Raw genomic sequence first — 57,242 nt, 5'->3', positions numbered from 1 at the left:
GCCTGGCGGCAATAGCGCGGTGGTCCCACCTGACCCCATGCCGAACTCAGAAGTGAAACGCCGTAGCGCCGATGGTAGTGTGGGGTCTCCCCATGCGAGAGTAGGACACTGCCAGGCATCAAATAAAACAACAAGCCTCATGCGAAAGCATGGGGCTTTTTGTTTTGTCTGTTATCTGGCGTTCTGCTCGAGCATGGCCATGCGAAAGGCCCGTCGGGAACGGGCCTTAACGCCGCGTGCGGCGGCCCCGGAGGGGAGAGTCTCAGGATGAGACGAATTGTGTAGGACACTGCCAGGCATCAAACCAAGCCGAAAGCCCTGAACTGACGTTCAGGGCTTTTTGCTATGCGTAAAACGCAAAAAAGCGCAGCTATGCTGCGCTGTTTCTCCGACAAAAACAGCCAGAGAAAAGGCCCCGAAGGGCCTTTGATTAGGGTGTGTTTGCTTTTTTCACTTATTATTCGGTTAATGCGAGCTACCCTGAGAGATGCCCAACCCGGTTTGCGAACGGACAAACTGAGCCCGGAAGCGTTCCCGCTCTTGCTGCCCGGCCAGTGAGCTGTCGGTGATCGAGAATAGCCAGGTACCGACAAAGGCGACAATCATCGAGAACAGCGCCGGATATTCATACGGGTAAATCGGTTTTTCATGGCCGAGGATCTGCACCCAGATCGTCGGGCCGAGGATCATCAGAATCACTGCCGTCAACAGGCCCAGCCAGCCGCCAATCATCGCGCCGCGAGTGGTCAAACGCGACCAGTACATCGACAGGATGATGATAGGGAAGTTACAGCTGGCGGCGATGGAGAACGCCAACCCGACCATAAAGGCGATGTTCTGCTTCTCGAACAAGATCCCCAGGGCAATGGCGACAATGCCTAGCACTACAACGGTGATCTTAGATACTCTCAGTTCGTCGCGCTCGGTCGCCTTGCCGTTTTTCATCACGCTGGCGTACAGGTCATGGGAAACGGCCGAGGCGCCGGCCAGCGTCAGGCCTGCAACGACCGCCAGAATGGTGGCGAAGGCCACCGCCGAGATAAAGCCGAGGAAGAAGTTGCCGCCAACGGCATTGGCCAGGTGCACCGCCGCCATGTTGGTGCCGCCCAGCAGCGCGCCGGTGGCGTCTTTGAACGCCGGATTGGCGCTGACCAACAAGATGGCGCCGAAGCCGATGATAAAGGTCAGGATATAGAAATAACCGATAAAACCGGTGGCGTAGAACACGCTCTTGCGCGCTTCTTTGGCGTCACTCACGGTGAAAAAGCGCATCAGGATGTGCGGCAGACCGGCGGTGCCGAACATCAGCGCCAGGCCGAGCGACAGCGCGGAAATCGGATCGGACACCAGGCCGCCTGGGCTCATGATGGCGATGCCTTTCGGATGCACCTTCACCGCTTCGGCGAACAGGGTGTTGAAGTCGAAGTTAACCGACTTCATCACCATCAGCGCCATAAAGCTGGCGCCGGACAGCAGCAGCACCGCCTTGATGATTTGCACCCAGGTGGTGGCCAGCATGCCGCCGAACAGCACGTACAGCACCATCAGGATACCGACCAGGATCACCGCCACGTGGTAGTTGAGCCCGAACAGCAGCTGGATCAGCTTGCCGGCGCCGACCATCTGCGCGATCAGATACAGCGCCACCACCACCAACGAGCCGCAGGCCGACAGGGTGCGGATCGGTTTCTGTTTTAGGCGGTAAGAGGCGACATCGGCAAAGGTATAGCGGCCGAGGTTGCGCAGGCGCTCCGCGATCAGGAACAGAATGATCGGCCAGCCGATGAGGAAGCCGATGGAGTAGATCAGGCCGTCATAGCCCGAGGTGTAGACCAGGGCGGAGATGCCGAGAAACGAGGCGGCAGACATGAAGTCGCCGGCGATCGCCAACCCGTTTTGCAGGCCGGTGATGCGCCCGCCCGCGGTGTAGTAATCCTGACGGGAACGGGTGCGTTTGGACGCCCAATAGGTGATGTAGAGCGTGGCGCCGACAAACAGGATAAACATCACGATCGCCTGGATGTTCAGCGGCTGACGATGCACTTCGCCGCCGATGGCTTCGGCGCAGGCCAGACCGGGCAGCAACAGCAGCGCGGTGGCAGAGAATAAGCGCTTCATTGTTTCACCTCACGCAGAATTTCTGCGGTGAGGCGATCGAACTCGCCGTTGGCGCGAAACACGTAGATCCCGGTCAAGACGAAAGAGATCACGATCAGCCCGACGCCGACCGGGATCCCGCGGGTGATGGTCGATCCGGCGGCGATCGGCGTGCCGAGCCATTGCGGATCGAAGGCGATCAACAGAATAAAGCCGACGTACAACGCCAGCGTAATCAGCGAAAGCAGCCAGGCGAACCGGCCGCGTTTTCTCACCAGCTCTTTAAAGCGCGGGTTTTCTTCAATCCCTTGATAAATGGTGTCATTCATCAGAGTGTCTCCAGTCGGTATTGAGAGATTACGCCGCGCCAGGGCCGCTCAACGGCGCGTTATCCGAATGAACGGCCTGAAGCGGCGTAAATTATGACGGCACTTTCATTGATTGTTTTTCTTCCAACAGCTTGTCGACTACGGCCGGATCCGCCAGCGTGGAGGTGTCCCCCAGGTTGCTGGTGTCGCCGGCGGCAATTTTGCGCAGGATACGCCGCATGATCTTGCCGGAGCGCGTCTTGGGCAGTGAATCTGTCCAGTGCAGCACGTCCGGCGTGGCGATCGGCCCTATCTCTTTGCGCACCCAGTTGCGCACTTCGGTATAGAGCTCCGGCGTCGGTTCTTCGCCGTGGTTCAGCGTGATGTAGGCGTAGATCGCCTGGCCTTTGATGTTATGAGGAATGCCGACCACCGCGGCTTCGGCGATTTTCGGGTGCGATACCAGCGCAGACTCGATCTCGGCGGTGCCCAGACGGTGGCCGGAGACGTTCAGCACGTCGTCGACGCGGCCGGTGATCCAGTAGTAACCGTCCTCGTCGCGACGGGCGCCGTCACCGCTGAAGTACATGCCTTTGAAGGTCGAGAAGTAGGTTTGCTCGAAGCGGTCATGATCGCCGAACAGGGTGCGTGCCTGGCCCGGCCAGGAGTCGACGATCACCAGGTTGCCTTCGCAGGCGCCTTCCTGCGGTGTGCCGACGTTATCGACCAGCGCCGGCTGTACGCCGAAGAACGGCCGCGTGGCGGAACCGGCCTTCAGCTCGGTGGCGCCCGGCAGCGGGGTAATCATGAAGCCGCCGGTTTCGGTTTGCCACCAGGTGTCGACGATCGGGCACTTTGCGTTGCCTATCTTGTTGTAGTACCACTCCCAGGCTTCCGGGTTGATCGGCTCGCCGACCGAGCCCATGATGCGCAGCGAATCGCGTCGGGTGCCTTCGATCGCCTTGTCGCCTTCGGCCATCAGGGCGCGAATGGCGGTTGGTGCGGTATACAGAATGTTGACCTGGTGCTTGTCGATCACCTGCGACAGGCGATTGACGCCCGGATAGTTAGGCACGCCTTCGAACATCAGCGTGGTGGCGCCGCAGGCCAGCGGGCCGTACAGCAGATAGCTGTGGCCGGTAACCCAGCCCACGTCGGCGGTGCACCAGTAAATGTCGCCGTCGTGGTAGTCAAACACATATTTAAAGGTCATCGCGGCGTACACCAGGTAGCCGCCAGTGGTGTGCAGCACGCCTTTCGGTTTGCCGGTCGAGCCTGAGGTGTACAGGATAAACAGCGGATCTTCGGCGTTCACTTCTTCCGGCGGGCAGTCGGCGGAGACGCCCTGGATCAGCTCATGCCACCACAGATCGCGCCCTTCCTGCCAGTAGCCCGGTTTCCCGGTGCGTTGGAACACCACCACGTTGGTGACGCTAACCACGCTGGGATTTTTCAGCGCATCATCGACGTTCTTTTTCAGCGGCACGGCGCGGCCGGCGCGCAGGCCTTCATCGGCGGTGATCACCAGCTTGGCGTTGGAGTCGATAATGCGCCCGGCGACCGCTTCCGGCGAGAAGCCGCCGAAGATCACCGAATGTACGGCGCCGATGCGCGCGCAGGCCAGCATCGCGACCGCCGCTTCCGGCACCATCGGCATATAGATAGCCACCACGTCGCCCTTTTTCACGCCGAGCTTTTTCAGCACGTTGGCGAACTGGCAGACGTCATGGTGCAACTGTTTGTAAGTCACTTTTTTGGATTGGGTCGGGTCATCGCCTTCCCAGATAATGGCGGTTTGGTCGCCGCGCTCGGCCAAATGGCGGTCCAGACAGTTGGCCGCCAGGTTCAACGTGCCGTCTTCAAACCAGCGAATGCTGACGTGGCCCGGATCGAACGAGGTATTTTTAACTTTGGTATAGGGTTTGATCCAATCCAGGATTTTGCCATGCTCACCCCAGAAAGCCTCTGGGTCTTGAACCGACTGTTGATAATACTCTTGGTATTGTGCCGGATTAATCAGGGCGCGTTCTGCAATTGCAGAAGGAATAGCGTGTTTATGCAGTTGGCTCATAGCTTTTCTCCTTGAAGTTGTTAATGATATGTCAACTGAAGGTTAAGTATAGTTTGCTACGATTCTTTGTTTCTTTTTTGCGCGGCAGATCACGCAACAAAGATATTGATTTGTAATCGTTCTGTCGCATTTGCAGGGCATATCTATCTCTTTGGTGCTTAAATCCCCATAAACCCGCATTTTTAACCAAAAACACTTATATAAAGAACAAAAAAGAATAAACAAAGACGGGGGTAACTGCCTCGATATTAATAGATACGCGCAGGGTCATAATTATTTCTCGCTATAAATCTTTTTGGATTATTTTTCGCTATTAATATTCGAAGTTGGTATTAACACCATATAACGATGGACGACACATCGTGAAATAACGTTTTATTAACCTTAATTCCTGATGAAAGGTCGGATGATACCTTATGGCATTCGCTCTGCGATATCGTTCGTTTTTTAATCTGAATATAAAGTGGCGCTGCATTTATGGCCGAAAGTGTCACTCGGTCAATTCTCATTTATTTGACTTTTAAGTAACAAAATATAAACATTTTATGCGGATTAAATATGCAGAATGGGTGAAGAATAACGCATTTTAATGGCGTTCAAAAAATCGTCGCCGGCGTGCTTGTGTGCTTCATGGTATGAAAAATTATGTTTTTAATAACAAGCAATTATGCCGTTTGAAATAGTAACGCGAAATTTTTGTTATTCGATTCAGCGCTCAACCCTGACAAATCAAGGCTTGCAGAGCATGCCGCCCGGATGATACAGATTTATACTGCGTCGCACCCAGGGCAGGTGAACGCTTCCACTGAATTAACATAAGCCTGTAATAAATGATTAAGTATTCTTTTCGCCGTGTTGCGACTTTGTACGGCGAAAAGGGTCTTTGAGGACTTTTTGGGTATGAAAAGTGTAAAAATTAGCCTGGCTTGGCAAATCCTGATCGCGTTGGTACTGGGTATTATTGTTGGCGCGGTATTGCACAACCAGACCGAATCTCGTGAGTGGCTGGTGAGTAATATTCTCAGCCCGGCGGGCGATATCTTTATTCGTCTGATCAAGATGATTGTGGTGCCGATCGTTATTTCCACGCTGATCGTCGGTATTGCCGGCGTGGGCGATGCGAAAAAGCTGGGCCGCATCGGATTGAAAACCATTATTTACTTCGAAGTGATCACCACCGTTGCCATCGTGGTGGGGTTGACGTTGGCCAACGTATTCCAACCCGGCCACGGCATCGATATGTCGACGCTGACCACGGTGGACATTTCGCAGTATGAGAAAACCACCGAACAGGTGCAAAGCGGTTCGCACAGCCTGGTGGCGACCATTCTGTCGCTGATCCCGTCGAACGTCTTCTCGTCGATGGCCAAGGGCGACATGTTGCCGATTATCTTCTTCTCGGTGCTGTTCGGTCTGGGGCTGTCGTCGTTGCCGAAAGAGACCAAAGAGCCGCTGCTGAAGGTGTTCAAGGCGGTGTCCGAAAGCATGTTCAAAGTCACCCACATGATCATGCGCTATGCGCCGATCGGAGTGTTTGGCCTGATTGCGGTCACGGTAGCCAACTTCGGTTTCGCTTCGCTGCTGCCGCTGGCCAAACTGGTGGTGCTGGTGTACTTCGCCATCGCGTTCTTCGCCCTGGTGGTGCTGGGGGCGGTCGCCCGGCTGTGCAACCTGCGCATCTGGACGCTGATCCGCATCCTGAAAGACGAACTGATCCTGGCTTATTCCACCGCCAGCTCGGAAACGGTGCTGCCGCGCATCATCGAAAAGATGGAGGCTTACGGCGCGCCCAAGTCGATCACCAGCTTCGTGGTGCCGACCGGCTACTCCTTTAACCTGGATGGCTCGACGCTGTACCAGAGCATCGCCGCCATCTTTATCGCCCAGCTGTACGGCATCGAGCTGTCGTTGGGGCAGGAGATCGTGCTGGTGCTGACGCTGATGGTCACCTCGAAAGGGATCGCCGGCGTGCCGGGCGTCTCGTTCGTGGTGCTGCTGGCCACGCTGGGCAGCGTCGGCATTCCGCTGGAAGGCCTGGCGTTCATCGCCGGCGTGGACCGTATCCTGGATATGGCGCGCACCGCGCTGAACGTCGTGGGTAACGCGTTGGCGGTATTGGTGATCGCCAAATGGGAGCACCAGTTCGATCGCAAGAAGGCGCTGGCCTACGAAACGGAGTTTCTGGCGCAGAAGGTGAAGCCGGCCAATCAGGCCTAATCGCCGAGTCTCGCCGATGTTAAAAACGCCCCGGGCAGTTGTGCCGGGGCGTTTTGTTTTTATGGCCCTTCAACCTGCCGCTTTCTTTTCTTTGCCCTACTGCGCGACTTGCATCCCCGCTTAACAGAATCTAAAGTGTTACCAAATTAATGGAAATGATAATAGATGTTATTATCATTTTCATTTGATGATGTATGGAGACACGCAAAAGCCGTTGAACGGCGGGTTACGCCCGTTCGGCGTCTTTATTCGGGCTTATCAAAGGTAGGTAACATGTCGGACACCGCTTTGGCCTCTGAATGGTTGCCGCTGGCGCCAGCGCAGCTTGATTTCTGGGAAGAACACACCTTGCACCCCGGGCAGACCCTGTCCACCGTCGCACACTGCACCGAACTGTGCGGCGCAGTAGAGGAAGAGACGCTCTGCCGGGCGATCGCCACTACCCTCGCCGAGACGCAGGCGTTTGCCCTGCGCTTTGGTGAGCGGCGTGGCGACGCTCCTCCGCCGTTACGGCACGATCCACAACGCATACCGCCATTACAACGCATCGATCTGCAAACGCACGGCGATCCCTGGCAGGCGGCGCAAAGCCTGATGCGCGAAGATATCGCGCAGCGCCGGGCACTGCACAGCGAGCCGCTAGCCGCCGCCTGGCTGCTCAAGCTGGGGCCGGAGCGCTACCTCTGGTACGTGCGTGCGCACCATATTCTGGTTGATGGCTTCGGCATGGCCTTGATTGAACACCGCTGCGCCGCGTTGTATGCGCACTATCTGGGTGAAGGCAGCGCGGGTATTCCCTTAGGCGCCTTTGACGCCTTTCAACAGGCCGAGCTGGCCTACGCTGATTCTGAGCGATGCGAGCGCGATCGGCGCTTTTGGCAGAGCTATCTGCCGCCGTCGCAGGCGCTGCCGACGGTGCGCAAGGGCGGTGAGGCCTATGGCGTGCGGCGTCTAAGCACTCACCACCGGCTGCCGGCGGCGGTATCGCAACGGCTGGCACAGCTGGCGGAACGCAGCGGCATCAATTGGCCCGACTTGCTGGTGGCGCTGTCGGCGGCCTGGCTGTTTCAGGTGATGCCGCGCGACACCCGACAAGGCGATACGCTGCCGATGTGGATGCCGGCGATGAATCGCCGCGGGCAGGCTGCCACCAACGTGCCTTCGCTGGCGGTCAACACGCTGCCGCTGCTGGTGTCGCCACCCCCGTCGGCGACGCTGGGAGATTTTCTGATGACGATGGCGCAGCAACTGCGGGAGCTGCGCAGCCACGCCGGCTACCGCCTGCGTCAACTGGCCGCCGATCGCGGCGTGGAGCCAGGCTCGCGCTTCTTTATTTCTCCTTTCATCAACGTGCAACCCTTCGATGCGCCCCGGTTTACCGGCTGCAGCGGCACCCGCCGCGTATTGGCCGGCGGTTCGGGCGACGGTTTTAATCTGACTTATCGCGGCCGCACCGACGCCCGCGATCTGCAGGTCGATATCGATATTTATCTGGAACAGTTCCCGACGGAGGATGTGCTGGACTATGGCGAGGCGCTGCAAGAGTTTCTGTTGCGCGCGCTGCAGCGGGAAGCCTGGGAACAACCGCTGGCGGCTCTGACGGCGTTGCCTGCCTGATAAAGTGCGGGCGGGGGATGTCCCCGCCCGAGTTTTATGGCATCAGTTGGCCAGCAATGCCGCCACTTCGCGCGCGTTCTTGCATGGCAGGAGCGAACTGCTTACCAGCCGAGTGCCGAAAGCGTCATTGAGGCGCTCCGCCACCTGTTTGATATGCGGCAACTTCAGCCCCATGGTGATAAACGCCGTCTCTTCCCCCCATTCCGGGCGTGGCGTTACGCCGATCGCCTGCCAGTAAATAGTCAGGATCTCTGCGCTGCGCGCCAAAGGCGCGTTCGGCGGCGGCGCCGCACAGGCGTTCAGCGCCGGCGCGGTTTGCTGGTCGCTCAGATCGGCGCGGATGCGATGGCGGTCGGTTTTGCCGTTGGCGGACAGCGGCAGCGCCTCGGCATGGATAAAGCGCGTGGGAATATGGGTGCAGGGCAGATAGCCGGTGGCGAAGGCGCGGATCTCGGACAGCGGCAGCGGTTTGCCGTCGCGGGTCAGATACAGGGCGCCGAGCGCCGCTTCGTTGTTCTCTCCGCTGGGATAGTCCACCACCACCATATCCAGGATCGCCGGATGGCGGCGCAGCACATCTTCGATTTCCGGCAACGAGACGCGCACGCCGCGGATCTTCACATAGCCGTTCACCCGGGTGGCGAACATGATGTTGCCGTCCGCACGGTAGTAGCCCTGATCGCCGGTGCGAAAAGCGCGCAGCGGTTGCCCGTCCGGCCCTTCGAGGGTGACGAAGTCATGCTGCTTCAGCTCCCCCTGCTCCAGATAGCCCAACGCCAGGTTGACCCCGGCGGTATGAATGCGGCCGACCACGCCGGCCGGGCAGTGGCTGCCGTCGTCATGGCAGATGAAGTAGCGGTTGGCCGGCAGCGGGCGGCCGTAAGGCACGGTGCCGCTCTCCTGCGGGGCGATCGGGTGCCAGATGCTCCAGATGGTGGTTTCGGTCGGCCCGCCGAGCGAGAACAGCGCGAGATCCGGGCGCAGGGTGCGCAGGGTTTGCACCGTCGCCGGCTTGATGTAGTCGCCGCCTTGCGCCACCAGGCGCAGCGAACGCAGGCTGTCGGCCGTTTTGCAGGTGAGCAGCATCTCCAGAATGGCGGGCACCGAACACCACAGGGTGACCCGGTGCTTTTCCACCAGCTGGTTCCAGCTGATGGCGTCCTTTTCCTGATGCGGCGCCGGCAGTACCAGCGTAGCGCCGGCGCACAGCGAACCGAACAGATCGAACATCGACATGTCATGGTGCGGCGGCGTGACGGAAATGAAGACGTCGTCGGCAGTGACCGCCCAGCGTTGCTGAGTCTGGTGGACGACGTTGGCGGTGGCGCGGTTGTTGAGCACCACGCATTTGGGTTTACCGGTGGTGCCGGAGGTATACAGGTAGTAGCTCGCGGCCTGGCTGGCGCTGCGTTCCGCCAACGTCTGTTCATCCGGCAGCGCAGGCGCGCGATCCGTCGGCGTCAGCAGGGTCGCCGGCGTTACGCCGATCGGCGTCTCCAGATCGCCGCCGTGCACCACTAGCGTCGGCCGGCAGTTTTCCAGCAGGTAGGCGGTGCGCTCCGGCGGCGAGTTGATATCGACAGGCACCCAGATCACGCCCTGCAGGGCGCAGGCGAGGCTGAAGATGATCTGTTCCGGGCTGCGCGGTAGATACAGCGCCACCACGTTGCCCGGCTGCACGCCGCGGCTCTGCAGGTTGGCGATCGCCGTGGCGATCCGCTGGCCCAGTTCGCGGTAGGTCAGCGTCTGTTCGCCGCAGATAAGCGCGTTGCCGCCGTTTTGTACGCCGAACAGCCGCTCGGCCAGCTGCGCCAAATAAGGATAAGGTGCGTAATTCGCTTCGCTGTCGTTGTGGCGGTAATGCGTCAGATCGATGAAGTCCCGCGGCGCGATCGCCAGGTCGGCCCGTTGGCAGCTGTGCAGGATGCGTCGCTGCAGTGCCGCCAGCATGGCTTCTACCTGCTCGCCGTGCAGCGCCTGCTCGGCGTAGTCCACGCAAAGCTGCAGGTTTTTTTCGCTGTCCAGCGTCAGGCGAATGTCGATGGCGACCTGCGGCGTTTGGGTCAGGCCGTCGTGGAAGCGCACCGGCGCCTCGGCCGGCAGCGTTTCCCAGCCCAGGCAGTTGGTCAGGATCACCGGCAGCGCCGGGCCGCCCTGGCTTTGGCCGAGCAACTGCCGCGCCAGATCGACGCCGGAAAACGTCAGGTGGTCGAGCGCGCCGAGCACGTCGTCCTGTAAGGCTTGCGCGCGTTGGATAAAGTCTTCGCCGTGGCGGGAATAGCGCACCGCCACGAAGCTGGAGGCGTTGCCCAGAGCGCCGTCGGCGGCGGGGAACGCTACCGGCACGCCGACGCACAGCTCGCCGTCGGTGGTCCAGTGGGCCAGCGTATCGAGGATCAGCGCCGACAGCAGGCTGTTGCGCAGCAGCGCATGCGGCGATCCCAGACGGCCAAGCCGTTTTATCGTATCGCGCGGCAGCGTCAGGCTGGCGCGGCGATAGCGCGATGAGGTGAGATTGGCGAGCGGGGCGCGCCACGGCAACGCCGACGGCGTGGTGACATCCTGCAGCTTTTCGCGCCAGTAGGCGGCGTCAGCCTGGCGCTGCGCCGCCGATGCGGCGGGGAGCGGCAGCGCGGCGGCGGTCCGCCTCAGAGGGCGATCGTCGAACAGGCGCGCGATCACGGTGGAGATCCCTTGGCCGTCGAGGATCAAGGCATCGAAACTGGTAAAGATCAGCGTATCGTACGGCGATCCCGTCGGATCCTGCTGTTCGGCAAGTTGGATCACGGCGATGCGCCACAGCGGTTGGCTCGGATCGTGGCGCTGATGGGAGTAACGCTCGCGCAGTTGTTCGACCTGGCGCTGCGCCTCTTCGCCATCAAGGGCGCGCAGATCGTGACGATCCAGATGCAGCGTCACCTCCGGGCGTACGTGCTGCGTGCCGCGCTGCACATCGATGCAGGTGCGCAACGCCGGGTAGTGCTGTACCAGCTCGGTCAGGCGCGCTTCAAAGCGCGGCATATCCGGCTGCCGGGCGCGGTATTCGCGAAAGTCGTGCATCGCCACGCCGCCGAGCGGCCATCGATCGCTGCGGCCCAGAAGATAGGCCTGCTGCAGTGCGGTTAATGCTGTCTCCATGGTACTTCCCTATAGTCGCTAACCGATTAAAACGAGCCGGGCGCCGCGCGCCCGGAAACCGATCTCAGTGCTGCGGTGCCAGCGCGGCGAGCAGCGTTTTCGCATGCTTTCCTGCCTCGGGCGAGCGTTGGCAGATCAGCGCCGCCAGCGCCGCAGGGGAGGAGTGCGCCGCCAGATCCTGCGCCGTCAGCGCCGCCGCCAGATACTTGTTGAGCACCGTCAGCAGCGCGTTCACCCCGGCATCCGGCAAGGCCAACCGGCGGATATCGTCGTGGTCGCGCAAGCCGGCCCCGGGGGCCACCCGCGCCAGCAGCCGATGCAGCACCTGGCGCACCGGCGCCTGCTGCGCCAGCGCGTCGGGCGTGCATTGCGCCAACAGCTGCGACAGCGGGCGATCGAACGCCTCCGTTTGCCGCGCGGCCAAGTGCAGCAGCGCCCGGTAACAGGCCAGCAGGCGTGGCAGCACCTGCTCGGGGAACGCATCCAGCCGCACGTCCCAGTTGATCAGAATGCCGTCGTCGACGTGGGCGACCTGCGCATCCAGCGCCACCTGCGGCCCCTGAGAGATGACCCAGCCGAGATGGCCGAAGGTGTCGGTGACCCGTTCGGAAAACAGCGTCTTGCCGCGGATGCCGAAACCGGCGGTAAACACCACCGGCGAAGGCTGCAGGCTGCCGTGCAGGCGCGACAGATCGCGCATCACGCTGACGCCGGGGTAATCCGCATGCTCGATCAGCTCCGCCAGCTGCGTCATCAGGCGCCGGCAGAAGGCGCTCAGATTTTCCGTCGGGTTCAGCTCCACGCCGAGCAGCACCAGGTTAGAGAAATCGCCGATGAGGCGATGCGCGTCCTCCCGTTCGCTCTCGCGGTGGAACAGCGGCACGTTGAGCCGGAAACGCGTCATATTCCAACCCTGGCCGACGGCCAGCGCGAACAGTGCGAGAAACAGCGTCGAGAGCGAGGTGTGGTGCCGTTTGGCGACGCTCTCCAGCGCGCGGCTTTCTTCCGCATTCAGCTGTATGGCCAGGCGATCGCTGCGGCAGCGGTCCGGCGTGCGCAGCAGGCGCGGCGCCGGCGGCACCTGCGCCAGGCGCTCACGCCACCAACGCTGGCCGCGTTCGCGTCGCTGGCGCAGCGCCTCGTCGGCGTCGCGCCGTTCGAGGTGGTCGAAGTAGGCCGGCGGCACGTCATGGGGGGGCGCCGGCGGGCACTGGTAATAAAACGCCGTCAGATCTTCCATCAACAGGCGAAAGCTCATGGCATCGCCGGCGATCATATCGAGATCGACATGCAGGCGGCTGCGCCCCTCCGGCAACAGGCTCAGGCTGATATCGCAGGGCACGCCCTGCTCCAGCGGCAGCAGTTGGGTGCTTTTCGCCTGGCGTTTGGCGGCGAGCGCGGCTGCCAGCGTCGCTGTATCGGCGTGCCGCCAGTCGTCGATATGCAAGGTGTGCCGGGGGCCGGGAGGCGCGATCGTCTGCCGGCCATCATCGGTAATGCGCAGGCGTAACAGCGGATGGTGCAGGTACAGCGCCTCGACAGCCTGGCGCAGCCGGGCGATGTCCAGCTCGCCGCCGTCGAATTCCGCATACAGGTGGGCGGCCATGCCGCCGAGGGGAGGAGCGGACTGTCGGCCTACCCAATAGGCGGCCTGCATCGTGGTCAAAGCTTTCATCGGGTATCCATTTTGATTCAGCCAACGAGACTGCAAGAATATATCCAAATGTTAATAGGAATGAAAATTATTATTATTTAATCCATTTGGCGTGAAGGTGCTATTTATAAGGGGTTTTAGCGATGCCGGGCAGGTAGGGCTTTGGAGGTGAATAATTTATCTATATTATTCTTAGCATTGAAATGATTGCTTGTTATTACAGCGCTTGTTTTACCTGCAAAAGTATAAGGCTTTCTGGCTGTTTCCGTGCTCGGCCCCTCATCTTTGTTGATAATGATTTGCATTAGAAAATGCAAAACATTATCATTCTTAACACTCTTTTACGTTTTTATACAAGCTGCCGGCCGCTTCGCCGGCGGCTTGGCCGTGGACGGGGCCGCGCTCGTTTGGCCGCGAAAAACATGGGTTTGCCGCAGGGATAAGCAACAGCAAGGCCGGGAAGGCCGCAGCGTCATGGTCTGTGTGAGTGTCGATGTAGGTTGTGTAAAAAAAATCAAATTTTGTGCACCTCTGGGATGAAAGGAGAAGACATCTATGGGCAAGCATTTTGCGGCTCAACGGCATGAAAGCGTAGGAAACGGGGAAAAAGCGGGGATGAAAGCCATTGGGGCGTTTTCCTCCGTATTTTTAGGGGTTTGTTCACTGGCGATCGGTAACGTCAACGCGGCGGAAACGAAGAGCAACGAAACCTACCAGGACGCGGAAACGCTGCTGGTTACCGGTGAGAAGGTCAAACGTTCTATTTTCGACACCAGTTCCAGCGTGCAGGTGTTCGACAGCAACCGCATTGCATCGATGCCCGACGCAGTGCAGATCCCCGATCTGCTGCGCATGACCCCCAACGTGGTGGATCTGGGCATCGGCAACGAACTTCCGACCGTGCGCGGTATCGACGGTTCCGGTCCGAACGTCGGCGCCAACGCCTTCCTCAGCGGCACCCGCCCGCGCCTCAACCTGTCGTTGGACGGCCGTTCGCTGACCTATAACGAACAGGCGTTCGGCCCGCAGTCGCTGTGGGATCTGGATCGCGTCGAAGTGTTCCTCGGCCCGCAAAGCTACATTCAGGGGCGCAACGCCATCGCCGGCGCCATCGTCATGGCCAGTAAAGATCCGACCTTCGAGTGGGAAAGCGCCTTCAAGGGCGGCGCCGGCAACCAACACTCTTCGCAACTGGCCGCCATGGCGTCCGGCCCGCTGGTGGAAGATCAGCTGGCGTTCCGCGTCAGCGTCGATCGCCAGCGCCGCCGCAGCGAGGCCGATCTGCCGGCCTATGCGCCGGTGGGCGATCCGCGAGAAGTGGAAGCCACCACCGCCCGCGCCAAGCTGTTGTTCAATCCGGCCGGCTTGCGCGACCTGACTACCAAACTGACCTTTAACCATTTCGGCAGCACCGCACCACAGAACGAAAGCCTCAACCCGCAGCCGCACCCAACCAATCCGCGCCACGATCCGCGCCGCGCCGTGTTCAAAAGCAACATGAACAGCACCATCTGGGATCTGGCCTGGGAGGCCTCCGATGCGCTGACGTTGGAAAACCGCGTTATCTATACCGATTTCAACATCAACCGTCCTACCGCTTACAACATCCAATACGCCGAGATTGACGGCCAGGAAGTTCACGTAGAGCCGGTGGTGCGCTTCGGCGGCGCGGACAGCCGCCTGCACGGGCTGGCGGGGCTGCGTTATTTCCACGGTACGCAGGATGAGTTCGTCAACATCTTCGGCGGATCGACCTTCAAGGATAAAACCGATACCCATTCGGCGTTCGCTGAGCTGACCTATGCGCTGACGCCGCAGGTGGACGTGACCGCCGCCAGCCGTCTGGAACGCGAACACCGCCGCCGCGACGGCGGCAGTCAGGCGGTGCGTATCGACTTCGATGAAACCTACACCGTGTTCCTGCCGAAGCTGGACGTGGCCTGGAAACCGACGGATACCCAAACCTACGGCGCCAAGATCGCGCGCGGCTATAACGCCGGCGGCGGCGGCATCACGATCGGCACGCCGGTGGTCAGCTATACCTACGGTTCCGAGTATGTGTGGAACTATGAGCTGTACACCCGCCATCACCTGAAAGACGCCAACGTGGTGCTGACGGGTAACATCTTCTACAACGATTACAAAGACATGCAGCTGCCGTACTCGTTGGGTGAGAACTCCAGCGTGATCCGCAACGCCGACAAGGTGGAAACCTACGGCGCGGAAATCGGCGCCACCTGGCAGCCGCGTTGGGACTTTGAGCTGTTCGGCAACCTCGGCCTGCTGAAAACCGACATCAAGAAATTCTCGGGCAGCGGCGTGGAAGGGCATGAGCTGGCGCGCGCACCGGCTTACACCGCCAATATGGGCGCCAAATATCAGTTCCTGAAAGGGTGGGAGCTGAGCAGCAACGTGGCGTTCTCGGACTCCTATTACTCGGCGTATGACAACGATTCGCGCGGGCGTATCGGCTCCTATTGGACGGCCAACGCCCAGCTGGCTTACACCTTCGACTACGGCCGCGCCACGCTGTATGCGAAAAACCTGTTTGATTCCGACCGCCGCGAGATGGTCAGAAGTAATGACATCTACACGGCGACCCTGCAGCGAGGCCGCCTGGTCGGCGCGGCGGTTGAGCTGAATTTCTAACGCTATCGCGATGACGGGGGACGAATGTCCCCCGTTTTATGCGCTATCCCGGCACGGCCGGGCAGAGGAGATAACGCAGTGATCGGTGATTTTGACAGCATTCTGAGCGATGAAGAGGCCCAGCGGCTGGAGAGCGCGTTTCAGGCGCTGGGCGCGGCGTCGGCGAGCGGCGAGCGGCCGGTAAGCGAAGCCGAAGAGCGGGCATGGTTTGCCCATCTGCAGCAGGGTGACGCACGCGGGCAGCGGGCGTTGGCCTGGCGTTTGACGGGGGATGTGGATATCGCCCAATTGACGGCGGCGCTGCAGGCGCTGGTGCGGGAAACGCCGCGCGTGGACGTGCGCTACGTTTTTGATGACGAAAACGGCCTGGTGAAACGCCCCGCCGGCTCGGCGCCGTTGCCGTTGAGCCTTCGTCAGGTGGCGGACGAACAACAGGCCATTTGTCGCCTGCTGCAAGCGCAGGCAACGCCGTTTGTACTGGAAAGCGAAGCGCCGCTGCGCTGCCTGGTGTTGCTCACGCCGGGCGATAACGTGATTTTGGGCGTGGTCTTGCATGACATCCTGGCGGAAACGCTGCCGTGGCGTCATCTGCCGGCGATGCTGTCCGCCCGTTATAACGGGGACGCGATGCCTCTGCCTTTCGCGGCGGAGCCGGTCGAGCTGGCGGAAACTCCGGAGCCGCAGCTGCCGTGGGTGCGCCAGGCGGTCTCACTGCAAGATTATCGCAGCCCGGCGCAGCGCGCTGAAGCCTTACCGCCGGTGGGCGCGCGCGTGGTCACGCGCATTGCGCGCTCGCTGTTGCCCGCCAACGACACGCCGCGGGCGCTGCTGGCGGCGGTGGCGGCGCGGTTTGCCGAGTTCGTCGCCGCGCAGGCCGGCGGCCAAGCGGTGCAGCTGTGCGTGCCGGCGGCGGATACGGCGGAGTGCGTCGGCCTGGAGCTGGGCCTGACGGCGGCGCCGCTGATGCGCCTGACCGTACAGCATGGCGAGGGCGACGCCGGGCAGCGGCTGCTGGCGCAAACCGTGGCTGAACAGCCGGACCCGCAACGGGCGCAGCTGCTGGTGGCCTGGCGCGACGATCTGGCCGCAGAGTGGCGGCTGGAAGGCGTTCACGCCGAACGCCTGTTGCTGCCGCCGCTGCATACGCCGTTTGAGCTGGCGCTGCTGCTGGGGTTGCCGGAGGCAGAAGCGCTGACGCTCGAGCTGGTCACCGATCCGCGCCTCTCTCCGCACGCGGCGCCTTTCCTGCTGGAGCAGTTCAGCGCCTTCCTGGCCGGGCAGCGGATTGCCGTCGCATTGCCGGCGGCTGAGTCCGTTTCCCCGGCGATGGCCGCGCCGGCGGCGAACGGCGACGCGGACGAAAGCGTTGCACCGCTGATTTTGCAGGAGTTCCGTGAGGCGCTGGTGGCGCCGGAAATGACCCTGGATGAAGACTTCTTCGATCGCGGCGGCCATTCGCTGGTGGCCACCCGGGTGATCGGCCGTTTGCTGAGCCTGCATCAGATCGAAATCAACATTAACGACCTGTTCAGCCATCCGACGGCGCGCGGGTTGGCGGGATATGCCAAACGCCTGAACGTTGCGCAGCCGAATGCCGCGGTGGCCACCGCCGACGATCATGATCGGGCGCAGGCACCGCTGTCGCTGGCGCAGGAATCGCTGTGGAAGGTGTATGAAGCCTTCGGCCATGACGAGATTTTCAACCTGCCGTTCTCTCTGCGCTTCTTCGATGCGGTGGATGAAACGGCGCTGCGTCAGGCGTTTATCGACGTCATGACTCGCCATACCGTGCTGCGTTCACGCTTCGTCGAGCAGCAGGGCGCGGTGGTGCAGGTGGTGGTGCCGGCCGCCGAGCTGCCGGAGTACCAGTGGTTCCGCTTCTCCCACGAGACGCCGGCGGGCAACGCCGCCGCCCTGTTGGCCGACGCCGGCCAGCACCGGTTCGATCTGGCCGCCGAGCTGCCGCTGCGCGTCACGCTGCTGCGCGATGCGGACAACGGTCAACAACTGCTGTCGCTGCTGTTCCACCATGTGGTGCTGGATGAATGGTCGCTCAACCTGATGATGGATGAATTGGGCGTCGCCTACCGCCATCGCGTCGTCGGCCAGGCGCCGCAGTGGAGCGGGCAGCCGCCGCAGTTCCACGCCTTCGCCCGGCAGCAGCGGGCCTCCGGGGTGCAGCAGCAACATCTGGACTACTGGCTCGATGCGCTGCGCGGCGCGCCGGTCGGCCAACCGATCTTCCGGCAAGAGCCATCCACCCACCCGGCGGTGCCGGCACCGGCAGACGTCAACGGCGGCTGGCTGGAGTTCGAGGTCGATCCCGCCGTGGCGGAAGGCCTGTATCAGCTCGCCCGCCGCAACAACGCTTCGCTGTTCAACGTGGTGTATGCCGGGATTACCTCGGCGCTGCGCCTGCTTGGCGGCCCGGCGGATCTGTTGGTGGGCACCTCGACCTCCGGCCGTAACGACGCCGAGTTCTTCGATACCGTCGGCTACTTCACCACCGTGGTGGTGCACCGCGTGCGCTTCGACGAGGGGCTGACGGTGGCCGGGTTGGTCAGCCAGGTGAAAAACACCATCAACGGCTCGCTGCCGTACACCGATATTCCGATCGATCTGGTGGAGGAAGGGCTGTTCGGTGTGGACGCCGACCGCAAGAACCACATGTTCGAAGTGTTCATCCAGATCCACAGCCGCATCAAGCTGAACGGCGAGTTCCGGCTGCAGGACGGCAGCGCGATCGCCTACCGCCAGGTGGAGCCGGAAAAAGCCGAGTCGCTGCTCGGCCTGCAGTTTGAGGTGATGGAAGACGATCTGGCCGGGAAGAAATCCCTGCGGGTGATGATGACCTACCGCCAGGATCACTACAGCCGGGAGCAGGCCAATCTAATCGCCGACGGCGTTCAGCACGTCTTTACCCAGTTTGCGCAGCACATCGCTGGCGATATCGCTCTGGCGGCGCTGCCGCCCGGGCCGCAGGCATGACGTTGTTTCACTCTAACCGAAAGCATGATTTTCAAGGAGATAAAAGGATGTCTGGAACCCTAGCAACCCCGCGCGCGTTACTTTCGCTGCTGGTGGCGGCCTCTCTGGTGGTCGCCGGCGCTGCGCAGGCCGACGATGCCGGCATCAAACCGCAGGACATCAAGCGCGAGGCGCTGTCGTCGGCGGTGGTGGAGATGGCCTACAGCACCTCGCAACAGGCGCTGTTCGTCAGCGCGCCGGACTGGAAGGAAGAGGCGCGCTCCCGCGTACTGCGGCTGGATCCCAACACCCTGGCGATCAAGGCGGAGATCCCGCTGCAGGTGAAAGGCTTCGGCGTGGCGCTGAACGATGCGGGCAATCGCCTGTACCTGACTCAGGGCTTCAACGGCGAAGTCGGGGTGGTGGACACCACCACCAACCACGCGCTGGGCAGCATCAAGCTGCTGGACAAAGCGGTGCTGGAGCAGGCCTACAAGCAGGCGGGCATCAGCGGCAAGCGCCTGGACTTCCTGCTGGCGGAGTTGAAGAAGTTCAAAATCACCGAGGACTACCTGTACCGCATTCGCGAGATCAAGTATGACGCGCAAAGCGGCCGCTTGTTCCTGCCGGGGCTGGGCTTCGGCGTCGACAGCGTGCTGTACGTGGTCGATACCAAGGCCGGCAAGCTGGAGAAAGTGATCCCGGGCTTCGGCTACAACGCGGTGGGTATCACATTGGATGAGAAGGGCCGCCGGGTATTCGTCTCCAACATGCAGGGGCAGGTGATCACCCTGAACGCCGACACGCTGGCGATCACCGCCACCCACGAAGTGCAGGCCGATCAGCTGCTGAATCTGGTGTATGATCCGGCGAGCAATCGTCTGCTGGGTGTCGATCAGGGTATCGATCGCGATAACTACCGCAATCATCATCTGGGGCACGACTACGTGAAGCGCAGCAGCGGCCACCGGGTATTCGCGCTGGATGCGGACAGCGGCAAGGTACTGGCCAGCGAGCTGACGGATGAGGTGCCGATCGGCCTGCTGCTCGACGAGCGCAGCCAGCGGCTGTACGTCGCCAACCGCAAAGGCGTGCGCGTGGATCACGGCGCCGGGACGCTGACGGTGTTCGACGCCAAGACGCTTAAGCGTCTGCAAACCGTAGATCTGCCGCCGCACCCTAACAGTCTGGCGTTGGATCCGAAAGGCGACGCGCTGTTCGTGACGGTGAAAAACGACGGCGCTTCCACCAAGGCCGGCAAGCCGGAAAGCGTGGTGCGTATTCAGCTGCACACCAACTAACTGAATATAAATATAAAAAAGGGGCGCCGCGGCGCCCCTTTGTCATTGGGTCATGTCATCAGAAGTGGGTGTTGATGCTCATGTAGTAGGTGCGGCCCGGTTCGTTGTAGGTGGCCGCGCCTGCACCGGCGATGTTGATCGCGCCGGTGTTCGGATCGCCCACGTTCTGCGCGTTGCCGGCGCGGAACTGGCGTTTGTCGAACAGGTTATCGATGCCGGCGGTGAGGCTGACGTTTTTGGTCAGGTCATAGGTCGCGCTGGCGCCGACGACGGCATAAGGGCTGACCTCGCGGGTTTCGCCGCCGGTGGCCGGTTTACCCTGGTAATTGTACTTCTTCGGCTTCTGACGGCCGTACCAGGTCAGGGTGGACTGCATCGACAGATCCTGCGTGGCCTGCCAGCTGAGGGTCGAGTTGACGGTGAACTTCGGGATCACCGACAGGTAATCGCCGGTGGTCTTGTTCTTGTTCTCGATCATGTAGGTGGCGTTGTTGCTCCAGGTGACGGTCTCGCTGACCGGCACGTTCAGCGAGCCTTCCAGCCCTTGCACCACCGCTTTCGGCACGTTTTCCCACTGATAGACCGCCGTGCCGGTGCTGCTGGTGGCGATGCGAGAGTTACCCGCCTCAATCTTGTTGTGGTAATCGTTGCGGAAGTAGGTCACGCCGGCCAGCCAGCCTTCGTTATGGAATTCCAGCCCGATCTCTTTGTTGACGCTGGTCTCCGCCTTCAGATCGTCGTTGCCCAGCAGGTAGCAGCCGTTTTTGGTATCGCTGCCGGCACATCCCTGGCCTTTGCTGTACAGCAGATAGTTGCCGTTGGTCTGGAACAGCGTCGGCGCTTTGTAGGAACGCGCGATGCCCATCTTCAGCGTGAAGTAGTCGCCCAGTTCCTGCGACAGGTTCAGCGCCGGGCTCCAGTTATTGCCGGATTCCGAATGCAGATCGTAGCGCAGGCCCGGCGTCAGCATGGTGGTGTCGGTCAGTTCAATGTTGTCTTCGGCGAACAGCGAGAAGATATGCGCGGAAGCATAAGGGCTGCGCGTACCGGTAGTCATGCCGGGAATGGTGCCGCCCATCAGCGTTTGGCTGGTGGAGGTGCCGTCTTTCATCCGCTGCTGGGTCCACTCGGTACCCAGCGTGGCGGTCTGGGCAACGCCCAGTTCAAACGGCACGCTGACTTCGCTGTGCGCCAGGAAGTCGTCCAGCTTGGTGGTGCCGAAGCCGGTGTTTTTGGTGTCGAAGATGCCTTCGGTGCCGCCGGCCAGCCCTTCGTTCAGGCGGGTGTTGCGGGTGCGCTCAAACTGCACGTAGTTGTTGGTGCTCACGCCGTTGTCCCAGGCGCCGCGGTGGGTCAGGCCGAAGGTTTCACGGTAGATGCGGTTGGTCTCTTCGCCGTAGTTGCTCTGCACCAGGGCGTTGGTGTTGGTGTTCTGGGTATCGCCGGCGTACAGGTTGCCCTGGCGGCCGTAAGCGTACTCGAACTCCAGCGACTGCAGATGGGCGAAGTCCCAGTGCAGCAAGGCGTCGATATTTTTATCGACCACCCCTTCACGCCCGGCCGGGACGCTGTTGGCGTAGGCGCCGACGCGTTCGGACTTATGCGATTCGTTAATGTCCCAGGCGTCGGCCTGCGTTTTGCTGTAGCCGCCGAACAGACGGAAGCTCAGGGAATCGCTCAGCGGGCCGGACAGGCTGAAGTCGGTGCGCTTGGTGGCGCCCTCCTGCTTGTGCTGCGGCACGTTGAAGTAGCCGTTCAGCGAGCCGTGCAGCGCATCGCCGGCCTTCTTGGTGATGATGTTGACCACGCCGCCCGCGGCGCCGTTGCCGTAGCGCGCCGCTGCAGGGCCGCGCAGCACTTCGATGCGCTCGATCATTTCCGGCGGCACCCAGGCGGTATCGCCGCGCGAGTCGCGCTCGCCGCGCCAGCCCTGGCGCACCGAGTTGCGGCTGGAGGCCGGTTTGCCGTCGATCAGAATCAGGGTGTTTTCCGGGCCCATGCCGCGGATATCGATCTGGCGGTTGTTGCCGCGCTGGCCGCTCGTGGAGTTGCCGGTCAGGTTAACCCCGGGCATGGTGCGGATCAGTTCGCTGATGTCGCGCGCCGGCGGGCGTTTCTTGATCTCATCGGCGGTGATGGTGGACACCCCCGGCGCCTGCAGGTTCTGCCGGGCGGCGGTCACGACGATGGTGTCTTCGCCGCGCGGTTTTTTATCCGCTGCGCCGCTGTTTTCTTCCGTGGTGGGGGTGTCGGTCTGCTGCGCGGCGTTGGCGAACGCGGACGCGCCCAATCCCAAGCCGATAAGAGTGGCTAAAGAATAACGTGATAGCTTGCTTTTCATCTGAGTGTCCTACCTTGCTGCCATCCCTCGCCGAACGGGGGGAAGGGCGGTTGTAGTTTTTGTGTAGTCGGAAATAGAAAATCGGCTGCGGCAAGGGATGCCATTGATGTATCCCCGATCCCTGTCCGTTGCGCGCAATACCAGCACGATCTCCAAGCCTTACACACTATTGCAAATGCAAATTATTATCAATAGTATTTGGCGTACAGTGCGTTCGGGCGGTGGCCGGCGATAGGGAAAAGTCGACGTTCCCGGTGCCGCCAACTACAAAATGGGTAGGCGTTGTGAATACAGAACTACAGTCAGAAAGCAGCAGATTATTGGCCAGCAGCAATGCGGGCAGTCCAGGATGGTGGTTGACGGTGGCACGGCGCGGTACGCCATGGGTAGAACCGGCGGGTAACGGCCGCTGGCGAACCACCTTTTTCTGGCGCGATCCTCAGGGATGCGAATTGACCTCCGCCTACCGCCGCGTGTGGATCAACATCAACTGCCTGACCGACCATCACCAGCCGAATCCGCCGCAAAGCCTGCAGCGTCTGGCCGGCACCGACGTGTGGTACTGGCAGACCGAGCTGAGCGGCGCCTGGCGCGGCAGCTACTGCTTTATTCCCTGCTTTGACGAGCGGCCGCCGGCGTTCAGTGGCGACGATGCGCACGCTAATATGCACAACCTGCGCCACTGGTGGCACCAGGTGTTCGCCAGCGCCACCCCCGATCTGCTCAACCCGTATCGCTCCTGGCAAAGCGCCAGCGGCCACAGCGTCTCCGGCCTGCACATGCCGGATGCGCCGCCGCAGCCGGTATGGCGTTCGTTCGACGAGTACGAGATCGCCAGCGGGCGCTGCACGCCGCCGCTGCCGGCGCGTTTGCAGCGCCATACCTGGCAGAGCGAGCGCCTGGGCAACAGCCGCGACGTCTGGATCTACACCACCGGCGACAGCAAGCCGGCCGAGCGTCCGTTGGCTATCCTGCTTGACGGTCAGTTCTGGGCGAAGCAGATGCCGGTCTGGGAGCCGCTGATGCAGCTGACCCGCGAGGGAGCGTTGCCGGAAGCGGTGTATGTGTTGATCGACATCATCGATCTGCCGCACCGGGCGCGAGAATTAACCTGCAAGGACGATTTCTGGCTGGCGGTGCAGGAAGAACTGATGCCGCAGCTGGCCGACTGGGCGCCGCACAGCGACAAACCGGCCGATACGGTGGTGGCGGGGCAAAGCTTTGGCGGCCTGGCTTCCCTGTATGCCGGGCTGCGCTGGCCGCAGTGCTTCGGCGCGGTAATTACCCAGTCCGGTTCCTACTGGTGGCCGCGGCGCGACATGCTGCAGCTGCCGAGCATCCCCGACGACGCCTGCTGGCTGATGCAGCAGGTGGAACGGCATGGCCTGGGCAACCACGGTGCGCTGAAGGTATTTATGGAAGCCGGTTCGCAGGAAAAGCTGGTGCATCGGGTCAGCGGCGAAATGGCGGCTCGCCTGAGCGACGCCGGCCATCGGGTGCACTACCGGGTGGTGGAAGGCGGGCACGACGCGTTGTGCTGGCGCAGCGGCCTGACCGACGGGCTGCAGGCGGTCTGGGCCTCCGCTTTCGCCACCGCTTATCCGGCATCGGCGACGGCACGAGGAACACATGATGGAAAGCCTGAATCCGTTCGATGATCAACAGCAGCGCAGCCTGGTGCTGCGCAACGTACAACAACAATACAGTTTGTGGCCGGATTTCCGCGCCATTCCGTCCGATTGGACGATCGTCTTCGGCCCGGCGGCGCGCACCGCGTGCACCGAGTGGCTGGAACAGCATTGGCAAGACATTCTGCCGGTCGCAGCAAGCAAGGCGTGACCGGCGCCAGGTAATCACGGGAGCAATAAGCAGTGTCACACACCCCTAACTCTCTCAGCGGCCCGGCGCTTGCGGGCGAATGGCCGCTGGTCGCGGCGCAACCCGGCATCTGGGTCGCCGATCAAATCTCCCCGCATCGCAATGCCTACGCGGTGGCCCACGCCATCGAACTCAACGGCCCCATTGCCGTAGAGCCTCTGCTGCAGGCCATCATCCAGGGCCTGGGCGAGGTGGACATGCTGCGCCTGCGTTTTGCGGAACGCGACGGCGTGCCGGTGCAATGGCTGGATGACGCGCTGGCGGTGCACGAGCCGGAACTTGTCGATCTGACGACGTCGCCGGATCCCGAAGCCGCCGCGCGCGCGCTGATGGACATCGATCTGGCGAGCGATCTGCGCGCCGGCAGCGGCGCACCGCTGTATCGCCATGTGGTGATGCGCCTGGCGGATAACCGCTGGTTCTGGTATCAGCGCTATCACCATCTGCTGGTGGACGGTTTCAGCTTCACCGCCATCGCTCGCCGCGTGGCGGCGATTTACACCCATATTTGCCGCGGCGACGCGCTGGAACCGACGCCTTTCACGGCGTTCAGCGACGTGGTGGCGGAATACCAGGCTTACCGGGAGGCGCCGGCCTGGCAGCGCGACGCCGATTTCTGGCTCGAAAAAGCGCGGCAGCTGCCGCCGCCGGCCACGCTCTGCCCGCAGCCGCTGGCCGGGCAAACCCCCACGCCGCGCATCCACCGGCTGGAACAGCGCTGCGATCCGCAGGCTTTCGCCGAACTGGTGCAGTGCGGCGCGCAGCAGAAGCTGAACGCCGCCGATATGGCGGTGGCGCTGGTGGCGCTGTGGGTATCGCGCCTGAGCGGCCAACCGAGTTTCAGCGCCGGTTTTATCTTCATGCGCCGTACCGGATCGGCCGCCCTGTGCGCCGCCGGGCCGGTGATCAACGTGCTGCCGATGGAGATGCATCTCGAGCCGCAGGCCACGCTGTATGAGGCCGCCGCCCGCATCAGCCGCGAGCTGAAAACGGTGCGCCGCCATCAGCGCTACGACGCCGAACAGGTGCAGCGCGATCTGGGGCGCATCGGCGACGGCGAACCGCTGTACGGCACGGTCTTCAACTTCAAAATGTTCGATTACCAGCTGGATTTCGCCGGTATCGAAGGCATCACTCACGATCTGGCCTCCGGGCCGGTGCGCGATCTGGAGATTGCGCTGTTTATCGACGAACACCATCAGTTGAAGGTGGAGCTGCTGGCCAACGCCGAGCGTTATGGTCGCCAGGAACTGCAGGCGCATCTGCAGCGGTTGCCGCTGCTGCTGGCGCAGTTCGCCGCGCAGGCAACGTTGCCGATCGGCGAAGCCGATATGCTGACCGCCGACGATCACGCGCTGCTGGCGCGGGTCAACGACACGGCGCACCCGGTGCCGGCGACCACGCTGAGCCAGTCGCTGGCGCAGCAGGCGCAAACCACGCCGGACGCGCCGGCGCTGGCGGATGCGCATTTCAATTTCACCTACCGCGAAACGCGCGAGCAGGTCATGGCGCTGGCGCGTGAGCTGGTTGCGCAGGGCGTGCGGCCGGGCGACATCGTGGCGGTGGCGCTGCCGCGTTCGGTGTTCCTGTCGCTGGCGTTGATGGCGATCGTGGAAGCGGGCGCCGCCTATCTGCCGTTGGACACCGGTTATCCGGACGAGCGGCTGGCGATGATGCTGGAAGACGCCGCGCCCCGGCTGGTCATCACCAACCCGGCGCAGCAGGCGCGGTTCGCCGACAAGGGCGAAATTTTGCTGTATGACGCGCCGCTGCCGGCCGACCACGCCGCCGGGGTGGCGATCGCGGGCCCGACGCCGAACCATGCGGCCTATATCATCTTTACCTCCGGCTCCACCGGGCGCCCGAAAGGCGTGCTGGTCGGCCATCAGGCGATCGTCAACCGCTTGCTGTGGATGCAGCACCAGTATCCGCTGGGGGCGGACGACGCGGTGCTGCAGAAAACGCCGTGCAGTTTCGACGTCTCGGTATGGGAATTCTTCTGGCCGCTGATGGTCGGCGCCCGGCTGGTGATGGCGCCGCCGGAGGCGCACCGCGATCCGCAGCAGCTGCAACAGCTGATCGCGCAGCACCGCATTACCACGCTGCACTTCGTGCCGTCGATGCTGGCGGCTTTCGTTGCCGCCCTGGACGACGACGCGGCGGTGGCGAGCTGCGCCGCGCTGCGCCAGGTGTTCTGCAGCGGCGAAGCGCTGCCGGCGGAGCTGTGCCGCCTGTGGCAAAGCCGCACGGCGGTGCCGCTGCACAACCTCTACGGCCCGACCGAAGCGGCGGTGGACGTGACCTGGCATCCGGCCTACGGCGACGCGCTGGCGAAGGTGACCGGCGCCAACGTGCCGATCGGCCTGCCGGTATGGAACACCGGGCTGCGCATTCTTGACGCGCGCCTGCGGCCGGTGCCGCCGGGCGTGGCGGGCGATCTGTATCTGACCGGCGTGCAGCTGGCGCACGGCTACCTTGGCCGGCCGGATCTGACCGCCAGCCGCTTTGTCGCCGATCCGTTCGGCGAGGGCGGGCGCATGTACCGCACCGGTGACGTGGCGCGCTGGCTGCCGGACGGCGCGGTGGAATATTTGGGCCGCAGCGACGATCAGCTGAAGATCCGCGGGCAGCGGATAGAGCTGAGCGAAATCGACCACGCCTTGCTGTCGCTGCCGGGCGTGCGCCAGGCGGTGACGCACGCGCTGGTGTTGCAGGGCACGCCGGTGGACGCCGGCGGCGATGCGCGCCAGTTGGTGGGCTATCTGGTGATGCAGCCTGGCGCGAGCTGGGATGCGGAAGCCCTGCGCGCGGCGCTGGCCGACCGGCTGCCGCCGCACATGGTGCCGGTGGCGCTGGTGGAAATGAGCGATTTGCCGCTGAGCGCCAACGGCAAGCTGGATCGCAAGGCCTTGCCGCAGCCGCAGGGCGGTGAACGCAAGGCAGGACGGCCGCCGCAGGCCGGGCTGGAAAGCGAGATCGCGGCGGTATTTGCCCGCTTGCTGCAGCGCGAGCAGGTGTTCGCCGACGACGATTTCTTCGCGCTCGGCGGCCATTCGCTGCTGGCGATGCGTCTGGCGGCAGAGCTGCGCCGCGATCTGGGCAAGGCGGTGTCCGTCGGCCAGGTGATGGTGGCGTCGCGTGTTGAGCAGTTGGCGGCCTTGCTGGAGGAAGATCGCACGCAGGAAGAGGCCGATCGCAGCGGATTCGACAGCGTATTGCCGCTGCGCGTCACCGAGGGGCCGACGCTGTTCTGTCTGCACCCGGCGTCCGGTTTCTCGTGGCAGTTCAGCGTATTGCCGCGCTATCTCGATCAGCACTGGTCGCTGGTCGGTATCCAGTCGCCGCGGCCGGACGGCCCGCTGGCGCTGAGCGAAGATATGGATCAGGTGGTGGATGCCCACCTGCAGACGGTGTTGCAGGTACAGCCGCACGGGCCGTACCACTTCATCGGCTACTCGCTGGGCGGCACGCTGGCGCAGGGCATCGCCGCCCGGCTGCAGGCGCGCGGCGAGCAGGTGGCGTTCCTCGGCCTGCTGGATACCTATCCGCCGGAGACCCAAAACTGGGACGTGATGCTGGACGACAACGTGTTGAAGGAGGTGCAGCGCGAGCGCGAGCAGTTCCTGGCGGTGTCGCAGGATACGCTCGATCCGGCGCTGGGCGAGACGCGCACCGCGATGTTCGACAACATCGAAGCCAACTACGCTGACTCGGTGCGGTTGTTGTCGCACACGCGTACTGCTCGTTTCCACGGCCAGGCGACGCTGTTCGTCGCCAAACGCACGCTGCAGGAAGGGATGGACGTGCAGCAAACCTGGTCGCAGTACGTCGATGCGCTGCAGGCGCACGAGCTGGACTGTGCGCATGTCGATATCGTTTCGCCGGCGTCGTTCAAAGTGCTGGGGCCGCTGCTGAACCGGATCTTGCGCACGCTGTAATCGCGTCCGTCATCTCGCCGCCAGGCACGGGGATGACCCCGCGTGTGGCGGCGTTTCTTGCGGTTGCTCACGGTTGAATATCAATGAGTTTTATTATCATTATTGATTTCGCCATCTGTGCTAGCATAGCGCCCCGCAACTGCAGAATCCCCGTTTAACGATGTGGTGAATAACCGATGAGTAGCAAACCCTCCATCCTGCTTGATTTTAGCCTGCTGAAAACCAACCGGGCTTTCCGCGCGGTATTCTGCGCGCGCTTTATTTCCATTGTGGCGCTGGGGCTGATGGCGATCGCCATCCCGGTGCAGATCCAGGCGCTGACCGGTTCCACCCTGCAGGTCGGGCTGGCGGTGACGCTGGCCGGCGGCGGCATGTTCGCCGGGCTGCTGATGGGGGGCGTATTGGCCGATCGCTATGAGCGGCGCCGACTGATCCTGTTCGCGCGCTCCACCTGCGGCATCGGCTTCGTCGGCCTGTGCCTCAACGCCCTGTTGCCGTCGCCTTCGCTGGCGGCCATTTATCTGCTGGCGGTGTGGGACGGCTTCTTCGGCGCGGTGGGAGTGACGGCGCTGCTGGCGGCCACGCCGGCGCTGGTGGGCCGCGAAAACATCGTGCAGGCGGGCGCCATCAGCATGCTGACGGTGCGCTTCGGCTCGATCCTTTCTCCGGCGATCGGCGGCCTGGTGATCGCCCATATGGGCATTGCCTGGAACTACGGCCTGGCGGCGTTCGGCACCCTGCTGACGCTGCTGCCGCTGCTGAGCCTGCCGCAGCTGATGCCGCCGCCGCAACCGCGTGAACACCCGCTGCGCGCGCTGGCGGGCGGTTTCGCCTTCCTGTTCCAGAACAAGGTGATCGGCATGGTGGCGCTGATCGGCGCGCTGCTGACCATGGCCAGCGCGGTGCGCGTGCTGTACCCGGCGATGGCGGAAGGTTGGCACATCGACGCCGCCCACCTCGGCTATATGTACGCCGCCGTGCCGCTCGGCGCCGCCATCGGTGCTTTCACCAGCGGGCGCGTGGCGCACGTGGCGCGCCCCGGCTGGGTGATGCTGCTGACGGCGATCGCGGCGTTCGCCGCCATTGGCCTGTTCGGCCTGATGCCGTGGTACAGCCTGGCGTTGCTGTGCCTGGTGGCGTTCGGCTACCTGAGCGCGCTGAACTCGCTGCTGCAGTACGGCCTGATCCAGAGCCTGACGCCGGACAACTTCCTCGGCCGCATCAACGGCCTGTGGACGGCGCAGAACGTGGTGGGCGATGCGCTGGGCGCACTGCTGCTGGGGGCGATGGGCGCCTTTATGCTGCCGGCGATGAGCGCCAGCGGTTTCGGTTTCGGCGCGGCGCTGCTCGGCATCCTGTTGCTGTTCGCCATGACCGGTTTGCGCCAGGTGACGCTGCACAAACCGGAGCCGCAGCCCGCCACAGAAAAGTAGTCGAACGCGTTAAGACAACGCTGTGGGATCAAATAGCAATGCTTATCATCGGCATGCGTAAAACCCACAGCGTTTATGTCATGATTTTGAAATGAAAGAAGTGCTTACGTTTATTGACATGGCAAATATCGGCGAGTAATTTAGCGCGGAATTAACTCAAATGATAATCATTATTATATTGGTTATCACTTCAAAATCTGAGGGCGAAGCGATGGATACTGCCGTGAACGACATCAATCGAAAGGAAATGCAGGAGCGCGAAGAACACCGGTTCGCCGCTGATTTTTCTCCGGCGTCGGGCTTCTTCTTTACCTCCCCTTTCCGCAGCTTGACCACCACCGGATGTTTCAGCCGCATTCGCCTGCCGGCCGCGGACGGCGCCGATCTGAACGGCGAGCTCCAGCGCAGCGTGCGGCAGGCGTTTGCCGAGGCCCGTCAGGCCGGCATCAAAAATCCGCTGCTGTGCGGCGCTATCCCGTTCGATACCCGGCAGCCTTCGGCGCTGTTTATTCCGCAGCAGAGCCGCTGGTTCGATCGCGCCGCTTTTATGGCCGGCGTTCAGCCGGCGGCAGAGGGGCCGGAGCTGGCTGGCATAACGGAGCTGCCGCAGCAGCAGCCGTTCATGAACATGGTCAGCGATGCCGTTGACGCGATGAAGGCCGGTGAGCTGGATAAAGTGGTCTTGTCGCGCCTGCTGGAGATCGAAACGCGCCGGCCGGTGGATCGCCATGCGCTGATGGCGCGCGTGATCGCCCAAAACCCGCACGGTTTCCACTTCCACGTGCCGCTGGAGCAGGGCGCGCTGTTGGGCGCCAGCCCGGAGCTGCTGCTGCGCCAGGACGGCGGCCGTTTCTACTCCAATCCGCTGGCCGGTTCCGCCCGGCGCGAGGCCGACCCGCAGCGCGATCGCGAAGTGGGGGAGCGGCTGATGGCCTCGGCGAAAGATCGCCACGAGCATCGCATCGTCACCGAAAGCATGCGTGACGTGCTGGCCGGCCGCTGCCGCTACCTGAATGTGCCGCACACCCCCGAATTGTTGACCACCACCACGCTGTGGCACCTCTCCACGCCGATCGACGGCGAGGCAGCGTCTCCAGACGAAAATGCCCTGTCGCTGGCCTGCCTGCTGCACCCAACGCCGGCGCTGTGCGGCATGCCGACGGCCGAGGCGCACGCCCTGATCGGCAAGCTGGAGCCGTTCGATCGCGGCCTGTTCGGCGGCATCGTCGGCTGGTGCGACGACGAAGGCAACGGCGAGTGGGTAGTGACTATCCGCTGCGGCACCGTTGACGGCAACCGGGTGCGGCTATTCGCCGGCGCCGGCATCGTGGAAGACTCTTCACCCGAATCTGAATGGCATGAAACAGGCACCAAACTCAGCACCATTCTGCGTGCCTTTGGTATGAATCAAGGATAACGACAAGATGAGCATTGCCTTTACCCCCTGGCCGGCGGAGTTCGCCAGCCGCTATCGCGAACGCGGCTACTGGACTGACAAGCCGCTGACCGAGATCCTCGACCGCCAGGCCAACAACGACGCCCCGGCGATTATCGACGCCCAGGGCAGCCTGACCTACCGCGAGTTGCAGCAGCGCTCCGATCGCCTGGCGGCCGCTCTGCTGCGCCGCGGCGTGAAATCCGGCGACACCGCGTTGGTCCAGCTGGGCAACGTGGCGGAGTTCTATATCGTGTTCTTCGCGCTGCTGAAAATTGGCGTGGCGCCGGTCAACGCGCTGTTCAGCCATCAGCGCAGCGAGCTGAATGCCTATGCCGAGCAGATCAAACCGGCGCTGCTGATCGCCGATCGCCAGCACGCGCTGTTTGCCGACGATCAATTCCTGAACGCCTTCCGCGATGCGCATCCTTCGCTGCGGGTTGTGGCGCTGCGCAGCCAGCCCGAGGGCGAGCTGGCGCTGGCCGCCTGGCTGGACGAGGCGAGCGACGGTTTTGTCGCACAGCCTTCCGCGGCCGATCAGGTGGCGTTCTTCCAGCTTTCCGGCGGCAGCACCGGTACGCCGAAGCTGATCCCGCGCACCCACAATGATTACTACTACAGCATTCGCCGCAGCGTGGAGATCTGCCGTTTCGACGCGCAGACCCGCTATCTGTGCGCGCTGCCGGTGGCGCACAACTACCCGATGAGTTCGCCGGGCGTGCTGGGCGTGTTTTATGGCGCCGGGCTGGTGGTGTTCGCCGCCGATCCGGACGCCGGGCAGTGCTTCCGTCTGATCGAACAGCACCAAATCAACGTGACGGCGCTGGTGCCGCCGGCGGTCACGCTGTGGCTGCAGGCGATCGAAGAGTGGGGCGGCAATGCCCAGCTCGCCAGCCTGAAACTGCTGCAGGTGGGCGGCGCCAAGCTGGGCGAGACGCTGGCGGCGCGCATTCAGAACGAAATCGGCTGCCAACTGCAGCAGGTGTTCGGCATGGCGGAAGGGCTGGTGAACTACACCCGGCTGGACGACGACGAATGCCACATCCTGACGACGCAAGGGCGGCCGATGTCGCCGGACGACGAAGTATGGGTGGCGGATGACGACGGCAATCCGTTGCCGGCGGGCGAGGTCGGGCGGTTGATGACGCGCGGGCCTTATACCTTCCGCGGTTACTACCAGAGCCCGGCGCACAACGCCGACGCCTTCGACGCCGACGGTTTCTACTGCTCCGGCGATCTGATCAGTATCAGCGAAGACGGCTACATCACCGTGCAGGGGCGGCAGAAAGATCAGATCAACCGCGGCGGAGAGAAGATCGCCGCCGAGGAGATCGAGAACCTGCTGCTGCGTCATCCGGACGTGATCAACGCCGCGCTGGTGTCGATGCCGGACGCGCTGATGGGGGAGAAGAGCTGCGCCTATATCATCGCCAACGCGCCGCTGAAGCCGGTGGTGCTGCGCCGCCACCTGCGCGAGCAGGGCGTGGCGGACTTCAAACTGCCGGATCGCTTTATTCAGGTGGACAGCCTGCCGCTGACCCCGGTCGGCAAAGTGGACAAAAAACGGCTGCGCCAGCAGCTCGACGCGCAACTACAGACTCAGGCTCAGGGAGATTAATCGATGGCCATTCCAAAACTTAATGACTACGCGCTGCCGACGGCGGACGAACTGCCGCAAAATAAAGTCACCTGGCAGGTAGAACCGCAGCGCGCCGCGCTGCTGATCCACGACATGCAGCAGTATTTCCTCAATTTCTGGGGCGAAGACAGCGCGCTGATTAAACAGGTGGTGGAGAACATCGCCAACCTGCGCCGCTACTGTAAACAGCAGGGCATTCCGGTGTTCTATACCGCGCAGCCGAACCAGCAGAGCGATGAAGACCGCGCGCTGTTGAACGACATGTGGGGGCCGGGCCTGAACAAACACCCCGAGCAGCAGGCGGTGACCGCCGCGCTGGCGCCGGACGAAGACGACACGGTGCTGGTGAAATGGCGCTACAGCGCCTTCCACCGCTCGCCGCTGCAGGAGATCCTGCAGGAGTCCGGCCGCGATCAGCTGATTATCTGCGGCGTGTATGCGCACATCGGCTGCCTGACCACCGCCATCGACGCCTTCATGCGCAATATCCAGCCGTTCATGGTGGCCGATGGCCTGGCGGATTTCTCGCGCGACGAACACTTGATGGCGCTGCGCTACACCGCCGGCCGCTGCGGCCGGGTGGTGACCACCGCGTCCCTGTTGCCGGCTGCCGGTATCGCCAGCATCGATGCGCTGCGTCAGCAGATCCTGCCACTGCTGGACGAAGACAGCGAAGACATGGGCAACGATGAGAACCTGATCGATTACGGCCTGGATTCGGTGCGCATCATGGAGCTGGCGACCCGCTGGCGCAAGATCCGCGGCGATATCGACTTTATCGCGCTGGCGCGCAACCCGACCATCGACAGCTGGTGGGCGCTGCTTTCCGAAGAGAAAGCCTGATTTTAATAACGAGAGAGGGCGGCCGCTCGGCCGCCCCGTTGGTTCTATAAGGAGATTACGATGAATGCTTTGATCACCAAGGGAAAACGTGCGGCATTTCCGCTGATGCTGCTGTCCACGCTGCTGTTCTCCAATACGCTGCTGGCGCAGACCGCGCCGGAAGTGCTGCGCAAGCCGGTTGGCAAGGGCGCCTATGAAATGGCCTACAGCCCGAGCGAGAACGCGCTCTACCTGGCGACGTCGCAGAGCCGCAAGCTGGACAAGGGCGGCATCGTTTACCGCCTGGATCCGACCACGCTGGACGTGACCCAGATTATTCATAACGACATCAAACCGTTCGGCGCCGCCGTCAACGCCAAGACCGGCACGCTGTTCTTCGGCAACACGGTCAATAACTCGGTGACCGCCATCGACGCCAAGACCGGCGACGTGAAAGGCCGTCTGGTGCTGGACGCGCGCAAGCGCTCCGAGACCGTCAAGCCGCTGGCGCCGCGCGAACTGGTGGCGGATGCCGACAGCGATACCCTGTACATCACCGGTCTGGGTGAATCCAGCGTAGTGTGGGTGGTGGACGGCAAGGATCTGACCCTGCGCGCCACCGTGACCGACACCGGCAAATACGGCACCGGCCTGGCGCTGGACGCCGCCGCCAAACGTCTGTACGTCACCAACGCCGACGGCGAGCTGGTGACCATCGACACCCAATCCAATAAGGTGCTGTCGCGCAAGAAGCTGGATGAGTCCAAAGAGCACTTCTTCCTGAACATCAGCCTGGATTCCGCTACCCATCGCGCGTTCATCACCGATTCCAAGCAGCCGCAGGTGCTGGTGGTGGATACCCGCAACGGCAACATTCTGAGCAAGATCGACGTGCCGGAATCGCTGGCGGTGCTGTTCAACCCGGCGCGCAATGAAGTTTACGTCACCCATCGCCAGGCGGGCGAAGTGAGCGTAATCGACGCCAAGAGCTACAAGGTGCTGAACACCATCAAGACGCCGACCCACCCGAACAGCCTGGCGCTGTCGCCGGACGGCCAGACGCTGTACGTCAGCGTCAAGCAGGCTTCCAGCCGCGAGAAAGAAGCCACCGCGCCGGACGACGTGATCCGCGTAGCGCTGAAATAATCCCGCTCAGGGTACGCGCATATCGAACAGGCGAAGCGGTGACGCTCCGCCTGTTTTTTTTCGCCCAAGGATCTGCGGTATAAAGAGTGTATTGATCCGTTAACCCGAAGGAACGTTGGTTATGCCTGCCTCGCGTACCCCGCTGTTATTGTCCGTTATCACCCTGCTGCTGCTGGCCGCGCTGATCCACAGCGGCATCCGCCCTTACGATCGCCCCACCTGGCTGATGGAGGTGGCGCCGGTATTGGTAGTTTTGCCGCTGCTGTGGCTGACTTATCGCCGCTATCCGCTGACGCCGCTGCTCTACACGCTGATTTTCGTCCATGCGCTGATCCTGATTTTCGGCGGCATGTACAGCTACGCCCGCGTACCGCTGGGGTTTGAGGTGCAGCAGTGGCTGGATCTTGGCCGCAACCCGTACGACAAACTGGGGCATTTCTTCCAGGGATTGGTGCCGGCGCTGGTGGCGCGCGAGATCCTGCTGCGCGGCGGCTATGTGCAAGGGCGCAAGATGCTGGGCTTCGTGGTGTGCTGCATCGCGCTGGCCATCAGCGCCGTTTACGAGCTGATCGAGTGGTGGGCGGCGCTGGCGCTGGGCCAGGGCGCCGACGAGTTTCTCGGCACCCAGGGCGACCCGTGGGACACCCAGTCCGATATGTTCTGCGCCTTGCTCGGTGCGCTATGCGGTTTGCTACTGTTCGCCGGTTGGCAAGACCGGCAAATTCGCCGCCTGTGTCGATAAATCTTGGTAACAAAGGCGTGGTTGGAGGGGGCTGCATTTAATCGCGTTTACCGCCGGTTCAGCGTATTTGTGCTATATCACTGGTTCGGAGCGGCTGTTTGAATGCGAGACTGAGTTTGATCATTACCCCCTTATCCCGAAAAGCGTACGCAGTATGGATGTCGTTAACGATAGGGCTCAGCTTTGCGTGGCTAAATCTTTTGGATCTCTATAACAACGACACGTTGTTCTTTCAGAAGTTAACGATTTCCGTCATCAATAACACCTCGTTCGCCGATGTCGTCGCCTCTTACCTGAGACTGATTCTGTATCTACCTTTCGGGCTGTTGGCGATCGTGTTGACGCTGTTGTTTTGCGCCCGGCGGCTATGCGATACCCGGCTCTTTGTGCTCGCTTGGCCGATTTCTCTGGCGGTCTTCTTGGTCTTTTGGTTTGTTAATGTCGCTTTCCCCGGACATCTCAATCTGGTGTTGGTCGCTAAATCTTGCGTACTGGCACTGATTGGGCTGGTTCCGCCGAGGAAACGAGAGGCCGAATAATCGAACGCAGTTCGATGGAGAGTCCTGGCCCTGAAAAGCAAAAACCCGCCTTTTGGGCGGGTTCTTTAAATATGGTGCCCGGACTCGGAATCGAACCAAGGACACGGGGATTTTCAATCCCCTGCTCTACCGACTGAGCTATCCGGGCAACGGGCAGCATTAAACCGTATTGGCCGATGGCCGTCAACGGCTTTATGCATGAAAGGCGTTAAAACGCGTCCGGTTGCTGGCTTTTCAGGCAAAGGGCGCAAAAATTGCGCCTGTTCAGGCTATCTCCTTGGGCTGACGGCGCCGCAAGCGCGGCTCGCCTAGCTTAGCGCCCCGTTGCGGCGGCACTGCGCCACCTGCAAGATGTCTTCCGCCAGCCGTTTGGCGACCGATACGTCCTGGAGCTGGCGTTTTACCAGCAGTTTGCTCAGGCAGCCTTCCTGAATCAATTCCATTTGCTGCGCCACCATGTCGGCGTCGTCGGCGTCCATTTCGCGCAGCAGTTCGCGGGTCAGCTCCAGCGAGGTCAGCTTTTGCTGCTCCGCCAGTTGGTGGATCGGGTGATCCGTTTCTGGGAAGAAGCTGCAGGCGGCAATAAACAGGCAGCCGGGATAGCGGTCTTGCTGCACGTATTCCGCCAGTACGTCATAGCGCGCCAGCAACTTTTGCTGCGGGCTCAGGTTTTCATCCAGCAGCAGCTGGCGGCGCCAGGTGTCGATCTGTTGGCCGTGGTAGCGCAGGCAGTCGTACAGCAGCGCTTCGCGATCCGGCCAGAACCGTTTGAGATCGCCGGGCTGAACGTCGAGTTTTTCCGCCAGCATCTCTAATGTGGCGGTCGCCAGGCCCTGTTGTTCCAACAGGCCCAGCGCAGTATCAAGGACGTGTTCACGTTGCACTTGTGCTTCCTCCCATTCACTTCCAATCTTCAGTGTCAGTTATCGCATCACTTTCTGCAAATGCGCGTTGAAGGCTTCCGCCTTCATAAAACCGGTGACCCGCTCGGCCGTCAGCTCGCGGCCTGCCGGATCGAAGAACAGGATCGTCGGCAGCCCCAGCACCTGCAGGTGCTTCAGCAGCGCCGCTTGTTCCGTGCCGTTAGCGGTGACGTCCGCCTGCAGCAGCACCGCGTTGGCCAGGCTCGCCTGCACCGCGGCATCGCTGAAGGTGTATTTCTCGAACTCTTTGCAGGCTACGCACCAGTCGGCGTACAGGTCCAGCATCACCGGTTTGCCCCGAGCCTGTTGCAGCGCGAGATCGAGCTGTTCGACGTTGTTGATGCGGGTAAAGGCCAGATGCGGTTGAGCCGCCTGCTGCGCCTGGTCGGTGCCGAAAGCCCAGTCCTGCAGCGGCCGCGCGGTGATCACCGCTGCCGCCAGCAGCAGCAGTTGCAGAGCGCGCGTCCAGCCGCGCGCGCTTCTCAGGCTCAGGGCGAAGGCCCAGCCGAAGAACGCCAGGCCGAGCAGGCTCCACAGGCGCAGGCCCCACAGGTCGCCGATCACCCGCTCCAGCAGGAACACCGGCAGCGCCAGAATGACGAAGCCGAAGGCCTCTTTCACGTACTGCATCCACGGGCCGCTGCGCGGCAGCAGGCGGTTGCCGAACAGGGTGACGATCACCAGCGGAATGCCCATTCCCAGCGCGTACAGGTACAGCGTGCCGCCGCCGGCCCACAGGTTACCGCTCTGGGCGATATACAACAGGATGGCGCTGAGCGGCGCGGTGGTGCAGGGCGAGCAAATCAGCCCGGCCAGGGCGCCCATCAGGAACACGCCGGTCAGCGAGCCGCCGCGTTGGGTGTTGCTCCAGTTCGCCAGCCGGGTTTGCAGCGCCGAGGGCAACTGCAGGGAATAGAGGCCGAACATCGACAGCGCCAGCGCGATAAACAGCACCGACAGGCCGATCAGCACGTAAGGGTGCTGCAGCGCCGCCTGGAACTGCAATCCTGCTGCGGCCACCACCAGCCCCAGCAGGGTGTAGGTGAGCGCCATGCCCTGCACGTAAACCACCGCCAGCGCCAGAATGCGGCCGCTGCTTTGCGGCCGGTCACGGCCGAGGATGATGCCGGAGATTAGCGGGTACATCGGCAGCACGCACGGGGTGAAGGCGATGCCGATGCCGATCAGCAGCGCCCACAGCGGCGAGAACGGCAGGCTGGCCGGTGCGGCGGGCTGTTCGGTTGGCGCAGGGGCAGCCGCCGGGAGCGGGTCGGCATCGCCGGCGCTGACGGCATCCAGCGGGATGATGCGGGTTTCCGGCGGATAGCAGAAGCCGGCCTCGGCGCAGCCCTGATAGGTGACGCTGAGGCTGGCGTTGGCCGCCGCCTGTTGCAGCGGCACCTGCAGATTCAGCTGCTGTTTGAAAATCGCCACTTCGCCGAAGAACTCGTCCTTGTGGCTCAGCCCTTCGGGCAGGGTAAAGGCGCCGAGCGTCGCCTGCTGCGGCACCAGTTTGATCTGCTGGCGATACAGGTAGTAGCCGGGGCGGATCTGCCAATTCAGCGTTACCTGGCTGCCTTGCTGTTTGAAATCGAAGGCGAAGGCCTGATCGACAGGCACGAACTGGCTGCCGCCCTTCGGCGCGAACAGCGAAGCCTGCGCTGACTGCGGCAGAAAGAACAGGCTGCACAGCAGCAAAATCAGTTTAAGGAAGCGTTGATCCATAACAGGTAGTCTTTATCTCCGGCCATCACCGGCAGCACCAGTAGCTCGGGCGTCTGGTAGGGGTGATGTTGTTTCAGGGTGTCGAGCAGGGCCTGCTGACGGCGGCGATCGCTTTTGAACAGCATCTGCACTTCGTATTCCTGTTCCAGTTTCCCTTCCCAGTAATACAGCGAGGTAGCGCCGGGCAGCAGCGTGGCGCAGGCCGCCAGCTTATCGCCCAGGACCCGCGCCGCCAGTTCCTGGGCGCTGGCTTCATCGGGTGCGGTACAGAGTATGACGACAGCTTCGCAATCAGACATCTTCAGCCCTCTCATCGGTTCGAATGGGCACTATACCCTGAAGGCGGATTGGCTAGAAGGCGAGTTTATCGCCAGAAGGAAAACCGGGGCCGCAGCCCCGGTCGGAGCGTTACAGCATGATGCTGCCGAGCAGGAAGCCGAATATCACGGCGAAAATCACGCCCATGGTGCCGGGAATGAAGAACGGATGGTTGAACACGAAGCGGCCGATACGCGTGGTGCCGGTATCGTCCATCTGCACCGCGGCGACCAGCGTCGGGTAGGTCGGCAGGATGAACAGGCCGGAGACGGCGGCGAAGGAGGCGACGGCGGTCAGCGGCGACACGTTCAGCGCCAGCGCCATCGGCATCAGCGCCTTGGCGGTAGCGGCCTGCGAGTACAGCAGCGCCGAGCAGAAGAAGAAAATCACCGCCAGCAGCCACGGGTGCGCCTGAATGACGCTGCCGGCCGTCTCTTTGATCCAGTCGATGTTGGCCTGCACGAAGGTATCGCCCAGCCAGGCGACGCCGAGGATACAGATACAGGCGCTCATGCCGGCCTTAAAGGTGCTGGAGTTCAGCACCATGTCGGTGTCGACGCGGCACAGCAGGGTGGTCAGCGTGGCGACGCTCAGCATGATGATCAGGATGGCGTTGGTGGTGTTCATCAGCGGCTTGGCCACCAGGCCAAGACCCGGGCTGTTGATGATGGCGTAAGCCACTACGCACAGCACGCCCAGCAGGAACAGCAGCACCGAGGTTTTGGCGCGCGGTTTGATCTCCAGCGCGTTGTTGCCGCGCAGGGTGATCAGGCCTTCTTCCAGGCGTTTCAGGTACACCGGATCGTTAGACAGCTTGGAGTCGAACAGCCAGGTCACCAGCAGCGACATCACCAGCACGGCGCAGAAGGTGGACGGGATCACCACCATCAGCAGGTGCAGGTAGCTGACGCCGTGGCCTTCCATCACCGAAGACATGTACACCACCGCGGCGGAGATCGGCGAGGCGGTGATGGCGATCTGGGCGGACACCACGGCGGTCGACAGCGGCCGGCAAGGCTTGATGCCCTGTTCTTTCGCCACTTCGGCGATCACCGGCAGCGCCGAGAGCGAGATGTTGCCGGTGCCGGCGAAGATGGTCAGGAAGTAGGTGACGATAGGGGCGAGAATGGTGATGTGCTTGGGGTTCTTGCGCAGCAGCTTTTCGGTCTGCTGTACCAGGTAATCCATCCCCCCGGCGACCTGCATCGCGGAGATCGCCGCGATCACCGCCATGATGATGGAAATCACGTCGAAGGGAATGCTGCCCGGCTTGACGCCGATCAGCGCCAGGACCAGAACGCCCAATCCCCCCGCGAACCCGATACCGATACCGCCCAACCTGGCCCCTAAAAAGATGGCCAGCAGAACGATAACCAATTCTACGGCTAGCATAGTGTTTACTCCTTAAAATGAGAGAAATTGAAAATCAAACGTTAAAATTTTGTGGGCGCCTAAAAGTAAAAAGGCACGCTATCCAGAGGATTTAGCGTGCCTTTCAGGGCTACCGGGTAGGTCTGTTATTGTTCATTTTCATCCGTATAGCGTTTGGCTTTATAGGCCGGGTGCATCAGGTTCTCCACGGAGAAGATGTCATCCAGCTCGGCTTCGGTCAGCAGGCCGCGTTCCAGCACCACTTCACGCACGCTCTTGCCGGTTTCGGCGCAGATCTTCCCGACGATGTCACCGTTATGGTGGCCGATGAACGGGTTCAGATAGGTGACGATACCGATCGAGTTGAAGACGTAGTGTTCGCAGACTTCTTTATTCGCGGTGATGCCGTTAATGCATTTTTCCAGCAGGTTGTAGCAGGCGTTGGTCAGGATGTGGATCGACTCGAACATCGCCTGGCCGATCACCGGCTCCATCACGTTCAGCTGCAGCTGGCCCGCTTCGGCCGCCATGGTAACGCAAGTGTCGTTGCCAATCACCTTGAAACACACCTGATTGACCACTTCCGGCACTACCGGGTTCACTTTGGCCGGCATGATGGACGACCCCGCCTGCAGCTCCGGCAGGTTGATTTCGTTCAGGCCGGCGCGCGGGCCGGAGGAGAGCAGGCGCAGGTCGTTGCAGATTTTGGACAGTTTCACCGCCAGGCGTTTGAGCGCGCTGTGCACCATCACGTAGGCGCCGCAGTCGGAGGTGGCCTCGATCAGGTCTTCCGCCGGCACCACCGGCAGGCCGCTGACTTCCGCCAGTTTTTGCACCGCCAGCGGCTGATAGCCTTCCGGGGTGTTGAGCGCGGTGCCGATGGCGGTGGCGCCCAGGTTCACTTCCAGCAGCAGCTCCGCGGTGCGGTGCAGGTTGCGGGTCTCTTCGTTCAGCAGCACGCTGAAGGCGTGGAATTCCTGGCCGAGGGTCATCGGTACCGCGTCCTGCAGCTGGGTGCGGCCCATTTTCAGGATGGTTTCGAACTCTTTCGCCTTGCGGTCGAAGCCTTCGCGCAGCTGGTTGATGGCGTCGATCAGCTTCTGGTTGGAGGCGTACACCGCGATGCGGAACCCGGTCGGGTAGGCGTCGTTGGTGGACTGGCACTTATTGAGGTGATCGTTCGGGTTCAGGTACTGGTATTCGCCTTTTTGGTGGCCCATCAGCTCCAGGCCGATGTTCGCCAGCACTTCGTTGGTGTTCATGTTCAGCGAGGTGCCTGCGCCGCCCTGGAACACGTCCACCGGGAACTGATCCATGCACTTGCCTTTATCCAGTACCTCGTCGCAGGCCTGGATGATCACGTCGGCGATTTTGCGCGGGATGGTTTTGAGTTCTTTGTTGGCCATCGCCGCGGCCTTTTTCACCATCACCATGCCGCGAACGAACTCGGGGACATCGCTGATTTTGCTGTTGCTGATGTAGAAGTTTTCAATCGCACGCAGAGTGTGGACTCCGTAGTAAGCGTCTGCGGGGACTTCACGTGTTCCTAACAGGTCTTCTTCGATACGAATGTTGTTTGACATGAGAACCTTCTCTATGTGTTGCTGCCGAATTAATAATGTGTCAGGTCAAGGCTAATAAGGGCACAGCCTAAATTAATGTTGCCGAAGGCTTGGGGCGTGAAACGATTAACCAAATCGCCCGTTGCTGCCCAGATCATATGCTGGTTGGTAAGAAATGACTGAATCCAGATCACCTTATGGTGTTTAAGGATATGCCCTTTTCCGGTTCTGTGACTTCTTTCACGTTTGTGAACTTTAGCAATAAAAACCGGCTCTCGGTTGAAATGGTGGGGTGATGCCCTCATTGTAATGGTGTCGGCCGTTTACGGCCTCTTTTTTCGCGCCGTCGCCCCGTGGCGGCCGTGCTTTACCTACCGATAGGAGAACCAGGTGCGCTGGTTACCGCTACTGCTGATATTTCTGCTGGCATACATAGAAATATCCATCTTTATCAAAGTCGCCGCCGTGCTCGGCGTGGCTGTCACCCTGCTGCTGGTGGTGTTCAGCTCCTGCGTCGGCATTTCGCTGGTGCGCAATCAGGGCATGAAAACCTTCGTGCAGATGCAGCAAAAACTGGCGGCCGGCGAAAGCCCGGCGGCGGAAATGGTGAAAAGCGTTTCGCTGGTGCTGGCGGGCTTCCTGCTGCTGATCCCGGGCTTCTTCACCGACTTCCTCGGCCTGTTGCTGCTGCTGCCGCCGGTGCAAAAAACGCTGACGTTGAAGTTGATGCCGCATCTGTCGGTTTATCGCCCCGGCGGTTGGACGGGCGGTGACGCCGCTAACGGCAACACTTTCGACGGCGAATTCCAGCGCAAGGACGACGAACGCTCGGTGCTGGAACACCGCCCGGACGAGGAGCGCAAGCCTCACGATCGTTAAGCAAACGCGGCTCAGGCCGCGTTTTTTCTCTCTGTAGCACCCGCGCGGCCAAAAATGCGAAATTTTTTTCGTTAGCCCCCTTGAAGGGGGCTGGAACGCCCCCATCTCAAATGCCACGAGGCCGGTAATAACAACCATCCGGTGTACAACCCTAAATCTGATAGAGACCTTCTTACAGGAGAGCGTTCAATGAGTATTCGTCCATTGCATGACCGCGTTATCGTCAAGCGCAAAGAAGTTGAATCAAAATCTGCTGGCGGCATCGTCCTGACTGGCTCTGCTGCGGGTAAATCCACTCGCGGTGAAGTGGTTGCAGTGGGTAAAGGGCGTGTGCTGGAAAACGGCAACATCCAACCGCTGGATGTGAAAGTTGGCGATATCGTGATTTTCAACGACGGCTACGGCGTGAAAGCAGAGAAGATCGACAATGAAGAAGTGTTGATCATGTCCGAAAGCGACATTCTGGCAATTGTTGAAGCGTAATTGCGCTTTATCTTCTGAACTGAACGAGTTGAAGGGAAATACCAATGGCAGCTAAAGACGTAAAATTCGGCAATGACGCTCGCGTGAAAATGCTCCGCGGCGTGAATGTTCTCGCTGATGCAGTAAAAGTGACCCTGGGCCCGAAAGGCCGCAACGTAGTGCTGGATAAATCTTTCGGCGCACCGACCATCACCAAAGACGGCGTTTCCGTTGCGCGTGAAATCGAACTGGAAGACAAGTTCGAGAACATGGGTGCACAGATGGTGAAAGAAGTGGCCTCCAAAGCGAACGACGCGGCGGGCGACGGCACCACCACTGCAACCGTACTGGCGCAATCCATCATCACCGAAGGCCTGAAAGCGGTTGCTGCAGGCATGAACCCGATGGATCTGAAGCGCGGCATCGACAAAGCGGTTGTCGCCGCGGTTGAAGAACTGAAGAAACTGTCCGTACCTTGCTCCGATTCCAAAGCTATCGCTCAGGTAGGCACCATCTCCGCCAACTCCGACGAAACCGTGGGTAAACTGATCGCGGAAGCGATGGAGAAAGTGGGCAAAGAAGGCGTTATCACCGTTGAAGAAGGCACCGGCCTGCAAGACGAGCTGGACGTGGTTGAAGGTATGCAGTTCGACCGCGGTTACCTGTCCCCATACTTCATCAACAAGCCGGAAACCGGTTCTGTTGAGCTGGAAAGCCCGTTCATCCTGCTGGCTGACAAAAAGATCTCCAATATCCGCGAAATGCTGCCGGTGCTGGAAGCCGTTGCCAAAGCAGGCAAGCCGCTGCTGATCATCGCTGAAGACGTTGAAGGCGAAGCGCTGGCGACCCTGGTGGTCAACACTATGCGCGGCATCGTGAAAGTGGCTGCCGTTAAGGCGCCTGGCTTCGGCGACCGCCGTAAAGCCATGCTGCAGGACATCGCAACCCTGACTGCCGGTACCGTTATCTCTGAAGAGATCGGTCTGGAGCTGGAAAAAGCCACCCTGGAAGATCTGGGCCAGGCAAAACGCGTTGTGATCAACAAAGACACCACCATCATCATCGATGGCGTGGGCGACGAAGCGACCATCCAGGGCCGCGTTGCTCAGATCCGTCAGCAGATCGAAGAAGCGACCTCTGACTACGATCGTGAAAAACTGCAGGAGCGCGTAGCGAAACTGGCCGGCGGCGTTGCCGTTATCAAGGTTGGCGCAGCGACTGAAGTTGAAATGAAAGAGAAGAAAGCCCGCGTTGAAGACGCCCTGCACGCGACCCGCGCCGCAGTGGAAGAAGGCGTGGTGGCCGGCGGTGGCGTAGCGCTGATCCGCGTTGCAGGCAAAATCGCCGCGCTGAAAGGCGACAACGAAGACCAGAACGTGGGTATCAAAGTTGCGCTGCGCGCAATGGAAGCCCCTCTGCGTCAGATCGTGGTGAACGCCGGTGAAGAAGCTTCCGTTATCGCCAACCAGGTGAAAGCGGGCGAAGGCAGCTACGGCTACAACGCTTACTCCGAAGAATACGGCGACATGATCGCGATGGGTATCCTGGATCCAACCAAAGTTACCCGTTCTGCTCTGCAGTACGCGGCTTCCGTGGCTGGCCTGATGATCACCACCGAATGCATGGTTACCGACCTGCCGAAGGCTGACGCACCGGATCTGGGCGCAGCAGGCGGCATGGGCGGCATGGGCGGTATGGGCGGCATGATGTAATCATCCCCCACAAGCTTGTGTGCTGAGAACCCCGGTCAAATGACCGGGGTTTTTTATGCCTGCGCGCCGCCGCACTGTATTTGATGATATTTTTGCCGCCGGGGGCGATTTAGCTGGTAAACTGTTAAGTCATCAGCTGTCGCTCAAGACGTTGGCCCGCTCGCGTGGCAACGGATGCTTAAGAGATGGCATCGCTTTCTGATAAGCTTTTGCGTAATTCTCAACATCGAATGGGGAACAAGATGCGGATTAAAGCCTTACTGGGTCTCTCGGCAGCGATGCTGCTGGCGGGTTGCAGCACCACTCATGAACTGACCGCTGCGGGTCAGCAGATCAAGTTCACCGACAGCAAGCCGGCGGCGGAATGCCAGCTGCTGGGGGAAGTGACCGGCACCCAGAGCAACTGGCTGTCCGGCAACGGCGGTGAAGGCAGCTCCATGCGTGGGGCGGCCAACGATCTGCGCAACAAGGCGGCGGCCATGGGCGGCAACGTGATCTACGGCGCCAACAGCCCGAGCCAGAACCTGCTCTCCAGCTTCGCACCGCTGGACAGCAAAATGGTCGGCCAGGTTTACAAGTGCCCGTAAGGCGCTGAGGCCGCAGCCGCAAAGAGGTAAAAAAAGAGGAATGCCACGGCATTCCTCTTTTCGTTGGGGCATTTGGCGCACGTTACTCCTGCATCAGGCGCAGATCGATCGGCGTTTTGCTCGGTTCGCCGCCCACTTCGCGCGTCAGGCGCGGCACCAGATAACCGGACACCTTGCTCAGCAGCGCCTGCATGATGGCGCGCGCTTCATCGTCGCTGACCATGAAGTGCGCCGCGCCCTGCACCTTGTCCAGCACGTGGATGTAGTAAGGCAGGATACCGGCGTCGAACAGCGCGTTGCTGAGCGCCGCCAGCGTGTCGGCATCGTCGTTGACGTCGCGCAGCAGCACGCTCTGGTTGAGCAGCGTGACGCCGGCGAGGCGCAACTGCGCCATGGCGCTTTGCAGATCGCGGTCAATTTCGTTGGCGTGGTTGATGTGGGTGACCATCAGCACCTGCAGGCGCGAGGCCGACAGCAGGCGGCACAGCGCCGGCGTGATGCGCGCCGGGATCACCACCGGCAGACGGGTGTGAATGCGCAGGCGTTTCAGGTGCGGGATGGCCTCCAGCTCGCCGACCAGCCACTCCAGCTCGCTGTCTTTGGCCATCAGCGGATCGCCGCCGGAAAAAATGATCTCGTCCAGTTCCGGGTGTTGGCGGATATAATCCAGCGCCTGCCGCCAGTTGTTCTTGTTGCCCTGATTATCCTGATAGGGGAAGTGGCGGCGGAAGCAGTAACGGCAGTTGACCGCACAGCCGCCCTTGACCAGCAGCAGCGCGCGATTGCGGTATTTGTGCAGCAGGCCCGGCACCACGCTGCGCTGCTCATCGAGCGGATCGGTGGTGAACCCTGGGGCGTTGATGAACTCCTCTCTGGCGGTCAGCACCTGGCGCAGCAGCGGGTCGTTGGCATCGCCGGGGCGCATGCGCGCAGCGAAGGCGCGCGGCACGCGCAGGGCAAACAGCCGGCGGGCATCGCGCCCCTGCGGCAGTTCCGGGTGCGTATTCAGTGACAAAAGCTGCAGTAATTCATCTGGATCGGTAATAACATCGGCGAGTTGATGCAACCAATCTTCTCTATGTGCCGTACTTTGGGTTATAATGTGTGCCATTTTTTTGGCTAAGCTACCAGTTCAAATATTCAGAGGGCCATCATGGCGACTTATTCTAGCAACGATTTCCGTCCGGGTCTTAAAATCATGTTCGAGGGCGAACCTTACGCCGTCGAAGCCAGTGAGTTCGTTAAGCCGGGCAAAGGCCAGGCGTTTGCACGCGTGAAAATGCGTCGTCTGCTGACCGGCACCCGCGTGGAAAAAACCTTCAAGTCTACCGATTCTTGCGAAGGCGCAGACGTGATGGACACCAACATGAACTACCTGTACAGCGACGGTGAGTTCTACCACTTCATGCACCCTGAGTCTTTCGAACAGCATCAGGTTGACGGCAAAACCGTCGGCGACGCGGCCAAATGGCTGCAGGATAACGCAGAGTGCATCATCACCCTGTGGGATGGCCGTCCAATCGCCGTTCAGCCGCCGAACTTCATCGAAGCGGAAATCACCGATACCGATCCTGGCCTGAAAGGCGATACCGCAGGGACTGGCGGCAAGCCGGCTACCCTGAGCACCGGCGCCGTGGTTAAAGTGCCGTTGTTCGTCCAGATCGGCGAAGTGATCAAAGTTGACACTCGCTCTGGCGAATACGTCTCTCGCGTTAAATAAGTTTCAAAGCAGAGGAACCCCCGCGGTTCCTCTGTTTTATCCCATCCCCGTTCGTTGGCAGAAAACCCGCATGTTCAAGAAAACGTTGTTGGCCGTGCTCTCCCTGTTGTTCCTTTTCTCCCTTAGCGGTTGCAATACGTTTCGCGGTTTCGGCGAAGACGTGCAGCATCTCGGCGGCGCCATTTCGCGCACGGCCAGCTGATCCCGCCCTTTAACCCGATGTATTTGCGCCACAAAGCCGGTGGTGATTCCACTCCCTGCGCCAATTTTGACTAAGCTTAGAAAGCCGTACTTTTTCATCAACGACAAATAAGGACTTTCTTATGCTGAAGAAAAGTATTATCGCGATCTTCTCTTTGATGATTTTGACCTCGTTGACCGCCTGTAATACCACCCGCGGCGTGGGTGAGGACATTCAGGCCGGCGGCAAGGCCATTCAGCGCAGCGCGGAATAATCCGTTCTCCACCCGGCGGCGTTCCGCGTGCGGAGGGCCGCCGCATTTCCTCCTCTTGCCTGAGCGTTAACGCTGCTGCTATCCTGCCGCAGTGCGGGTGAGGTTACCCGCCGTTCTTCACCCCGCTGAACGGGACGCCCCGTTTACGCGTCATTATATCGGGGACGACCCCAGTGGAAGGGAGGCCGTCTCATGGCCTGGATTATTCTGCTTATCGCCGGTTTGCTTGAAGTGGTTTGGGCTATCGGCCTGAAATACACCCACGGTTTTACCCGGCTGACGCCGAGCATCATCACCATCGCCGCGATGGTGGTCAGCATGTTGTTGTTGGCCAACGCGATGAAAACGCTGCCCGCCGGCACCGCTTATGCGGTGTGGACCGGCATCGGCGCGGTGGGCGCGGCCATCATGGGCATGGTGCTGTTGGGCGAGTCGACCAATATCGCGCGTATCATCAGCCTGTGCCTGATCGTGGTCGGCATCCTCGGGCTGAAGTTCAGCAGTCACTGATCGGCGGGCTGCTCCACCCAGATCAGCGCATCGGTGGCGAAACCGTAGCCTTTGGCCGTCTGCAATAAGCTGTCGCGTACGCCGGCGTCGAGCGTCGGGGTGCGCGACAGGATCCACAGATAGTCGCGGTTAGGGCCGCAAACCAGCGCGTAGCGATACTCCGGATCCAGGGCTATCACGTTATAGCCGCCGTAGAAGGGGCCGAAGAACGACACTTTCAGCGCCGCGACCTGCGGTGAACCGATAAAGTAGGCTTTGCCTTCGCTTTCTTGCCATTGCTGTTTCTGCGGATTGAAGCCGCGATTGATGACTTTCAGCCCGCCGTCGGCGCGTGGGCTGTAGTGGGCGGTCACCCGCTGCAAACCGCGTTCAAAACGATGATCCAGACGCGCGATTTCGTACCAGGTGCCGAGATAGCGCTGACTGTCGAAAGGGGTCACGACCTTGATGTCTTTGGGCGGGGAGACGCTGCAAGCGACGGAGAGCAGGGCGGAAAGCATGACGCTAAGCTTTGACCATAAACGCATCGTTGACTCCTGTTTACCGGGGGCGAGTAGACAGTGTAGCCGATGAGCAAAGGGCGGCCAACGGGCGTTGGCCGCCTGAGCGGTTTACAGGGTGACGACGCCGATAACGGTGACCACGCTGAGGATCGCCGCCAGACCGTAGAACACCCATTTGCCGGCCGGTACGTGGATCTTCAGATCGTGCATCGCATGGTGGATGCGGTGCAGGCCGCACCACAGTGGCAGAATGATCATCAGCAGCAGGAACAGGCGGCCGATCAGGCTCTGGCAGAACGCCAGCACGCGCTCGTAACCCAGTGCTTCACCGGGGAACAGCCCCAATGGCAGCAGAATACCGACCAGCAGCACGATGGCCGGTGCGACGATCGCGCCCCACATGCCGCCGGCGCCGAACAATCCCCAGAAAACCGGCTCGTCGGAGCGTTTAGGTGCTTGATTTATCATGTTTCCTCCGGATTAGATCAGGGCCACGGCCAGGATGACCACGCTGACGACGATGGTGACGGCCCACAGCCCTTTCACGATGGGGCCTGGCCCCATTTTCTCGCTGTTGACCACGATATTGGCGGCCTTCGGCGCCAAATCGAACCAGGTTTTGGTGTGCAGCGCCGCCGCCAGCAGGGCGACGACGTTGATCAACAGCACCAGCGGGTTCTGCAAGAAGCCGACGAAGCCGGCCCAGCTCTCGGCGCCACCCTTCAGCGCGAACACGCCGTAGAGCAGCACGATGCTGAACCAGACCGCCAGCACCGAGGTGCCTTCGCGCAGCATGTAGAAACGGTAAAAGCCGAGCTTTTGCCACCAGGTGGGCGTCATGGTGCGCACATAGGGCTTACGTTGAGTTGTCATGGCAATTTTTCTCCCTTATTGCGGCTTCAGCATGGCGATCATGAAGTCTTTGGCGCTCTCCACCTTGCCCTGCTGGATGGCGGCGGCGGGATCGACGTGTTTCGGACAGACTTCTGAGCAATAGCCGACGAAGGTGCAGCTCCAGACGCCGTTTTGGCCGTTAAGCTGCGGCATGCGCTGTTTCTTGCCGTGGTCGCGGTTGTCCAGGTTGTAGCGGTGCGCCAGCGTGATCGCCGCCGGGCCGATAAACTCGGGGTTGAGGCCGAACTGCGGACACGCGGCGTAGCACAGGCCGCAGTTGATGCAGCCGGAGAACTGGTGATACTTGGCCATCTGCGCCGGGGTCTGCACGTTCGGGCCGTCTTCCGGCTTGCGATCGTTGCCGATAATGTAAGGCTTGATCGCCTCCAGACTTTCGATGAAGTGAGTCATGTCGACCACCAGATCGCGCTCGATCGGGAAGTTGCCCAGCGCTTCGACCTTCATGCCGCCGACGTAATCGCGCAGGAAGGTTTTGCACGCCAGCTTCGGCACGCGGTTGACCATCATGCCGCAGGAGCCGCAGATCGCCATGCGGCAGGACCAGCGGTAGGAGAGATCCGGCGCCAGGTTATCCTTGATGTAGCCCAACGCGTCGAGCAGCGAGGTCTGTTCGTCGTAAGGCACGGCGTAGGTGACGAAATGCGGCTCGGCGTCGCTTTCCGGGTTATAGCGCATGACTTCGATCTTCAGGGTTTGCATCTCAGCCATTTGCCTGCTCCTTATTCTTTTTCTCCTGCGCTTCGGCTTCTGCGCCGTAGACGCGTTTGGCCGGCGGCAGCTTGGTGATTTTCACGTCGCTGTATTCGAGACGCGGCGCGCCCTGCGGGTTATGGAACGCCAGCGTATGCTTGAGGAAGTTGACGTCGTCGCGCTCGGTGCAGCCTTCGTCCAGGCGCTGGTGAGCGCCGCGCGACTCTTTGCGGTTAAACGCGGAGTGCGCCATGCATTCGGCGACGTCCAGGCCGTAGCCCAGCTCGATGGTGTACAGCAGATCGGTGTTGAACACGCTGGAGTTGTCGGTGATGTTGACGCGCTTGAAGCGCTCTTTCAGCTCCGCCAGCTTATCGATGGTTTTTTGCATCAGCTCCGGCGTGCGGTAGATGCCGCAGCCCTCTTCCATCGACAGCCCCATTTCGTCGCGGATCTTCGCCCAGTTTTCGTTGCCTTCCTGCTTCATCAGGTTGCTCAGGCGGGTTTCGACATCGCGGGTTTGCGCATCCAGCGCGCTGCCGTTGGCCGGCGCGGTTTCCAGCGCGCGACGCGCCGCGTGCTCACCGGCGACGCGGCCGAACACCACCAGTTCTGCCAGCGAGTTGGAGCCGAGACGGTTGGCGCCGTGCAGGCCGACGGAGGAGCATTCGCCGACCGCGAACAGCCCCTTGATGCGGGTTTCGCAATTCTGGTCGGTTTCAATGCCGCCCATGGTGTAGTGCGCGGTAGGGCGCACCGGGATCGGATCTTTCACCGGATCGACGCCGACGTAGGCCTTGGCCAGTTCGCAGATGAACGGCAGCCGCTCCAGCAGCTTTTTCTCGCCCAGGTGGCGCAGATCGAGGTAGACCACGTCGCCGCGCGGGGTGGCGATGGTGCGGCCGGCGCGCCATTCGTGCCAGAAGGCCTGGGACACCTTGTCGCGCGGGCCCAGCTCCATGTATTTGTTCTTCGGCTCGCCCAGCGGGGTTTCCGGGCCCATGCCGTAATCTTGCAGGTAACGGTAGCCGTCCTTGTTCACCAGAATGCCGCCTTCGCCGCGGCAGCCCTCGGTCATCAGGATGCCGGAACCGGGCAGGCCGGTCGGGTGATACTGCACGAACTCCATGTCGCGCAGCGGCACGCCGTGGTGGAACGCCATGCCCATGCCGTCGCCGGTAACGATGCCGCCGTTGGTGTTGTAGCGGTAGACGCGCCCGGCGCCGCCGGTGGCCATCACCACCGCGTTGGCGCGGATCTGCACGCGGGTGCCTTCCATCATGTTGAGCGCCACCAGGCCGCGCGCCTGGCCGTCATCCACCAGGATATCCAGCACGAAGTGCTCGTCGAAGCGTTGGATCTGCGGGTATTTCAGCGAGGTCTGGAACAGGGTGTGCAGCATGTGGAAGCCGGTCTTGTCGGCGGCGAACCAGGTGCGTTCGATCTTCATGCCGCCGAAGCGCCGCACGTTGACCGACCCATCCGGTTTGCGGCTCCACGGGCAACCCCACTGCTCGAGCTGGGTCATCTCGCGCGGGCACTGATGCACGAAGTGATCGACCACGTCTTGTTCGCACAGCCAGTCGCCGCCGGCGACGGTGTCGTGGAAGTGGTAGTCGAAGGTATCGTGATCCTGGGTGACGGCGGCGGAGCCCCCCTCGGCGGCGACCGTGTGGCTGCGCATCGGGTAGACCTTAGAGATCAGCGCGATTTTCAGTTGGGGATTGGCTTCCGCTGCGGCTATTGCTGCACGTAAACCAGCGCCCCCGGCCCCAATAATGGCAAGATCGGCGTTAAAGGTTTGCACTGCATTCCTCCAATGTTCTTGTTAAGAACGGCAAGTTAAATATCTATGCTTAAAATTTAGCGAGCTCTTCGGGTGCTAACTAATTGAACCGATTAATGTTGCTTAAAGGTTAAGGATAGATATCTCCCACCAATAATGGGGAATTAACTATACCTAAAGTTAAGTAGTCGAAATTTGATGTGATCGATTGTTTTGTCGATTAACGCTCGACCAACAGGCTTGCCTGCCTTTTCGCGTGTTCGGCGTGCTTTACCCTTTTTAACGCGCTTTTGTCGCCTATTTATCGGAAATTGGCGTTATGGCCGGTTGCGCATCGTGAAGAATTTGTTTGGCTGCAAGGATGCGAGTAGACTGCATCCCCTGTTTGATTTCGGAGTTAATTACCATGAGCGAAACGGCAAGCTGGCAGCCTAGTGCACCCATCGCCAATTTGTTGAAACGCGCAGCGATTCTGGCTGAGATCCGGCGTTTCTTCGCCGATCGTGGCGTGCTGGAAGTTGAGACGCCCACCATGAGCCAGGCGACGGTCACCGACGTTCACCTGTTCCCGTTCGAGACGCGTTTCGTCGGGCCGGGGGCGGCAGAGGGCCTGACGCTATACATGATGACCAGCCCGGAATATCACATGAAGCGCCTGCTGGCGGCGGGCAGCGGCCCGATCTACCAAATGGGGCGCAGCTTCCGCAATGAAGAAGCCGGGCGGCATCACAACCCGGAATTCACCATGCTGGAGTGGTACCGTCCGCACTACGACATGTACCGCCTGATGAACGAGGTGGACGATTTGCTGCAACAGGTGCTGGACTGCGAGAGCGCGGAGACCCTGTCTTATCAGCAGGCGTTCCTGCGCCATCTGGACATCGATCCGCTGTCGGCGGAGAAGGCGCAGCTGCGTGAAGCGGCGGCCAAGCTCGACTTGAGCAACATCGCCGATACTGAAGAAGACCGCGATACGCTGCTGCAGCTGCTGTTTACCGTGGGCGTGGAGCCGCATATCGGCCGTGAAAAGCCGGCGTTCGTTTACCACTTCCCGGCCAGCCAGGCGGCGTTGGCGGAGATCAGCACCGAAGACCACCGCGTGGCGGAGCGTTTCGAGGTGTACTTCAAGGGCATTGAGCTGGCGAACGGTTTCCGCGAGCTGACCGACGGCCGTGAACAGCAGCAGCGCTTCGAGCAGGACAATCGCAAACGCGCGGAGCGCGGCCTGCCGCAGCAGCCGATCGACTACAACCTGCTGGCGGCGTTGCAGCACGGCATGCCGGAATGTTCCGGCGTGGCGCTGGGCGTGGATCGCCTGGTGATGCTGGCGCTGGGCGCCGAGAGCCTGAGCGACGTGTTGGCTTTCCCGGTTGGGATCGCCTGACGTTTCAGGCGCAGAGAAAAGCAAAAGGGTCGGCATTTGCCGGCCCTTTTTTTATCGCGAGAACCGCTTACAGCCCCCCGGCGTCGCGCTTGGTGTTCGGCGCCGGCGTGGACGGCGGCGTACGGCCGTTGTTGGTCAGCCGCGACAGCGTCTCGGTGCGCACCTGGAACGGCGGGTACGGCAGCGTGATGCCGTGCTCGCGGTAGCCCGCCAGGATCAACTGGTGGATCTCGTGGCGCAGCGGCATGCGGTGGCCCATCTCGGCGGCGTAAATACGCATCTCGAAGATCTGAATGCCCTGTTGCAAATCGACCAGGTAGACTTCCGGCACCGGATTGTCCAGCACCAGCGAACAGCGCTCGGCAGCGTTCATCAGGATCTTGGTCACCTCTTCGCTATTGGCCTCGCCCGGGGCCGGCACGGTCAGCACCACGCGGGTGATGGCGTCCGAGAGCGACCAGTTGACGAACTGCTCGGTGATGAACGCCTTGTTCGGCACGATGATCTCTTTGCGGTCCCAATCGGCGATGGTGGTCGCACGGGTATTGATCTTGGTTATCGTGCCGGTCAGGTTGCGGATCGTTACGGTATCGCCGATGCGGATCGGCTTCTCGAACAGGATGATCAGGCCGGAGATGAAGTTGGAGAAAATCTCCTGCATGCCAAAGCCGAGACCCACGCTGAGCGCGGTGACCACCCACTGCAGTTTCGACCATTCGATGCCGATCCAGGAAAAGCTGAGAATGGCGCCGAACAGCAACAGCAGGTATTTGGTGATGGTGGTGATGGCGTAACCGGTGCCCGGCGACAGATCCAGGTGCTGCAGCACCGCCAGTTCCAGCAGCGCCGGCAGGTTGCGCACCAGCTGCATGGTGATGATCAATACCAGAATGGCGATCAGCACTGCGCCGAGGGTGATCGGATGGGCGGTTTCCACGCCGTTGACCGTCGAGGTCACGTCCCACAGCGAGATATTTTCCAGGAAGCTGAAGGCGGAGTGGATCTCCGACCACAAAACGATCACCGACACCAGCGCGATCAGCGTCAGGATCGAACGCACCAGCCGCAGCGACTGGGCGCTGATGGTATCCAGGTCTATCTCTGAGTAGTCCATATCCACCGAACCTTCGGTGCTGTTCGGGGTATGCGAGGTTTCGTCTTCGCCGCGGGCGCGCTGGGCCAGAATGTCCGCGCGGCGCTGTTTGGCGCGGTCGAAGGCGATGCGTCGCCGTTGGATCAGCATCCAGCGGCGGATGATGTGGTAGACGACCAGCAGCAGGAACCAGATCGCCACCGAAGTTTCCAGGCGCGCCAGCAGCGCCTGCGCGGTGGTGAGATAACCGACGCTCGACGCCAGCGCCGCCAGCAGCGGCGCCGACAGCAGCAGCCCCCAGAAGGCGCTGTTGAGCATGTTGTCGCCGGAGCCGTTTTTATCCAGATACAGCGGGATGCCGGCGCGCTTGAGGCTGTGGGTGACCAGCGCCAGCGCCAGACACAGCAGAATGAAGCACAGCCGCCCCAGCGTGTTGGCGAACTCGCGCTCTTTCAGGCTATCGAAGGTGATCAGCGCCATGATCAGCGGCACGATCAGCCAGATCGACATCTTGTAGTAGCGCATGGCGCGCGAAACCTGCTTCGCCGGCCAGCGGAAGTGCACGATGAACAACCCTTGCGGGTGGGCGAAGGCGGCGCAGATCATGCAGATCCACAGGATCGGTAGCGTGGCGGTCACCCCTTTGCCGATCGCTTCCGCCACCGGGTAGTTCCAGGCGCTCTGCAGGCCGTAGCCGAGCGCGGCCCACAGCACCGGCAGCGGCATCGCCACCAGAATCGACCAGAACACGGTGCGCACCGTCAGGAAGAATTCGTCCTGCGTCACCTTGCCGACGCGGCTGCTGGCGCGTTCGAGGAAGGCGTGGTAGTGCTTGCGCGAACTGATGCTGAAAATCACCAGCAGCAGGGCGCCGAAGATCGGGATCAGCGTTTCGCGGCTGGTCACCATCATCATGAAGGCGCCGCCGAGCTGCGACAGCGTGTCCAGCGACAGAACGCGCGTCAGATCGTGCGCCACGTTGAGCGGATAAGAGAAGTTGATCGGATTGACGTCCGGCACCCAGAACAGATAGCGGTGGGTGGCGTCGCGAATTTCGTTCAACGCTTCGATCAACTGAGTGTTGGCCACCTTCAGCTTGGTCAGCTCGAGGATTTGGGTGTCGCAACCGGACAACAACGAGTTCAGCAGCTCGCGCTGGGTGCGCAGCTGGGCATCGACGATGCGCTGCTCCTGGTTGGTCAGCGCGCTGCCGTCGTCGCGCTTGAATTCGCGCTGCGACAGTTTTTCCAGCTGAGTTTCAAACTGCAGGCGCTGCACGCGCAGCTGGGCCATGTCGCCGTCCAGCTGTTGCGGCTTGGGCATTTCCGGCAGCGTCGCCACCTGGGCGCGCAGGGTTTCCCCCAGCGCCGACGACGAACCGAGCCACTGGGCCTGCTCGATGATGGTGCTCAGCGCCTGGCGCACCTGTAGCGTCTGCGCCGCCGCCTGCCGCTGCTGCGATGAAATCAGATCCATGCGCTGCGCCTGGCTGTTCAGCGCGGCGGACAGTTCGCGGTTGATCTGCAGCTGTTGGCTGATGCTTTTTGGCAAATCGCCGTTCTGCTCGGCCAGCTGCTCGGTTTTTTCCAGCGCCTGTTCCGCTTCGCGTTGGCGCTGGGCGTTGAGGTTGTTGCGCAGCGCCTGCAGCTGAACGTCTATTTTCTCGTGGCGCTTTTTATAGACTTCGGCGCGCATGCGCGCCAGCTCCTGCCGGTTGTTGGCCGACAGCTGCGCCAGTTCCAGCTCGTCCACTTTGGCCTTGCGCGCCGCGGCTTCGGTCTGCAGCAGGGCCAGGGCGGCCTGCGCGTACGGCGTGGTCGGGTTGGCGGGCTGCGCCTGCAGGCGGCGCTGCACTTCCGTCAGCGCACGGCGGGCGTCGGTCTGCTGCTGCGGCAGCTGGCCGAGCGAATCGCTGATTTCCCGCGTGCGATCCTGCTCTTGCTGCAGCAGGCGCGCCTGTTCCAGCAGCAGACTGCTGGTTTGCAGGATCTGCTGTTCCAACTCGGCGGCCGGCAGATCGTCGCCGTTCGGCAGGATCTTGTTGCTTTCCAGCACCAGCTGACGGCGCAGTTCCTGCGTCATCTTCGGGAAATCGTCGATCACCCTCTGATACTGCTCGGAGCGAGTCTGCGACTCTTTACGCTCCGCCAGCCAGTTGAGGGCGCTTTGCAGCGCCTCGGTGGTCTCCGCCTGATTCGGCGCGTTTTTGCTGCTTTCCGCCTGCTTCAGCTCTTGCTTGAGCTGGGTCTCGGTCGGCAGGGGAGCGGCCAGCGCCGGTTGCCACAGCAGGCAACCGAGCAAAAGCGTGATGATCAGGCGCACGGCGTCGATTCCTTTAGAGCGGGGTCTGTGGTGTTTCAGCGGCGGCCGGGATTTCGGCGAACGCCTCACCCATGCGGGTGACGGTGCCGTTTTGCAACTGCGGCGCGAGCTGCACGCTGCCTGCGGTAAACAGATTGATCACCGTGGAGCCAAGCTTGAAGCGGCCCATCTCGGCGCCTTTTTCCAGCGCGATGGCGCCCTCTTCACCGGCGGCCGGGTAGGTCCAGCGTTTGATGATGCCTTCGCGCGGCGGCGTGACGGTGCCGGCCCAAACGGTTTCGATGCTGCCGACAATGGTGGCGCCGACCAGAATTTGCACCATCGGCCCGATGTCGGTGTCGAACACGCAGATCACGCGCTCGTTGCGCGCGAACAGGTTAGGCACGTTGGCGG

General features: G+C 61.6%; 43 protein-coding genes, 1 tRNA gene and 1 rRNA gene (1 of these 45 cut by a window edge). 25 read left to right on the top strand and 20 right to left on the bottom strand.

Annotation, left to right across the window (positions count from 1 at the left end; genetic code table 11):
• Position 1: 1 nt before the first annotated feature.
• Positions 2-117 (top strand): 5S ribosomal RNA (gene rrf, locus ACSBQQ_RS17045).
• Positions 118-465: 348 nt separating this feature from the next.
• Here the strand turns inward: rrf and actP are convergent.
• The 3 genes from actP to acs all read right to left on the bottom strand — a co-directional run bounded on the left by actP (position 466) and on the right by acs (position 4,476).
• The gene (gene actP / locus ACSBQQ_RS17040) at positions 466-2,118 is read right to left on the bottom strand and encodes a cation/acetate symporter ActP (protein ID WP_033649946.1); all 1,653 of its coding nucleotides are present in this window, start codon (positions 2,116-2,118) and stop codon (positions 466-468) included.
• Positions 2,115-2,426 carry a DUF485 domain-containing protein gene (locus tag ACSBQQ_RS17035; protein WP_004930047.1) on the bottom strand — a complete coding sequence of 104 codons (312 nt, stop codon included), beginning with the start codon at positions 2,424-2,426 and terminating at the stop codon, positions 2,115-2,117. The genes actP and ACSBQQ_RS17035 overlap by 4 nt, the downstream gene beginning before the upstream one ends.
• A 91-nt stretch (positions 2,427-2,517) precedes the next feature.
• Complete coding sequence (gene acs / locus ACSBQQ_RS17030; RefSeq protein ID WP_033649947.1) at positions 2,518-4,476, bottom strand: acetate--CoA ligase; 1,959 nt, start codon at positions 4,474-4,476, stop codon at positions 2,518-2,520.
• 900 nt (positions 4,477-5,376) lie between these two features.
• Here acs and gltP point away from each other — a divergent pair.
• Together gltP and ACSBQQ_RS17020 are read left to right on the top strand one after the other, a co-directional pair.
• Positions 5,377-6,693 carry a glutamate/aspartate:proton symporter GltP gene (gene gltP / locus ACSBQQ_RS17025; protein WP_015376334.1) on the top strand — a complete coding sequence of 439 codons (1,317 nt, stop codon included), beginning with the start codon at positions 5,377-5,379 and terminating at the stop codon, positions 6,691-6,693.
• A gap of 273 nt (positions 6,694-6,966) precedes the next feature.
• Positions 6,967-8,310, top strand: coding sequence for a condensation domain-containing protein (locus ACSBQQ_RS17020; RefSeq protein ID WP_033636741.1), 1,344 nt, complete (start codon positions 6,967-6,969; stop codon positions 8,308-8,310).
• Positions 8,311-8,352: 42 nt separating this feature from the next.
• Here the strand turns inward: ACSBQQ_RS17020 and ACSBQQ_RS17015 are convergent, their stop codons facing one another.
• Both ACSBQQ_RS17015 and ACSBQQ_RS17010 read right to left on the bottom strand, forming a co-directional pair.
• Positions 8,353-11,448 (bottom strand): amino acid adenylation domain-containing protein, encoded by a 3,096-nt coding sequence (locus tag ACSBQQ_RS17015; protein ID WP_039567899.1) that lies wholly within the window; start codon positions 11,446-11,448, stop codon positions 8,353-8,355.
• 64 nt (positions 11,449-11,512) lie between these two features.
• Positions 11,513-13,123 (bottom strand): condensation domain-containing protein, encoded by a 1,611-nt coding sequence (locus ACSBQQ_RS17010; protein ID WP_060428813.1) that lies wholly within the window; start codon positions 13,121-13,123, stop codon positions 11,513-11,515.
• 534 nt (positions 13,124-13,657) lie between these two features.
• Between ACSBQQ_RS17010 and ACSBQQ_RS17005 the strand changes: the two genes are divergently transcribed.
• The 3 genes from ACSBQQ_RS17005 (at position 13,658) to ACSBQQ_RS16995 (ending at position 20,019) form a co-directional block, all read left to right on the top strand.
• Positions 13,658-15,751, top strand: coding sequence for a TonB-dependent receptor (locus ACSBQQ_RS17005; protein WP_033636744.1), 2,094 nt, complete (start codon positions 13,658-13,660; stop codon positions 15,749-15,751).
• A gap of 78 nt (positions 15,752-15,829) precedes the next feature.
• The gene (locus ACSBQQ_RS17000; RefSeq protein WP_060428811.1) at positions 15,830-18,739 is read left to right on the top strand and encodes a condensation domain-containing protein; all 2,910 of its coding nucleotides are present in this window, start codon (positions 15,830-15,832) and stop codon (positions 18,737-18,739) included.
• A gap of 47 nt (positions 18,740-18,786) precedes the next feature.
• The gene (locus tag ACSBQQ_RS16995) at positions 18,787-20,019 is read left to right on the top strand and encodes a YncE family protein (protein ID WP_033636746.1); all 1,233 of its coding nucleotides are present in this window, start codon (positions 18,787-18,789) and stop codon (positions 20,017-20,019) included.
• 58 nt (positions 20,020-20,077) lie between these two features.
• Here ACSBQQ_RS16995 and ACSBQQ_RS16990 read toward each other — a convergent pair whose 3' ends face one another.
• Positions 20,078-22,360, bottom strand: a complete 2,283-nt coding sequence (locus ACSBQQ_RS16990) for a TonB-dependent siderophore receptor (protein ID WP_033636747.1) — start codon at positions 22,358-22,360, stop codon at positions 20,078-20,080.
• A 284-nt stretch (positions 22,361-22,644) separates the two neighbouring features.
• Between ACSBQQ_RS16990 and fes the strand changes: the two genes are divergently transcribed.
• The 10 genes from fes (at position 22,645) to ACSBQQ_RS16940 (ending at position 35,932) form a co-directional block, all read left to right on the top strand.
• On the top strand, positions 22,645-24,018 hold the full coding sequence (gene fes / locus ACSBQQ_RS16985) for an enterochelin esterase (RefSeq protein ID WP_072264937.1): 1,374 nt from the start codon (positions 22,645-22,647) through the stop codon (positions 24,016-24,018).
• Positions 23,993-24,199 carry an MbtH family protein gene (locus ACSBQQ_RS16980; protein ID WP_033636748.1) on the top strand — a complete coding sequence of 69 codons (207 nt, stop codon included), beginning with the start codon at positions 23,993-23,995 and terminating at the stop codon, positions 24,197-24,199. The genes fes and ACSBQQ_RS16980 overlap by 26 nt, the downstream gene beginning before the upstream one ends.
• Positions 24,200-24,231: 32 nt before the next feature.
• Positions 24,232-28,176: an enterobactin synthase subunit F gene (locus ACSBQQ_RS16975; RefSeq protein ID WP_060388208.1), complete on the top strand. Its 3,945-nt coding sequence runs from the start codon at positions 24,232-24,234 to the stop codon at positions 28,174-28,176.
• Positions 28,177-28,352: 176 nt separating this feature from the next.
• Positions 28,353-29,609, top strand: coding sequence for an enterobactin transporter EntS (entS, locus tag ACSBQQ_RS16970; RefSeq protein WP_033636752.1), 1,257 nt, complete (start codon positions 28,353-28,355; stop codon positions 29,607-29,609).
• A 211-nt stretch (positions 29,610-29,820) separates the two neighbouring features.
• Positions 29,821-31,026 carry an isochorismate synthase gene (locus ACSBQQ_RS16965; protein WP_060428809.1) on the top strand — a complete coding sequence of 402 codons (1,206 nt, stop codon included), beginning with the start codon at positions 29,821-29,823 and terminating at the stop codon, positions 31,024-31,026.
• 7 nt (positions 31,027-31,033) lie between these two features.
• Positions 31,034-32,662, top strand: coding sequence for a (2,3-dihydroxybenzoyl)adenylate synthase (locus ACSBQQ_RS16960; protein ID WP_060419666.1), 1,629 nt, complete (start codon positions 31,034-31,036; stop codon positions 32,660-32,662).
• 3 nt (positions 32,663-32,665) lie between these two features.
• Positions 32,666-33,526, top strand: a complete 861-nt coding sequence (locus tag ACSBQQ_RS16955) for an isochorismatase (protein WP_004930014.1) — start codon at positions 32,666-32,668, stop codon at positions 33,524-33,526.
• A gap of 105 nt (positions 33,527-33,631) precedes the next feature.
• Positions 33,632-34,651, top strand: a complete 1,020-nt coding sequence (locus ACSBQQ_RS16950) for a YncE family protein (protein ID WP_371514405.1) — start codon at positions 33,632-33,634, stop codon at positions 34,649-34,651.
• A 121-nt stretch (positions 34,652-34,772) separates the two neighbouring features.
• Complete coding sequence (locus ACSBQQ_RS16945; RefSeq protein WP_039567879.1) at positions 34,773-35,393, top strand: DUF2238 domain-containing protein; 621 nt, start codon at positions 34,773-34,775, stop codon at positions 35,391-35,393.
• Positions 35,394-35,551: 158 nt separating this feature from the next.
• A complete protein-coding gene (locus tag ACSBQQ_RS16940; RefSeq protein WP_033649959.1) occupies positions 35,552-35,932 on the top strand; it encodes a hypothetical protein in 381 nt (126 codons plus the stop codon).
• A gap of 72 nt (positions 35,933-36,004) precedes the next feature.
• Here ACSBQQ_RS16940 and ACSBQQ_RS16935 read toward each other — a convergent pair.
• From ACSBQQ_RS16935 to aspA, 6 genes are all read right to left on the bottom strand, one after another.
• Positions 36,005-36,080 (bottom strand) — tRNA-Phe (locus ACSBQQ_RS16935).
• A 160-nt stretch (positions 36,081-36,240) separates the two neighbouring features.
• On the bottom strand, positions 36,241-36,816 hold the full coding sequence (dicD, locus tag ACSBQQ_RS16930) for a division control transcriptional repressor DicD (protein ID WP_016929381.1): 576 nt from the start codon (positions 36,814-36,816) through the stop codon (positions 36,241-36,243).
• Between the two features lie 39 nt (positions 36,817-36,855).
• Positions 36,856-38,580 carry a protein-disulfide reductase DsbD gene (locus ACSBQQ_RS16925; RefSeq protein ID WP_060428807.1) on the bottom strand — a complete coding sequence of 575 codons (1,725 nt, stop codon included), beginning with the start codon at positions 38,578-38,580 and terminating at the stop codon, positions 36,856-36,858.
• Positions 38,556-38,879, bottom strand: a complete 324-nt coding sequence (gene cutA, locus ACSBQQ_RS16920) for a divalent cation tolerance protein CutA (RefSeq protein ID WP_004929657.1) — start codon at positions 38,877-38,879, stop codon at positions 38,556-38,558. The genes ACSBQQ_RS16925 and cutA overlap by 25 nt, the downstream gene beginning before the upstream one ends.
• A 109-nt stretch (positions 38,880-38,988) precedes the next feature.
• Positions 38,989-40,290 carry an anaerobic C4-dicarboxylate transporter gene (locus ACSBQQ_RS16915; protein ID WP_039567875.1) on the bottom strand — a complete coding sequence of 434 codons (1,302 nt, stop codon included), beginning with the start codon at positions 40,288-40,290 and terminating at the stop codon, positions 38,989-38,991.
• Positions 40,291-40,415: 125 nt separating this feature from the next.
• The gene (aspA, locus tag ACSBQQ_RS16910; protein ID WP_004929659.1) at positions 40,416-41,852 is read right to left on the bottom strand and encodes an aspartate ammonia-lyase; all 1,437 of its coding nucleotides are present in this window, start codon (positions 41,850-41,852) and stop codon (positions 40,416-40,418) included.
• 369 nt (positions 41,853-42,221) lie between these two features.
• Between aspA and ACSBQQ_RS16905 the strand changes: the two genes are divergently transcribed.
• The 4 genes from ACSBQQ_RS16905 to ACSBQQ_RS16890 all read left to right on the top strand — a co-directional run bounded on the left by ACSBQQ_RS16905 (position 42,222) and on the right by ACSBQQ_RS16890 (position 45,471).
• Entirely contained in the window at positions 42,222-42,710 is a 489-nt protein-coding gene (locus tag ACSBQQ_RS16905; protein ID WP_033636764.1) for an FxsA family protein, read from the top strand.
• Positions 42,711-42,899: 189 nt separating this feature from the next.
• Positions 42,900-43,193: a co-chaperone GroES gene (locus tag ACSBQQ_RS16900; protein ID WP_004929661.1), complete on the top strand. Its 294-nt coding sequence runs from the start codon at positions 42,900-42,902 to the stop codon at positions 43,191-43,193.
• Positions 43,194-43,237: 44 nt separating this feature from the next.
• On the top strand, positions 43,238-44,884 hold the full coding sequence (groL, locus tag ACSBQQ_RS16895; RefSeq protein WP_004929662.1) for a chaperonin GroEL: 1,647 nt from the start codon (positions 43,238-43,240) through the stop codon (positions 44,882-44,884).
• 242 nt (positions 44,885-45,126) lie between these two features.
• Positions 45,127-45,471 (top strand): DUF4156 domain-containing protein, encoded by a 345-nt coding sequence (locus ACSBQQ_RS16890; RefSeq protein WP_025305007.1) that lies wholly within the window; start codon positions 45,127-45,129, stop codon positions 45,469-45,471.
• An 82-nt stretch (positions 45,472-45,553) separates the two neighbouring features.
• Here the strand turns inward: ACSBQQ_RS16890 and epmB are convergent, their stop codons facing one another.
• Positions 45,554-46,582, bottom strand: a complete 1,029-nt coding sequence (epmB, locus tag ACSBQQ_RS16885) for an EF-P beta-lysylation protein EpmB (RefSeq protein WP_033636765.1) — start codon at positions 46,580-46,582, stop codon at positions 45,554-45,556.
• Positions 46,583-46,624: 42 nt separating this feature from the next.
• Here epmB and efp point away from each other — a divergent pair, with 42 nt between their 5' ends.
• From efp to sugE, 4 genes are all read left to right on the top strand, one after another.
• Entirely contained in the window at positions 46,625-47,191 is a 567-nt protein-coding gene (gene efp / locus ACSBQQ_RS16880) for an elongation factor P (protein WP_004929666.1), read from the top strand.
• Between the two features lie 70 nt (positions 47,192-47,261).
• On the top strand, positions 47,262-47,393 hold the full coding sequence (locus ACSBQQ_RS16875; protein ID WP_019453400.1) for an entericidin A/B family lipoprotein: 132 nt from the start codon (positions 47,262-47,264) through the stop codon (positions 47,391-47,393).
• A 121-nt stretch (positions 47,394-47,514) separates the two neighbouring features.
• Complete coding sequence (locus tag ACSBQQ_RS16870) at positions 47,515-47,646, top strand: entericidin A/B family lipoprotein (protein ID WP_033636766.1); 132 nt, start codon at positions 47,515-47,517, stop codon at positions 47,644-47,646.
• A 192-nt stretch (positions 47,647-47,838) separates the two neighbouring features.
• On the top strand, positions 47,839-48,156 hold the full coding sequence (gene sugE / locus ACSBQQ_RS16865) for a quaternary ammonium compound efflux SMR transporter SugE (RefSeq protein WP_004929669.1): 318 nt from the start codon (positions 47,839-47,841) through the stop codon (positions 48,154-48,156).
• Here sugE and blc read toward each other — a convergent pair.
• From blc to frdA, 5 genes are all read right to left on the bottom strand, one after another.
• Positions 48,150-48,683, bottom strand: a complete 534-nt coding sequence (blc, locus tag ACSBQQ_RS16860; RefSeq protein ID WP_033648715.1) for an outer membrane lipoprotein Blc — start codon at positions 48,681-48,683, stop codon at positions 48,150-48,152. The genes sugE and blc overlap by 7 nt on opposite strands.
• 84 nt (positions 48,684-48,767) lie before the next feature.
• Positions 48,768-49,127 (bottom strand): fumarate reductase subunit FrdD, encoded by a 360-nt coding sequence (gene frdD, locus ACSBQQ_RS16855; RefSeq protein ID WP_004929672.1) that lies wholly within the window; start codon positions 49,125-49,127, stop codon positions 48,768-48,770.
• Between the two features lie 12 nt (positions 49,128-49,139).
• Positions 49,140-49,532 carry a fumarate reductase subunit FrdC gene (gene frdC, locus ACSBQQ_RS16850; protein ID WP_004929673.1) on the bottom strand — a complete coding sequence of 131 codons (393 nt, stop codon included), beginning with the start codon at positions 49,530-49,532 and terminating at the stop codon, positions 49,140-49,142.
• A gap of 15 nt (positions 49,533-49,547) precedes the next feature.
• Positions 49,548-50,282, bottom strand: coding sequence for a succinate dehydrogenase/fumarate reductase iron-sulfur subunit (locus tag ACSBQQ_RS16845; protein ID WP_033648713.1), 735 nt, complete (start codon positions 50,280-50,282; stop codon positions 49,548-49,550).
• Complete coding sequence (frdA, locus tag ACSBQQ_RS16840; RefSeq protein ID WP_033638926.1) at positions 50,275-52,071, bottom strand: fumarate reductase (quinol) flavoprotein subunit; 1,797 nt, start codon at positions 52,069-52,071, stop codon at positions 50,275-50,277. Before frdA ends, ACSBQQ_RS16845 begins: the two co-directional genes overlap by 8 nt.
• Positions 52,072-52,456: 385 nt before the next feature.
• Between frdA and epmA the strand changes: the two genes are divergently transcribed.
• Positions 52,457-53,434, top strand: a complete 978-nt coding sequence (epmA, locus tag ACSBQQ_RS16835) for an elongation factor P--(R)-beta-lysine ligase (protein WP_004929681.1) — start codon at positions 52,457-52,459, stop codon at positions 53,432-53,434.
• Between the two features lie 67 nt (positions 53,435-53,501).
• Here epmA and mscM read toward each other — a convergent pair whose 3' ends face one another.
• Together mscM and asd are read right to left on the bottom strand one after the other, a co-directional pair.
• Entirely contained in the window at positions 53,502-56,849 is a 3,348-nt protein-coding gene (gene mscM, locus ACSBQQ_RS16830; protein WP_033648710.1) for a miniconductance mechanosensitive channel MscM, read from the bottom strand.
• A 13-nt stretch (positions 56,850-56,862) separates the two neighbouring features.
• Positions 56,863-57,242 carry the final stretch of an archaetidylserine decarboxylase gene (gene asd / locus ACSBQQ_RS16825; RefSeq protein WP_033636775.1) on the bottom strand. Its footprint extends 514 nt past the window's final position, so only the last 380 of its 894 coding nucleotides appear in the window; its start codon lies off the right edge, out of view — the gene reads right to left on this strand; its stop codon occupies positions 56,863-56,865.

Origin of the sequence: Serratia sp. G204Y (assembly GCF_051172435.1) — a bacterium.
GTDB classification, from domain to species: domain Bacteria; phylum Pseudomonadota; class Gammaproteobacteria; order Enterobacterales; family Enterobacteriaceae; genus Serratia; species Serratia sarumanii.
This window is presented reverse-complemented; position numbering and strand designations above follow the sequence as displayed.

Coding starts and splice junctions, on each gene's coding strand:
- frdC (WP_004929673.1), bottom strand. CDS start 49,532: ATGACAACTCAACGTAAGCCCTATGTGCGCACCATGACGCCCACCTGG.
- ACSBQQ_RS17020 (WP_033636741.1), top strand. CDS start 6,967: ATGTCGGACACCGCTTTGGCCTCTGAATGGTTGCCGCTGGCGCCAGCG.
- ACSBQQ_RS16980 (WP_033636748.1), top strand. CDS start 23,993: ATGGAAAGCCTGAATCCGTTCGATGATCAACAGCAGCGCAGCCTGGTG.
- blc (WP_033648715.1), bottom strand. CDS start 48,683: ATGCGTTTATGGTCAAAGCTTAGCGTCATGCTTTCCGCCCTGCTCTCC.
- ACSBQQ_RS16915 (WP_039567875.1), bottom strand. CDS start 40,290: ATGCTAGCCGTAGAATTGGTTATCGTTCTGCTGGCCATCTTTTTAGGG.
- entS (WP_033636752.1), top strand. CDS start 28,353: ATGAGTAGCAAACCCTCCATCCTGCTTGATTTTAGCCTGCTGAAAACC.
- ACSBQQ_RS16940 (WP_033649959.1), top strand. CDS start 35,552: ATGTCGTTAACGATAGGGCTCAGCTTTGCGTGGCTAAATCTTTTGGAT.
- ACSBQQ_RS17010 (WP_060428813.1), bottom strand. CDS start 13,123: ATGAAAGCTTTGACCACGATGCAGGCCGCCTATTGGGTAGGCCGACAG.
- ACSBQQ_RS17005 (WP_033636744.1), top strand. CDS start 13,658: ATGGGCAAGCATTTTGCGGCTCAACGGCATGAAAGCGTAGGAAACGGG.
- epmA (WP_004929681.1), top strand. CDS start 52,457: ATGAGCGAAACGGCAAGCTGGCAGCCTAGTGCACCCATCGCCAATTTG.
- epmB (WP_033636765.1), bottom strand. CDS start 46,582: ATGGCACACATTATAACCCAAAGTACGGCACATAGAGAAGATTGGTTG.
- ACSBQQ_RS16990 (WP_033636747.1), bottom strand. CDS start 22,360: ATGAAAAGCAAGCTATCACGTTATTCTTTAGCCACTCTTATCGGCTTG.
- ACSBQQ_RS16960 (WP_060419666.1), top strand. CDS start 31,034: ATGAGCATTGCCTTTACCCCCTGGCCGGCGGAGTTCGCCAGCCGCTAT.
- ACSBQQ_RS16845 (WP_033648713.1), bottom strand. CDS start 50,282: ATGGCTGAGATGCAAACCCTGAAGATCGAAGTCATGCGCTATAACCCG.
- ACSBQQ_RS16945 (WP_039567879.1), top strand. CDS start 34,773: ATGCCTGCCTCGCGTACCCCGCTGTTATTGTCCGTTATCACCCTGCTG.
- aspA (WP_004929659.1), bottom strand. CDS start 41,852: ATGTCAAACAACATTCGTATCGAAGAAGACCTGTTAGGAACACGTGAA.
- sugE (WP_004929669.1), top strand. CDS start 47,839: ATGGCCTGGATTATTCTGCTTATCGCCGGTTTGCTTGAAGTGGTTTGG.
- ACSBQQ_RS17015 (WP_039567899.1), bottom strand. CDS start 11,448: ATGGAGACAGCATTAACCGCACTGCAGCAGGCCTATCTTCTGGGCCGC.
- ACSBQQ_RS16950 (WP_371514405.1), top strand. CDS start 33,632: ATGCTGCTGTCCACGCTGCTGTTCTCCAATACGCTGCTGGCGCAGACC.
- ACSBQQ_RS16890 (WP_025305007.1), top strand. CDS start 45,127: ATGCGGATTAAAGCCTTACTGGGTCTCTCGGCAGCGATGCTGCTGGCG.
- ACSBQQ_RS16870 (WP_033636766.1), top strand. CDS start 47,515: ATGCTGAAGAAAAGTATTATCGCGATCTTCTCTTTGATGATTTTGACC.
- acs (WP_033649947.1), bottom strand. CDS start 4,476: ATGAGCCAACTGCATAAACACGCTATTCCTTCTGCAATTGCAGAACGC.
- ACSBQQ_RS16965 (WP_060428809.1), top strand. CDS start 29,821: ATGGATACTGCCGTGAACGACATCAATCGAAAGGAAATGCAGGAGCGC.
- ACSBQQ_RS16955 (WP_004930014.1), top strand. CDS start 32,666: ATGGCCATTCCAAAACTTAATGACTACGCGCTGCCGACGGCGGACGAA.
- ACSBQQ_RS16925 (WP_060428807.1), bottom strand. CDS start 38,580: ATGGATCAACGCTTCCTTAAACTGATTTTGCTGCTGTGCAGCCTGTTC.
- ACSBQQ_RS16900 (WP_004929661.1), top strand. CDS start 42,900: ATGAGTATTCGTCCATTGCATGACCGCGTTATCGTCAAGCGCAAAGAA.
- cutA (WP_004929657.1), bottom strand. CDS start 38,879: ATGTCTGATTGCGAAGCTGTCGTCATACTCTGTACCGCACCCGATGAA.
- ACSBQQ_RS17035 (WP_004930047.1), bottom strand. CDS start 2,426: ATGAATGACACCATTTATCAAGGGATTGAAGAAAACCCGCGCTTTAAA.
- frdD (WP_004929672.1), bottom strand. CDS start 49,127: ATGATAAATCAAGCACCTAAACGCTCCGACGAGCCGGTTTTCTGGGGA.
- actP (WP_033649946.1), bottom strand. CDS start 2,118: ATGAAGCGCTTATTCTCTGCCACCGCGCTGCTGTTGCTGCCCGGTCTG.
- gltP (WP_015376334.1), top strand. CDS start 5,377: ATGAAAAGTGTAAAAATTAGCCTGGCTTGGCAAATCCTGATCGCGTTG.
- ACSBQQ_RS16995 (WP_033636746.1), top strand. CDS start 18,787: ATGTCTGGAACCCTAGCAACCCCGCGCGCGTTACTTTCGCTGCTGGTG.
- groL (WP_004929662.1), top strand. CDS start 43,238: ATGGCAGCTAAAGACGTAAAATTCGGCAATGACGCTCGCGTGAAAATG.
- efp (WP_004929666.1), top strand. CDS start 46,625: ATGGCGACTTATTCTAGCAACGATTTCCGTCCGGGTCTTAAAATCATG.
- ACSBQQ_RS16875 (WP_019453400.1), top strand. CDS start 47,262: ATGTTCAAGAAAACGTTGTTGGCCGTGCTCTCCCTGTTGTTCCTTTTC.